53 protein-coding genes and 3 tRNA genes (1 of these 56 only partly in view) are annotated in these 57,671 nt (G+C 55.1%); 25 read left to right on the top strand and 31 right to left on the bottom strand.

Going from position 1 to position 57,671, the window contains the following annotated elements:
* From osmY to WN53_RS11555, 4 genes are all read right to left on the bottom strand, one after another.
* Positions 1-202 carry the 5' portion of a molecular chaperone OsmY gene (osmY, locus tag WN53_RS11570; RefSeq protein ID WP_024485502.1) on the bottom strand. It extends 413 nt beyond the left edge of the window, so the window shows 202 of its 615 coding nt (coding positions 1-202); its start codon is at positions 200-202; its stop codon lies off the left edge, out of view.
* A gap of 537 nt (positions 203-739) precedes the next feature.
* A complete protein-coding gene (gene prfC / locus WN53_RS11565) occupies positions 740-2,329 on the bottom strand; it encodes a peptide chain release factor 3 (protein ID WP_021808015.1) in 1,590 nt (529 codons plus the stop codon).
* A 191-nt stretch (positions 2,330-2,520) separates the two neighbouring features.
* Positions 2,521-2,964, bottom strand: a complete 444-nt coding sequence (gene rimI / locus WN53_RS11560; RefSeq protein ID WP_024485501.1) for a ribosomal protein S18-alanine N-acetyltransferase — start codon at positions 2,962-2,964, stop codon at positions 2,521-2,523.
* On the bottom strand, positions 2,909-3,346 hold the full coding sequence (locus WN53_RS11555; protein ID WP_024485500.1) for a DNA polymerase III subunit psi: 438 nt from the start codon (positions 3,344-3,346) through the stop codon (positions 2,909-2,911). The genes rimI and WN53_RS11555 overlap by 56 nt, the downstream gene beginning before the upstream one ends.
* A 303-nt stretch (positions 3,347-3,649) precedes the next feature.
* Here WN53_RS11555 and rsmC point away from each other — a divergent pair, with 303 nt between their 5' ends.
* Positions 3,650-4,693, top strand: coding sequence for a 16S rRNA (guanine(1207)-N(2))-methyltransferase RsmC (rsmC, locus tag WN53_RS11550; protein ID WP_024485499.1), 1,044 nt, complete (start codon positions 3,650-3,652; stop codon positions 4,691-4,693).
* Between the two features lie 229 nt (positions 4,694-4,922).
* Here the strand turns inward: rsmC and WN53_RS11545 are convergent, their stop codons facing one another.
* Positions 4,923-5,915, bottom strand: a complete 993-nt coding sequence (locus WN53_RS11545) for an aldo/keto reductase (RefSeq protein ID WP_024485498.1) — start codon at positions 5,913-5,915, stop codon at positions 4,923-4,925.
* A 117-nt stretch (positions 5,916-6,032) separates the two neighbouring features.
* Here WN53_RS11545 and WN53_RS11540 point away from each other — a divergent pair, with 117 nt between their 5' ends.
* The 4 genes from WN53_RS11540 to WN53_RS11525 all read left to right on the top strand — a co-directional run bounded on the left by WN53_RS11540 (position 6,033) and on the right by WN53_RS11525 (position 7,388).
* Positions 6,033-6,935, top strand: coding sequence for a LysR family transcriptional regulator (locus tag WN53_RS11540; RefSeq protein ID WP_037412744.1), 903 nt, complete (start codon positions 6,033-6,035; stop codon positions 6,933-6,935).
* Between the two features lie 114 nt (positions 6,936-7,049).
* Positions 7,050-7,136 (top strand) — tRNA-Leu (locus tag WN53_RS11535).
* 35 nt (positions 7,137-7,171) lie between these two features.
* A tRNA-Leu gene (locus WN53_RS11530) sits at positions 7,172-7,258 on the top strand.
* Positions 7,259-7,301: 43 nt separating this feature from the next.
* Positions 7,302-7,388 (top strand) — tRNA-Leu (locus WN53_RS11525).
* 80 nt (positions 7,389-7,468) lie between these two features.
* On the opposite strand, the gene WN53_RS11520 is transcribed toward WN53_RS11525, so the two are convergent.
* The gene (locus WN53_RS11520) at positions 7,469-7,753 is read right to left on the bottom strand and encodes a DUF1435 domain-containing protein (protein ID WP_021808011.1); all 285 of its coding nucleotides are present in this window, start codon (positions 7,751-7,753) and stop codon (positions 7,469-7,471) included.
* Between the two features lie 238 nt (positions 7,754-7,991).
* Here WN53_RS11520 and WN53_RS11515 point away from each other — a divergent pair, with 238 nt between their 5' ends.
* Both WN53_RS11515 and ampH read left to right on the top strand, forming a co-directional pair.
* A complete protein-coding gene (locus tag WN53_RS11515; RefSeq protein WP_024485497.1) occupies positions 7,992-9,062 on the top strand; it encodes a GGDEF domain-containing protein in 1,071 nt (356 codons plus the stop codon).
* Positions 9,063-9,203: 141 nt separating this feature from the next.
* Entirely contained in the window at positions 9,204-10,346 is a 1,143-nt protein-coding gene (gene ampH, locus WN53_RS11510) for a D-alanyl-D-alanine-carboxypeptidase/endopeptidase AmpH (RefSeq protein ID WP_024485496.1), read from the top strand.
* Positions 10,347-10,357: 11 nt separating this feature from the next.
* On the opposite strand, the gene hpaA is transcribed toward ampH, so the two are convergent.
* The 9 genes from hpaA to WN53_RS11465 form a co-directional block, all read right to left on the bottom strand.
* Entirely contained in the window at positions 10,358-11,254 is an 897-nt protein-coding gene (hpaA, locus tag WN53_RS11505; RefSeq protein ID WP_024485495.1) for a 4-hydroxyphenylacetate catabolism regulatory protein HpaA, read from the bottom strand.
* A gap of 103 nt (positions 11,255-11,357) precedes the next feature.
* Positions 11,358-12,728 carry a 4-hydroxyphenylacetate permease gene (hpaX, locus tag WN53_RS11500; protein ID WP_024485494.1) on the bottom strand — a complete coding sequence of 457 codons (1,371 nt, stop codon included), beginning with the start codon at positions 12,726-12,728 and terminating at the stop codon, positions 11,358-11,360.
* Positions 12,729-12,739: 11 nt separating this feature from the next.
* Positions 12,740-13,537: a 4-hydroxy-2-oxoheptanedioate aldolase gene (gene hpaI / locus WN53_RS11495; RefSeq protein ID WP_024485493.1), complete on the bottom strand. Its 798-nt coding sequence runs from the start codon at positions 13,535-13,537 to the stop codon at positions 12,740-12,742.
* Positions 13,538-13,548: 11 nt separating this feature from the next.
* Positions 13,549-14,352, bottom strand: coding sequence for a 2-oxo-hept-4-ene-1,7-dioate hydratase (hpaH, locus tag WN53_RS11490; RefSeq protein ID WP_021808005.1), 804 nt, complete (start codon positions 14,350-14,352; stop codon positions 13,549-13,551).
* A 14-nt stretch (positions 14,353-14,366) separates the two neighbouring features.
* Positions 14,367-14,753, bottom strand: coding sequence for a 5-carboxymethyl-2-hydroxymuconate Delta-isomerase (locus tag WN53_RS11485; RefSeq protein ID WP_024485492.1), 387 nt, complete (start codon positions 14,751-14,753; stop codon positions 14,367-14,369).
* A gap of 9 nt (positions 14,754-14,762) precedes the next feature.
* Positions 14,763-15,620 (bottom strand): 3,4-dihydroxyphenylacetate 2,3-dioxygenase, encoded by an 858-nt coding sequence (gene hpaD / locus WN53_RS11480; RefSeq protein ID WP_024485491.1) that lies wholly within the window; start codon positions 15,618-15,620, stop codon positions 14,763-14,765.
* A gap of 106 nt (positions 15,621-15,726) precedes the next feature.
* A complete protein-coding gene (gene hpaE / locus WN53_RS11475; RefSeq protein WP_024485490.1) occupies positions 15,727-17,181 on the bottom strand; it encodes a 5-carboxymethyl-2-hydroxymuconate semialdehyde dehydrogenase in 1,455 nt (484 codons plus the stop codon).
* Entirely contained in the window at positions 17,178-17,942 is a 765-nt protein-coding gene (locus tag WN53_RS11470) for a fumarylacetoacetate hydrolase family protein (RefSeq protein ID WP_024485489.1), read from the bottom strand. Before WN53_RS11470 ends, hpaE begins: the two co-directional genes overlap by 4 nt.
* A 2-nt stretch (positions 17,943-17,944) precedes the next feature.
* Positions 17,945-18,571 carry a fumarylacetoacetate hydrolase family protein gene (locus tag WN53_RS11465; RefSeq protein ID WP_024485488.1) on the bottom strand — a complete coding sequence of 209 codons (627 nt, stop codon included), beginning with the start codon at positions 18,569-18,571 and terminating at the stop codon, positions 17,945-17,947.
* Positions 18,572-18,831: 260 nt separating this feature from the next.
* On the opposite strand from WN53_RS11465, the gene hpaR reads away from it, so the two are divergent.
* Entirely contained in the window at positions 18,832-19,275 is a 444-nt protein-coding gene (hpaR, locus tag WN53_RS11460) for a homoprotocatechuate degradation operon regulator HpaR (RefSeq protein WP_024485487.1), read from the top strand.
* Between the two features lie 27 nt (positions 19,276-19,302).
* On the opposite strand, the gene WN53_RS11455 is transcribed toward hpaR, so the two are convergent.
* From WN53_RS11455 to WN53_RS11435, 5 genes are read right to left on the bottom strand one after another with little or no spacing between them, the layout of a single operon-like run.
* Positions 19,303-20,094, bottom strand: a complete 792-nt coding sequence (locus WN53_RS11455; RefSeq protein ID WP_024485486.1) for an SDR family oxidoreductase — start codon at positions 20,092-20,094, stop codon at positions 19,303-19,305.
* A 4-nt stretch (positions 20,095-20,098) separates the two neighbouring features.
* Positions 20,099-20,890: a MoaF C-terminal domain-containing protein gene (locus WN53_RS11450; protein WP_024485485.1), complete on the bottom strand. Its 792-nt coding sequence runs from the start codon at positions 20,888-20,890 to the stop codon at positions 20,099-20,101.
* A 10-nt stretch (positions 20,891-20,900) separates the two neighbouring features.
* Positions 20,901-21,683, bottom strand: coding sequence for an SDR family NAD(P)-dependent oxidoreductase (locus tag WN53_RS11445; RefSeq protein ID WP_024485484.1), 783 nt, complete (start codon positions 21,681-21,683; stop codon positions 20,901-20,903).
* Positions 21,676-22,263, bottom strand: coding sequence for a DUF3156 family protein (locus tag WN53_RS11440; RefSeq protein ID WP_024485483.1), 588 nt, complete (start codon positions 22,261-22,263; stop codon positions 21,676-21,678). Before WN53_RS11440 ends, WN53_RS11445 begins: the two co-directional genes overlap by 8 nt.
* On the bottom strand, positions 22,238-23,731 hold the full coding sequence (locus WN53_RS11435; RefSeq protein WP_021179181.1) for an APC family permease: 1,494 nt from the start codon (positions 23,729-23,731) through the stop codon (positions 22,238-22,240). Before WN53_RS11435 ends, WN53_RS11440 begins: the two co-directional genes overlap by 26 nt.
* 429 nt (positions 23,732-24,160) lie before the next feature.
* On the opposite strand from WN53_RS11435, the gene WN53_RS11430 reads away from it, so the two are divergent.
* The 3 genes from WN53_RS11430 to WN53_RS11420 all read left to right on the top strand — a co-directional run bounded on the left by WN53_RS11430 (position 24,161) and on the right by WN53_RS11420 (position 27,226).
* Positions 24,161-24,820 (top strand): helix-turn-helix transcriptional regulator, encoded by a 660-nt coding sequence (locus WN53_RS11430; RefSeq protein WP_024485482.1) that lies wholly within the window; start codon positions 24,161-24,163, stop codon positions 24,818-24,820.
* A gap of 106 nt (positions 24,821-24,926) precedes the next feature.
* Positions 24,927-26,117 (top strand): MFS transporter, encoded by a 1,191-nt coding sequence (locus tag WN53_RS11425; protein ID WP_024485481.1) that lies wholly within the window; start codon positions 24,927-24,929, stop codon positions 26,115-26,117.
* On the top strand, positions 26,114-27,226 hold the full coding sequence (locus WN53_RS11420) for a class II histone deacetylase (RefSeq protein ID WP_024485480.1): 1,113 nt from the start codon (positions 26,114-26,116) through the stop codon (positions 27,224-27,226). The genes WN53_RS11425 and WN53_RS11420 overlap by 4 nt, the downstream gene beginning before the upstream one ends.
* Before the next feature lie 57 nt (positions 27,227-27,283).
* Here the strand turns inward: WN53_RS11420 and WN53_RS11415 are convergent, their stop codons facing one another.
* Positions 27,284-28,204: a L,D-transpeptidase family protein gene (locus tag WN53_RS11415; RefSeq protein ID WP_024485479.1), complete on the bottom strand. Its 921-nt coding sequence runs from the start codon at positions 28,202-28,204 to the stop codon at positions 27,284-27,286.
* A 178-nt stretch (positions 28,205-28,382) separates the two neighbouring features.
* Positions 28,383-29,261, bottom strand: coding sequence for a helix-turn-helix domain-containing protein (locus tag WN53_RS11410; RefSeq protein ID WP_024485478.1), 879 nt, complete (start codon positions 29,259-29,261; stop codon positions 28,383-28,385).
* 142 nt (positions 29,262-29,403) lie between these two features.
* On the opposite strand from WN53_RS11410, the gene WN53_RS11405 reads away from it, so the two are divergent.
* The 6 genes from WN53_RS11405 (at position 29,404) to WN53_RS11380 (ending at position 34,619) form a co-directional block, all read left to right on the top strand.
* On the top strand, positions 29,404-30,225 hold the full coding sequence (locus WN53_RS11405) for an AraC family transcriptional regulator (RefSeq protein ID WP_024485477.1): 822 nt from the start codon (positions 29,404-29,406) through the stop codon (positions 30,223-30,225).
* Between the two features lie 125 nt (positions 30,226-30,350).
* Positions 30,351-31,112, top strand: coding sequence for a hypothetical protein (locus WN53_RS26815; protein ID WP_024485476.1), 762 nt, complete (start codon positions 30,351-30,353; stop codon positions 31,110-31,112).
* Positions 31,093-31,821 carry an RES family NAD+ phosphorylase gene (locus tag WN53_RS11395; protein WP_024485475.1) on the top strand — a complete coding sequence of 243 codons (729 nt, stop codon included), beginning with the start codon at positions 31,093-31,095 and terminating at the stop codon, positions 31,819-31,821. Before WN53_RS26815 ends, WN53_RS11395 begins: the two co-directional genes overlap by 20 nt.
* 307 nt (positions 31,822-32,128) lie before the next feature.
* Positions 32,129-33,130: a 7-bladed beta-propeller protein YncE gene (yncE, locus tag WN53_RS11390; RefSeq protein WP_371822171.1), complete on the top strand. Its 1,002-nt coding sequence runs from the start codon at positions 32,129-32,131 to the stop codon at positions 33,128-33,130.
* A 292-nt stretch (positions 33,131-33,422) separates the two neighbouring features.
* Positions 33,423-33,692 carry a hypothetical protein gene (locus WN53_RS11385; protein ID WP_037435676.1) on the top strand — a complete coding sequence of 90 codons (270 nt, stop codon included), beginning with the start codon at positions 33,423-33,425 and terminating at the stop codon, positions 33,690-33,692.
* A 162-nt stretch (positions 33,693-33,854) separates the two neighbouring features.
* Complete coding sequence (locus tag WN53_RS11380) at positions 33,855-34,619, top strand: HNH endonuclease (RefSeq protein ID WP_024485472.1); 765 nt, start codon at positions 33,855-33,857, stop codon at positions 34,617-34,619.
* A 99-nt stretch (positions 34,620-34,718) separates the two neighbouring features.
* On the opposite strand, the gene ltrA is transcribed toward WN53_RS11380, so the two are convergent.
* The 3 genes from ltrA to WN53_RS11365 all read right to left on the bottom strand — a co-directional run bounded on the left by ltrA (position 34,719) and on the right by WN53_RS11365 (position 38,696).
* The gene (ltrA, locus tag WN53_RS11375; RefSeq protein ID WP_024487021.1) at positions 34,719-36,071 is read right to left on the bottom strand and encodes a group II intron reverse transcriptase/maturase; all 1,353 of its coding nucleotides are present in this window, start codon (positions 36,069-36,071) and stop codon (positions 34,719-34,721) included.
* A gap of 593 nt (positions 36,072-36,664) precedes the next feature.
* Positions 36,665-37,456, bottom strand: a complete 792-nt coding sequence (locus tag WN53_RS11370; protein ID WP_024486342.1) for a nucleotidyltransferase domain-containing protein — start codon at positions 37,454-37,456, stop codon at positions 36,665-36,667.
* 4 nt (positions 37,457-37,460) lie between these two features.
* Positions 37,461-38,696: an RtcB family protein gene (locus WN53_RS11365; protein WP_024486341.1), complete on the bottom strand. Its 1,236-nt coding sequence runs from the start codon at positions 38,694-38,696 to the stop codon at positions 37,461-37,463.
* A 189-nt stretch (positions 38,697-38,885) separates the two neighbouring features.
* On the opposite strand from WN53_RS11365, the gene rtcR reads away from it, so the two are divergent.
* The 7 genes from rtcR (at position 38,886) to WN53_RS11330 (ending at position 46,715) form a co-directional block, all read left to right on the top strand.
* Positions 38,886-40,457 carry an RNA repair transcriptional activator RtcR gene (gene rtcR / locus WN53_RS11360; protein WP_024486340.1) on the top strand — a complete coding sequence of 524 codons (1,572 nt, stop codon included), beginning with the start codon at positions 38,886-38,888 and terminating at the stop codon, positions 40,455-40,457.
* 90 nt (positions 40,458-40,547) lie between these two features.
* Positions 40,548-41,102: an isopentenyl-diphosphate Delta-isomerase gene (gene idi, locus WN53_RS11355; protein ID WP_024486339.1), complete on the top strand. Its 555-nt coding sequence runs from the start codon at positions 40,548-40,550 to the stop codon at positions 41,100-41,102.
* 200 nt (positions 41,103-41,302) lie between these two features.
* Positions 41,303-43,456, top strand: coding sequence for a carbon starvation CstA family protein (locus WN53_RS11350; protein WP_024486338.1), 2,154 nt, complete (start codon positions 41,303-41,305; stop codon positions 43,454-43,456).
* A gap of 130 nt (positions 43,457-43,586) precedes the next feature.
* Positions 43,587-43,790 (top strand): YbdD/YjiX family protein, encoded by a 204-nt coding sequence (locus tag WN53_RS11345; protein WP_021179159.1) that lies wholly within the window; start codon positions 43,587-43,589, stop codon positions 43,788-43,790.
* Between the two features lie 23 nt (positions 43,791-43,813).
* Positions 43,814-44,776, top strand: a complete 963-nt coding sequence (gene yjiA, locus WN53_RS11340; RefSeq protein ID WP_024486337.1) for a GTPase — start codon at positions 43,814-43,816, stop codon at positions 44,774-44,776.
* Positions 44,777-45,116: 340 nt separating this feature from the next.
* Positions 45,117-45,392, top strand: a complete 276-nt coding sequence (locus WN53_RS11335; RefSeq protein WP_024486336.1) for a CopG family ribbon-helix-helix protein — start codon at positions 45,117-45,119, stop codon at positions 45,390-45,392.
* A gap of 93 nt (positions 45,393-45,485) precedes the next feature.
* Entirely contained in the window at positions 45,486-46,715 is a 1,230-nt protein-coding gene (locus tag WN53_RS11330; protein ID WP_024486335.1) for a lysozyme inhibitor LprI family protein, read from the top strand.
* Between the two features lie 452 nt (positions 46,716-47,167).
* Here the strand turns inward: WN53_RS11330 and WN53_RS11325 are convergent, their stop codons facing one another.
* From WN53_RS11325 to WN53_RS11315, 3 genes are read right to left on the bottom strand one after another with little or no spacing between them, the layout of a single operon-like run.
* Complete coding sequence (locus WN53_RS11325) at positions 47,168-48,352, bottom strand: M20 family metallopeptidase (protein WP_021807871.1); 1,185 nt, start codon at positions 48,350-48,352, stop codon at positions 47,168-47,170.
* Positions 48,345-49,592, bottom strand: coding sequence for a Zn-dependent hydrolase (locus WN53_RS11320; protein ID WP_024484745.1), 1,248 nt, complete (start codon positions 49,590-49,592; stop codon positions 48,345-48,347). The genes WN53_RS11325 and WN53_RS11320 overlap by 8 nt, the downstream gene beginning before the upstream one ends.
* Positions 49,593-49,595: 3 nt before the next feature.
* Positions 49,596-50,816 (bottom strand): hypothetical protein, encoded by a 1,221-nt coding sequence (locus tag WN53_RS11315; protein WP_024484744.1) that lies wholly within the window; start codon positions 50,814-50,816, stop codon positions 49,596-49,598.
* A gap of 455 nt (positions 50,817-51,271) precedes the next feature.
* Between WN53_RS11315 and WN53_RS11310 the strand changes: the two genes are divergently transcribed.
* Positions 51,272-52,585 (top strand): NAD(P)/FAD-dependent oxidoreductase, encoded by a 1,314-nt coding sequence (locus WN53_RS11310; RefSeq protein ID WP_024484743.1) that lies wholly within the window; start codon positions 51,272-51,274, stop codon positions 52,583-52,585.
* Between the two features lie 210 nt (positions 52,586-52,795).
* On the opposite strand, the gene WN53_RS11305 is transcribed toward WN53_RS11310, so the two are convergent.
* Genes WN53_RS11305 through WN53_RS11295 form a run of 3 tightly spaced genes read right to left on the bottom strand, consistent with a single transcriptional unit; the run spans position 52,796 to position 57,551 of the window.
* Complete coding sequence (locus WN53_RS11305; protein ID WP_037412146.1) at positions 52,796-53,476, bottom strand: fimbrial biogenesis chaperone; 681 nt, start codon at positions 53,474-53,476, stop codon at positions 52,796-52,798.
* 8 nt (positions 53,477-53,484) lie between these two features.
* The gene (locus WN53_RS11300; protein WP_024484741.1) at positions 53,485-55,074 is read right to left on the bottom strand and encodes a hypothetical protein; all 1,590 of its coding nucleotides are present in this window, start codon (positions 55,072-55,074) and stop codon (positions 53,485-53,487) included.
* 14 nt (positions 55,075-55,088) lie between these two features.
* Positions 55,089-57,551 carry a CS1-pili formation C-terminal domain-containing protein gene (locus WN53_RS11295; RefSeq protein WP_099049910.1) on the bottom strand — a complete coding sequence of 821 codons (2,463 nt, stop codon included), beginning with the start codon at positions 57,549-57,551 and terminating at the stop codon, positions 55,089-55,091.
* Positions 57,552-57,671 lie beyond the last annotated feature (120 nt).

The following is a 57,671-nucleotide window of genomic DNA, read 5'->3' as shown; positions in this document are numbered from 1 at the left end:
CACTTTTAACTTTAGCCGTTATGCCGCTGTCATCCATATAGTTGTCGACTTTTTTCATGGAGCTATCGATTTTGGCACCAGTACTATCAACGACGCCTGATGCTTTGTTCATCATGGTCTCTTCAGCCAGGGCCGAACCACTAACCAGTACTGAACCCAAAACGACTGCCATCAGCGAATGTGCAAACTTGGTATTTTTCATCGATCTCTTCCTTCTTGTTGTAGAACCCCAAACTGCTGTGGGCTCTGGTGCCGCCAGAGTGCGGCTAACTCAAATGAATACTTCACGATCTCTATACAATCAAACGTTCACGACCGGACTATTGCTCTACGGTAAGTACACCTGCAATGCCCGTGCCAAGTTAAAAACGCCGTTAAAAATCAACAACAACAAAACAAATGAGCAACAATTAAGCGCAAAACCGTCGTCTATTGGAGACATATAGCCGTTGATTTGGGATCCACATCACTATCTTGTTGATATTACTAAGATAGGACTGTCTCCGATCGGCAACACTACCGAATAACTCTCTAAAATATGTGGATACAATAGTGTTTTACGCTCAGATGCCGCTATGCACCCTGATAAATATAGACCATAGGCGAAAATTTGCCGCCAGATCGCGGAATAATCTTGTTCGGTTTAGACGAAAGAATTAGTGAGAAGGGTTTAATAATTAGCAGGATGGGGGCTGAAGAAGGAAAACACAGGGCGCTTAGAAGCGCCCTGTTGACGAGATTAATGCTCGCGAGTTTTGCGGAACACCACTTCTGGGTAGCGTTCTTGCGTCAGATTGAGGTTAACCATGGTTGGTGCGATATACGACAGGTTGTTGCCACCGTCCAGCGCCAGGTTCAGCTCGCTCTTACGCTTGAACTCTTCGAATTTCTTCACGTCGTCGCACTCTACCCAACGGGCAGTGGAGACGTTCACCGATTCATACAGCGCTTCCACGTTGTATTCGCTCTTCAGACGGGCAACCACCACGTCAAACTGCAGCACGCCCACCGCACCGACGATCAGATCGTTGTTGGCGATTGGGCGGAACACCTGCACCGCACCCTCTTCCGACAGCTGGACCAGCCCCTTCAGCAGCTGTTTCTGCTTGAGCGGATCGCGCAGGCGAATACGGCGGAACAGTTCTGGCGCAAAGTTCGGAATACCGGTGAACTTCATATCCTCACCCTGGGTGAAGGTATCGCCGATCTGAATGGTACCGTGGTTATGCAAGCCAATGATGTCGCCCGGGTAGGCTTCTTCAACGTGCGAGCGGTCACCGGCCATAAAGGTCAGCGCATCGGAGATCACCACGTCTTTACCGGTACGAACCTGGCGCAGTTTCATGCCTTTCTCATAGCGGCCAGACACCACGCGCATAAACGCCACACGGTCGCGGTGTTTAGGATCCATGTTCGCCTGGATCTTGAACACGAAGCCGGTGAATTTCTCTTCGGCGGCGACCACTTCACGGGTATCGGTTTTACGCGGCATTGGCGCAGGCGCCCAGGCCACCAGCCCATCAAGCATATGATCGACACCGAAGTTACCCAAAGCGGTACCGAAGAACACCGGGGTCAGTTCGCCTGCCAGGAAGGCTTCCTGCTCAAATTCATGGGAAGCCCCTTGCACCAGTTCCAGCTCATCACGCAGCTGGGCGGCCAGATCTTCGCCTACGGCAGCATCGAGCTCCGGGTTGTTCAACCCTTTAACGATGCGCACTTCCTGAATGGTGTGGCCTTTACCGGTCTGGTACAGATAGGTTTCATCTTTATAGAGATGGTAAACCCCTTTGAACAACTTGCCACAGCCGATCGGCCAGGTGATCGGCGAGCAGGCGATTTTCAGTTCGCGCTCAACTTCATCCATCACTTCCATCGGATCGCGGATGTCACGGTCAAGTTTGTTCATGAAGGTCAGGATCGGCGTATCACGCAGGCGGGTAACTTCCATCAGCTTGCGGGTACGATCTTCAACGCCTTTTGCGGCGTCGATGACCATCAGGCAGCAGTCCACCGCCGTCAGGGTACGGTAGGTATCTTCGGAGAAGTCTTCGTGCCCCGGGGTATCGAGCAGGTTAACCAGGCAGTCACGGTACGGGAACTGCATCACAGAGGTGGTGATCGAGATACCACGTTGTTTTTCCATCTCCATCCAGTCGGATTTGGCGTGCTGGCTCGAGCCGCGGCCCTTTACCGTACCGGCGGTCTGGATAGCGTGTCCGAATAACAGCACCTTCTCGGTGATGGTGGTTTTACCCGCATCGGGGTGCGAGATAATGGCGAAAGTTCTTCTTTTCGCAACTTCGCGGGCGAATTCACTAGGAGACATGTTTTTCACGTTTCTATGGTTAGTCCGCCCTGCTCATCATCACAACGCGCCAATCGCGGCGCCAGGCAAAGCGGTAATAAAAAGATAGTAGCCGAGTATTTTCGCTGATTTACCAACCGGTGACAATCAATGGTTTCTTCGGCACAACATAATGGCAGGCCAAATCGGCTGCACAAGGGAACTATAAGTCGCTACCCCAGCGGCAGCGCCATAACGATCGCGTCTTCGCGGCCACTGGCTGCGGGGTAATAATTGCGACGCACCGTGACTTCATTGAAGCCAAGGTCTTCGTAGAGCGCTATCGCACCGCTGTTGGAGGCTCGAACTTCCAGCCATAGAGTGACCACACCACGTGCTTCCAATTGCTCGATCACGGCAGTCAGCAAAGTGTGGCCAAAGCCTCGGCGCTGCCAGCTTGGATGAATGGCAATATTAAACAGCGTGGCTTCGTCCAGCACGATTTGGGTAATGGCAAAACCCGCCATTTGCCCTTCAGCTTCCAGTTTCAGGTTAAGGTAACGTTCGCCCTGATTGCTGGCTAGTGTCGCCTCGGTCCAGGGAAACGCATGGCTGGCTTGTTCAATCTTGAAGGCTGTGGCCAGATCGGCCGCTGTCAGGGTAGAAATGCTGTTCATGATGACAAATCTGCTGCCAGAGTGCGCGTTTCGCACTCGCATCTTGAGAAAGCTCGGCCAGCGCCGGGCTATGTAGCTGCGCGCCGGCCACCGCTAACGGCTCCGTGACGCCCAACCGCCAACTGTTGCACTCGGTATCTTGTGGCAGCATCGCTACCTGATCCGGTGTCAGGCCATAGGTTTGTGCCGCTGTCAGCCCCAGGCTGCGCAGAACGTCACAAAACAGCGGGTCGTTCTGGTCTGGCAATGCCTGCGCCACCACCAACAGGCGCACATTTGGGGGCACGCTTACCGCCACCTCCCCCTGCAACACTCCAGGGCGGCGTAATGTCCACTGCGTAATCCCCAGCTGTTGTAACAACCAGTCGCGTTTTGATGCCATGCCGATCCCCGTGTGTGACGCACCCTACCTGCCCTATGCCGCGCTATGCTAACAAACCCGCGCAGCCTGCGCTATTAACCGTTAACTATTCAAATTATCACCGCGGCCTATCCCCAATAGATTTCAAGCTGCGGCTAGGCGACAAGCGCCCTTATCCCCAGGAGCTTAGATTAACTAAGTGACTGGGGTAAGGGCGCGCAGGTAACAACGCTGCGGCTTGAAAGATGAAGGGGATAAAACCCGTCGAACATCTGGCCACAAACCTCTATAATCCCCAGCTAAATCTTGAGGAGCCGAAAACTGATGTCTGCATTAACCCCCGCCAGTGAAGTCATGCTGCGCCACAGTGATGAATTTATGGAACGCCGCGTGCTGTTTGCTGGCGATCTGCAGGATACCCTGCCGGCCCAATTCGAGGCCGCGGATGTGCGTGTCCACACCCAGCAATACCATCACTGGCAGTTACTGAACCGGACGATGGGAGAGAATGCACAGTTCGGCCTGACGGTCGATCCTGCCTTCGTCGCCGAGTGCGATACGCTGGTGTATTACTGGCCAAAGAGCAAGCAGGAAGCACAGTTCCAACTGTGCAATATCCTGGCCCTGCTGCCGGTTGGCGCAGAAATTTTTGTCGTCGGTGAAAACCGCAGCGGCGTGCGCAGCGCGGAACAAACCCTGGAAGGCCACGCCACGCTTGCCAAGATCGACAGCGCTCGCCGCTGTGGGTTGTATCATGGCCGCATTGATGTGCAGACCCAGTTTGATCTGGCCGACTGGTGGGAAAGCTATCAGTTGCACGATCTGGAAGTGAAGACGCTGCCGGGCGTGTTCAGCCGTGACGGCCTGGACGTTGGCAGTTCACTGCTGCTCTCCACGCTGGAAAAACACATGAAAGGCAAAGTGCTGGACGTGGGTTGTGGCGCTGGCGTAATGGCTTCGGTGCTGTCTAAACTGTCGCCGAAAATGAAGCTGACCCTCAGCGACGTCAACGCCGCTGCCGTAGAATCCAGCCGGGCAACATTGGCTGCCAACGGTATCGAAGGGGAAGTAATCGTCAGTAACGTCTACTCCGACATTACCGGCCGCTTTGACCTGATCATCTCCAACCCACCGTTCCATGACGGCCTGGCCACCAGCCTGACCGCCGCAGAAACGTTGATCCGCGGAGCGTTAAAACACCTGCCAATCGGTGGCCAACTGCGCATCGTCGCCAACGCCTTCCTGCCTTACCCGGATATTCTGGATGCCACCTTCGGTAGCCATGAAGTGCTGGCGCAGAATGGCCGCTTCAAGGTGTACAAAGCCACCGTGGCCCGCCAGCCACGCGATGCGAAGAAGAAAAGGTAACAAGCCCCTCACCCTAACCCTCTCCCACAGGGAGAGGGGATCGATCGTGCCACCCCTACCTATACAGTAATGCTACTGAATAACGTCTGTACCTGAACACAGCTCCGTACCCGCTCCCTCTCCCTCGCACAAGTGTTCCTGACACCTCCGATTTGTTCATCGGGAGAGGGTTGGGGTGAGGGGATATTGCTCGCCTTGACTGACAAACATTTCTCCCAAAGGTATGCCATCAGCCGTTAATCAACTCCATACCCACCGTTGTATAGCGTGCACCTGCCACGCCTGTCTGTGGGAATACCGCCTCGATCGCCGCCAGTTCCTGCTCGCTTAGCGTGATCTCCGCTGCCGCTACGTTCTCTTCCAGATAGCGCCGACGTTTGGTGCCAGGAATTGGGACAATGTTTTCCCCCTGCGCCATCACCCAGGCCAACGCCAGTTGCGACGGGGTCACGCCTTTCTGCCTGGCCAGTTCACTGACCTTGGTGACCAGCTCCAGATTGCGAGCAAAGTTTTCCCCCTGAAAACGTGGATTGTCGCGGCGGAAATCGTCTGCTGCCAAGTCCTCGATACTCTGGATCGCCCCGGTCAGGAAACCACGCCCAAGCGGGCTATAGGCGACAAAACCAATGCCCAAACGTTGGCAAGCGGCCAGTTGCCCCTGCTCGGCATCCCTGCTCCACAAGGAATATTCAGTCTGCAACGCGGTGATCGGATGCACCTGGTGAGCGCGTTCCAACGTGGCAACGGAGGCTTCACTCAGACCAATATGACGGATCTTGCCCTCTTGGATCAGATCCGCCAGGGTGCCAACCACCTCTTCGATCGGCACCGTCGGATCGACCCGGTGCTGGTAGTAAAGATCGATGGTTTCTACCCCCAGCCGCTGCAAGCTGCCTTCTACCGAGCGGCGGATATAGTCCGGTTTGCTGCTCACACCCCGCGCAGTGGGATCGGCCGGATCGCGCACAATACCGAACTTGGTGGCCAGAAATACCTGGTCGCGTTTGCCTTTGATCGCCTTGCCTATCAGTTGTTCATTGGTGTGCGGGCCGTACATATCTGCGGTGTCCAGCAGAGTCACCCCCAGTTCCAGGGCCCGATGCAGCGTGGCGATCGCTTCCTGCTCGTCATAACCGGTGGAGTAGAAATCGCTCATCCCCATGCAACCTAAACCCAGGGCTGAGACGAGGGGGCCATTAGTACCTAATTTGCGCTGTTGCATTGTGTGGCCCTTGTTGAACATGGATGTCGGAACAAAGTCTGGTTGTTTATGCCACAAAGATAAATAATGCAGATTGCACATCACTGTTCATAAATCACCAACAATGCGGGCGGCAAAATGGATCAGGTTCAGGCTATGCGCATCTTTACCCGGATCGTGGAACTAGGCAGCTTCAGCCGCGCGGCCGAACGGTTGCAACTGCCGCGTGCCACTGTTAGCAACGTGCTCAAACGCCTGGAACAGCGGCTTGGCGTCAGATTATTGGTGCGTACCACGCGCCAGGTACAGGTCACCGCCGAGGGGACGCTGTACTACCATCGTTGTCTGCACCTACTGGACGCCCTGGAAGAAGCAGATACCCTGTTCAGCCACCATAAGCTACAACCCACCGGCAAGGTACGGATCGATATGCCCCATTCGCTGGCGCGGGAAATCGTCATCCCGGCGCTGGATGAGTTCTATCAGCGCTATCCAGAGATAGAAATTGCTCTGGGGGCCAACGACACCCACGTCGATCTGCTGCGCGAAGGGGTAGATTGCGTGCTGCGGGCTTGGGAGACCGAAGACGATACGCTGGTTGCCCGGCGGATTGCCCAACTGCCACAGCTCACCTGCGCCTCCCCCGATTATCTAAAAGCGTTTGGTACCCCACAATCGATCGACGAGCTGCAACATCATCGGGCGGTGGGCTATTTCTCATTGGTGAGTAACCGCAATTACCCGCTGGAATTTTGCCGTGATGGCCGCCTTGAGCTGCGCGAATTGCCAAGCAGATTGAGCGTTAGCGGGGCCGATGCCTATACCAGTGCCTGTCGTTCCGGGTTGGGGCTGATCCAGGCGGCGCGTTATATCATCTCTCCCTGGTTGCAAAGTGGTGAACTGGTGGAAGTGCTGGCCGATACGCCACCACCGCCGATGCCGATCTACATCATGTATCCACCAGGCCGTTTCCTCGCGCCGCGTGTCAGGGTATTGATTGATTGGCTGATTACGTTGTTCGAAGGCCATAAAAACCACTGATATGCCGTTTTTTACAGCAAACGCCGCTAATCCAGGAAATAACTATTGACGTACCCGCCAAAATCTCTAGAATTCGCCTCCGTGGTAGCGTTACTCCGGTAGCGTATCTGGTATGCGAAGGTGGCGGAATTGGTAGACGCGCTAGCTTCAGGTGTTAGTGTCCTTACGGACGTGAGGGTTCAAGTCCCTCTCTTCGCACCAAATAACCACATGATTTATATTGCACAGCATCGAATGCGAAGGTGGCGGAATTGGTAGACGCGCTAGCTTCAGGTGTTAGTGTTCTTACGGACGTGAGGGTTCAAGTCCCTCTCTTCGCACCAAGCTGGTGATATAAATCGACATCAAAGCAACACATCAGACTGTGCGAAGGTGGCGGAATTGGTAGACGCGCTAGCTTCAGGTGTTAGTGTTCTTACGGACGTGAGGGTTCAAGTCCCTCTCTTCGCACCACTTGATGGGTTCTCTTCTAGCTGTTCCTGCATTAAAACTCACTGAATAAAACCAACACGCTCAGGCGTGATTTTGTCGTTTCAGTTAAAGCTGAAATGCAGGCTGATTGCGGCTAGGCCACCGGCTAGAGCCATGCAGGAAGGGAGCAGCAGGTAATGACGCCAGCGGCTGTTAAACAGCATCACCAGCGTGGCCAGCATGGCAACCACGATCAGAGTACGCAGTTGCATCATATCCAGGTCAATCAGCGCCAGAAATGGCATCAGGGCACAGGGCAGCAACACGCCCCAGGCGCTGGCAAGCCGATTCCCCAGGCACCAACTGATGCCCCACAATCCACAAGCGGTAACCATGGCAGCTAACATGATAACCCTACCTTTCAAGTGATAATGATAACCAATATCATATAACACTTTTTTTGGACCCGCACTCTTTTCAACATCCGGCTGAACGCGGATGACAGCCTGCGCGAAAAATGTTAGTTTCATATAAGAAAATTCTTAACATTTATAGCCTGTTAATAATAACTAATTGGAATTATTCAGCAGGCATTGTCTAACATTTTTCCTTCGACCGGCCCCATTGGTAAAGAGTGATCCCCGTATGAACTCGCGTTCTTATCAGCAACTGCAAACCAGCAAACAGCGCTTATCCCTGTTTCTTTTCTTGTTGATGAATGCAGCCTCTGCCATTTTTACTTTATTCGTGCCCTTTAAAGAGACCCCGGCCTTAACGCTGCCGCTAATCTGCATTCCGGCGATTTGCCTGGCGGCCATGCTATTTACGCTGTATTCGCCCCGCCACTACGTCCAAAGGCTCAACCTGCTCGCCATCATCCTTGGGCTGCTATGGGCGGCGCACATCTATTGTAAGAGCCAGCTTACCGCCAGTGACAACCACAGCTTCTTGCTGATCAGCCTGTTCAGTATTTTCTTTATCAGCGCGATCTCGCTGACAGATAACCTGCTGGCCTTCTGCCTGCACGCCGTTCCCTCGGCGCTGATAATCCTGTGGCTGGACGGCATGCATAACACCATGCGTATTCTGTTCACCACTCTGCTGCCGATCGTCGCCTTCTCGGTGCATCATTTGCTGTTGAAGCGCAGCGAAATGTTTACCCAACATCTGGTGGCCAACCTGTATCACGAACGGGATAAGTTCAGCGATCTGAGCATGATCGATCCGCTAACCGGCCTGTATAACCGCCGTGGGCTGGAGAGCAAACTGGATCAGTTGCTCTCGCCAACCTCGGGCAACCACTTTGTGCTGCTACTCGATATCGACCACTTCAAGGTCTACAACGATCGCTACGGCCATACCCTGGGCGATCAAGCACTGGTCCAAGTGGCAACGGCCATCCGCGATGCGGTGCGCTCAAGGGATATCGTGGTACGTTACGGCGGAGAAGAGTTTTTGGTACTGCTGACCAACGTCGGTGAAGACTACGCAGCCTATCTGGCAGAAAAGGTACGCCAATATGTGCAGGAATTGACCATCACTCATCGTTTCCAAGCACAGGAGACGACCAAGGTAACGTTAAGCGCCGGGATTTCTGCGCTGGATAAGCTGGATATCGACTCTGCGATCTGTGCCGCCGACGCCGCGCTGTACCGGGCCAAAAACAGTGGCCGCAATAATATTCAGCTAGCTCCCCACCCGCAGCCAGTCGTCTGATCCTTTCTCCTTCGCCGGAAGGGGAAAGGTGAAAAACTTTTACCTGTCGCCACTTTTACCACATGCCAATCGCTCCGTAGCGCATTACACTAGCGGACAACTTACGCCTTCCCTGCCACATTTTTATATGGAACACGACCGTTGAAGACCTCACTCTCCACGTTATTGCTGGTGCTTGGCCTGTGTGCCACGCCCTTGGCCAGCCAGGCGACCGACGCGCAGCTCACCTCACAGATTGTCGATCAGTATGCTGAACATATCTTCTACAACAGCGGCGCAACCGGCATGGCGCTGGTAGTTATCGATAATAATCAGGTGGTTAACCGCAGTTTTGGCGATACCAAACCGGGCAACGATCTGCGTCCACGGCCAGATTCCCTGATCCGCATCGCCTCCATCACCAAGCTGATGACCAGCGAAGTGATGGTCAAAATGGCGGCGGAAGGTAAGGTCAAACTCACCGATCCGCTGCGCAAATATGCACCCAAAGGGGCCGTCGTCCCTGCCTACAATTCACGCCAGCCAATTACCTTGCTGAATCTGGCAACGCACACCAGCGCCCTGCCGCGTGAGCAACCCGGCAAGAAACCGCCAAAAACGCCGGTGTTTACCTGGCCCACCAAGGCACAGCGCTGGCAGTGGTTGTCTCATGCCACCATTACCGTGCCACCGGGCGTGCGGGCTGCCTACTCCAACCTAGCCTACGATCTCTTGGCCGATGCGTTGTCACGTGCCGCTGGCAAGCCTTATAACGCCTTGTTGCGTGAGAAAGTCACTGGCCCGCTGGGGATGGTTGATACCACACTGACGCCAAGCGCAGAGCAGTGCTCACGCCTGATGGTGGCAGCCTCTGGGCCAAGCGCCTGCCGCGATACTACAGCCGCCAGTGGCAGCGGTGGTGTTTACTCGACGCCGCGCGATATGCAGCGCTGGATGCAGCAGTTCCTCTCCTCCAACGTAAGCGGTTCGCGCAAGCCAACGGCCTTAACTGAACAAACCATGTATTTCCAGCGCAAAAATCTGACGTCACTGAAAGGCATGGATGTACCGGGTGAAGCCTCTGCTTTAGGGCTGGGCTGGGTCTATATGGCACCGAAAGATGGCCTGCCAGGGATCATCCAGAAAACCGGCGGTGGCGGCGGCTTCATCACCTATATGGCGATGGTGCCGCAGCAAAATATCGGCGTGTTTGTGGTCGTTACCCGCTCGGAGTTGACCAAGTTCACCAATATGAGCGATCCGGTCAACCGGCTGGTCGCGGATTTGGTGGCCAACAAAGGCTGACCCGCTCCTGGTTACGATAGAACGTGTTGCGTTGCGCGATAGGCGGAAGGCGAACAGCCTTCCAGCCGATTGAAGAAGCGAGCGAAATAGGCGGGATCTTTGAACCCTAAGCTGTAGGCCGTTTCATGCACCGTGCAGGCGCTGAACAGCAGCAGCCGTTTGGCTTCACGCAACAGGCGATCGAAGATCAGCCGTTTGGGTGGCCGGTTGGCAAAGCGGCGGCACAAGTCGTTAAGCCGTGATTCCGTCACCCCCAGCGACTGGGCATATTCCGGCACCGACAGGTGATCGCGAAAACGCTCGTCCACCATCTTGTTAAAACGCTGGAACAGCTTCAGTTCGCCACGCACGCCGCTTGCGGCCTTGTCATCCAATGAGGTATTGCGCAGCATCAGCGTGAATACCGCCTGGGCCAGCAATGCCAACGTCTGCTCACGCCCGGCCATCTTTTGGCTAAATTCGCGGGCGATCAGTTCCCAATAATGCCCAAGCGCCGCCAACTCCTGCGGCACTGCGGCCAGCGAAAGGCAAATCCCCGGCATATCCAGCGCCAGATTGCTGCCCGGATACAGACGTTCCAGTAACGGCCAGATCAGTTCCTGGCGCACCGTTAACACGTGGCCGTCGCTGTCTGGTTCAGTGAAAAAGGCGTGTGGCACCGAAGGGGGCGTGAGGATAAACAGCGGGGCCTGCACCGAATAGTGCTGATCGTCCAGCTGCAGCTCTATCCTGCCGGTGGCCAGATAATGCAGTTGGAAGAAACGGTCGTGCCAGTGCACCTGCATATCCCGGCCAAAAAACGCTGCCAGCCCGGCAAAGGTTTCGTAGTGCACCTCATCAGCGGCGTAACGCGCGTCATACTCTTTGCCAATATCGATATTGGCGATAAAGCCGGTACTTTTCTGCACGTTGTCCTCCGGTGAAAATAAATTCCGATCCCCTACACCTAATTGTAGGGGCGCCGCATGCTGCGCCCGTTTAGCCGCATGCGGAACCCATCGCCAAGATTGTTTAAGGTGTGGCCCGTGGCCGCGAGTCCTTCATTGGGATGCGCCATACCAGCACGGCCCCGATAATCAACAACGCCGAGACAAAATAGAGCCCGGAGTTAAAGCTGCCGGTCACGTCCTTGAACCAGCCGATCAGCAGCGGGCTGACCGCCGAGCCGATGTTACCGGTGGCGTTGATCACCGCGATCCCCACCGCTCGAGCTTCGAAGCTGATTGACTGATCCGGCGTGGTCCAGAAGATCGCCATTGCGGTAAACGAGCCGACCGACGCCATCACGATCCCCAACAGTTGAACCATGCTGTGGTTGGTCGCCGAAGCCAACAACCAACCCGCCGCGGCAAACAGATAAGGCAGCGCGGTATGGAACTTACGCTCCTGCAGGCGATCCGAACGTTTACTCCACCAGATCATACCGGCGATGGTACAGATTTGTGGGATCGCCGCCAGAAAACCGATCATGATGTTACTGCTGCTCTGGTTGAAGCTCTGCAAGATTTGCGGCGTCCAGATATTGATGGCGCTCAGGGTATTGGTGAGGCAGAAATAGGCCAGCGTATACATCAGCACTACCGGCGTCAGCACTTCACGCCACAGGCTGCGCTGTTGCAACGCCCGGTGGCTGCTTGGCCCTTCCGGCTGCACCAATTGCAACTTATCGGCTTCCATCATCGCCTTCAGGCTGGCCTTCTCTTCGCTGGTCAGCCACTTGGCCTTGGCTGGCGTGTCGTCCAGGTAGAACCACACCACCACGCCGAGGATCACCGAAGGAATGCCTTCCAGCATGAACAGCCATTGCCAACCTTTCAGGTTCATCATGCCGTCCAGCGCCAGAATATAGCCGGACACCAACGAACCCACCGCCATCGTGACGGGCATGGCGATCATAAACAAAGCGTTGGCCCGGGCGCGGTAGAACGCCGGGAACCAGTAGGTGAGATACACCAGGATCCCTGGCAGGAAGCCCGCCTCGGTAATACCGACGATCATTCGCAGCACGTACAGGCTGGTTGGCCCAGTGGCGAACATGGTGCAGGTAGAAGCAATGCCCCACAACACCATAATGGTAGCGATCCAACGCCGCGCCCCCACCCTGCTCAGCATCATGTTGCTGGGGATACCGAAGATCACATAGGTGACGTAAAACAGCGTTGCGGCCAGGCCGAACATGGTGGAACTAAGACCGAGGTCCTGCTTCATGGTCAAACCGGCAAACCCGATGTTGATGCGGTCAAGGAACGAGAAAACAAACAACACAAATAAGAAAATAATCAGGCGCCGAAATAACTTTTTAATCACCGACTGCTCGGTGGCGGTTAACGCTTTATGTTGCTCTGCCGGATTACCCGACTTGAGCGAATCGACGTTGCTCATGATGACTCCGATTAGTAAACGCCCTGGGATGGTTGCTCCGCCGGTTTATCCTGTTTGAAACTGCTGAGCAGGGAGTCTGCCGCCCGCACCAGCAGGGTGGTATCCACGCCAACGGCAACAAACAACGCACCAGATGCCAGATAGTGCTGTGCCAGTTCCTGCTGTGCCATCAGGATGCCCGGTGCCTTGCCTGCGGCACGGATGCGGGCAATGGCATCGTCGATAGTGCGCTGCACTTCGGGATGCTGTGGATTACCGGCAAAGCCCATGTCGGCGCTCAGATCCGCCGGGCCGATAAAGACGCCGTCCACACCTTCCACTTCCAGAATGGCGTCCAGATTTTTCACCGCCTCGCGGGTTTCTATCTGCACCAGCACGCACATCTGGCTGTCGGCAAGCTGCAGGTAATTCGGCACCCGGTTCCAGCGCGAGGCACGGGCGAGCGCGCTGCCAACCCCGCGAATACCGTTTGGTGGATAACGGGTAGCCCGCACCGCTTCCTGCGCCTGCTCGGCGTTTTGGATCATCGGGATCAACAGGGTTTGCGCACCGACGTCCAGCAGCTGTTTGATCAGCACCGGATCGTTCCAGGCCGGGCGCACCACCGGATGGCTGGCATAAGGTGCGACTGCCTGCAACTGCCCCAATACCGTTTGCACATTGTTGGGCGCGTGTTCGCCGTCGATCAGCAGCCAGTCGAACCCGGCCCCGGCCAGCAGTTCCGCGCTGTAACTGCTGCACAGCCCCAGCCACAGACCGATCTGCGGGCGTTTTTCCTGCAGGGCCTGTTTGAAATGGTTAGTTAGCATGGTGTTTCTCCTTAGACAAACCGGCAACTGATGCAGCCCATCGGGCCATAATCGGCATGGAAGGTATCGCCGCGCCGTGCTGCCACCGGGCGGGTAAAGGAACCGCCAAGAATGATCTGCCCAGCCTCCAGCTCCACGTCATACGGGGAAAGCTTGTTAGCCAACCAGGCCACGCCGTTGGCCGGGTGATTAAGCACCGCCGCCGCCACGCCAGACTCTTCAATCACGCCATTGCGATACAACAAAGCACTGATCCAGCGCAGATCCAGTGCGTCCGGCTTGATCGGTCTGCCGCCCATCACCACACCGGCGTTGGCCGCGTTATCGGAAATCGTGTCGAACACCTTCCGTGGCCGCTGGGTTTGCGGATCGACGTTATGGCTGCGAGCGTCAATGATTTCCAGCGCCGGGATCACATAGTCGGTAGCGTTATAGACATCAAACAGCGTGCAGTTCGGCCCGCGCAGCGGTTTCGCCAGCACAAACGCCAGCTCCACTTCGACGCGCGGCACGATAAAGCGATCGATCGGAATGTCGCTGCCATCGTTAAAGAACATGTCATCCAGCAGCGCACCGTAGTCCGGCTCGGTGATCTGCGAGCTGACCTGCATGGCGCGCGAGGTCAGCCCGATCTTATGCCCCTTCAGCGTGCGCCCTTCGGCGATCTTCAGCTCAACCCACTGGCGCTGGATAGCATAGGCATCTTCAATAGTGATCTCCGGATGATCCAGCGATAGCGCGCGGATCTGTTCCCGGCTCTGCTCGGCCTGATGCAGGCGCTGCACGGCTCGGCTCAGTACGTCTTTATCCAGCATTTACCACTCCTTGTTCAGTCCTTGCTAAACAGCGCATGGACATTGTTCTGCTTATAGTTGAGCACCGGATCCAGCTCTTCCATGGTGAAAGAGAGGGCCAGATAGCGCTTGGCCATCAGCGCGGCAAAGTGATCCTTAATCAGGATGAACAACATTTCGCCCACCTGTTGGCGGCTTTCCAGGCTGCGGCCGTGGCCAATCTTCAGCGTCATATGTACAAAGGCATAGTTTTGCTTACCGTCGGCCATTTGCCAGGTATCCAACCAGATAGCGCGACTACGGATGCCCGCCAGCGGGAAGATGCCGGTTTCCGCCAGCGCGTGATTAACCTTGTCGAACAACCCGGGTAAATCCGCCTCCCGGCGGATGTTGTCGGTACATTCAGCGTAAAAATGGGGCATTGGGTATCCTCAGGCTTGAGCGGGAAGCGGGAATATGCCGTTGACCTGACCGGTCCCGGAACTGGCAAACAGCGGGGTAACGAACTCCACCTTGCCCTGATACTTGTCCCAGCCCAGCAGGCCCAGCAACATCACGGTGTCGTGCATATTGCCTTCGCCGTAACAGTAGTCGGCGTACTCCGGCAGCATTTCGCAGAACTCACGGAAGCGCCCTTCTTCCCACAGTTTCACTACCCGTTCGTCCATCTGCTGGTCGAACTGGCGGGTGTAGCTGTTCATGCCCTGCTCGGCACGCTGATCGTCGATAAAGCGATGTGACAGCGAGCCGCTGGCCAATACCGCCACGGTGCCGTCGTATTTCTCAATCGCGGTTTTGATCGCTTCACCCAGGCGGCGGCTATCGGCAAAATCATGCACGGTGCAGAAAGCAGAAATGGAGATCACCTTGAAGTGGCGGTCGCTGTTCATGTAGCGCATGGGCACCAGCGTGCCGTATTCCAGCTCCAGGCTTGGGATCTCGTGCGCCTTGGCACGTACGCCAAGCTTGCGGGCTTCATCGGCAATCATCTGCCCCAGCTCCGGGTTGCCGTCGTATTCATAGGTCATGTCACGAATGAAGTGCGGCAGCTCGTTGCTGGTGTAAAGCCCTTTGAAATGCGAGTTACAGTTGATGTGGTAGGCGCTGTTCACCAGCCAGTGGGTATCGAACACGATAATGGTGTCGACGCCCATTTCGCGGCAGCGGGCACTGATTTCTTTGTGCCCATCAATGGCGGCCTGACGGCAGCCGTGATGTTCACCGGGCAATTCAGACAAATACATCGAGGGAACGTGCGTGATCTTTGCGGCTAAAGCTAATTTACCCATATGTCCTCCTATTCCCTTTATCTTTCAGCCTGCGGCACAGCTGGCCGCAGGCTGATGTCTATCGGGTCTAGTCCTTGGTTGTTGTTTTAAAGGGCACGGAGCTATCTCACACTCCCCAACGTGGGATCGGGTGATCCCCCATGGAGATACAAACGTTTTTCATCTCGGCAAACACTTCGAAGCTGTATTCACCGCCTTCACGGCCGGTGCCAGAGGATTTCACCCCGCCAAACGGCTGGCGCAGATCGCGAACGTTCTGGGTGTTGACGAAAACCATACCCGCTTCAATATTGCGGGCCAGACGCAGTACTTTGCTGACATCCTGCGTCCAGATGTACGACGCCAGGCCGTACTCCACATCGTTGGCCATGCGCAGGCCGTCTTCTTCTGATTTGAACGGCAGGAGGCAGGCCACCGGCCCGAAGATCTCTTCCTGCGCGACACGCATATTGTTGTTAACATCGGCCAGCACCGTTGGCCGCAGGAAGTTGCCGTGGGTCAAACCGGCCGGTTTATCCGGGCCGCCAGCCAGCAGGGTTGCCCCCTCTTCGATACCCAGGCGGATATAGCCAGAGACCTTTTCCCAGTGCTGCGGGCTGATTAAAGCGCCGACCTGGGTATTGGGATCCATCGGATCACCTACGCGCAGGCGGTTGGCACGCTCGGCAAAGCGTTTAACAAATTCCGGATAAATGCTTTCTTGAATGAAGATGCGTGAACCCGCAGTGCAACGTTCACCGTTGATCGAGAAGATGGTGAACAGCGCCGCATCCAGCGCCCGCTCGATATCGGCATCCTCAAAGATCAGCACCGGTGATTTGCCGCCCAGTTCCATCGAGAATTTCTTCAGCCCGGCGCTTTCAATAATGCGGCGACCGGTTGAGGTACCGCCGGTGAAGGACACCGCACGCACGTCTTTATGACGTACCAGAGCATCCCCCGCCGTTGCGCCATAGCCTTGCACCACGTTCAGCACCCCGGCAGGAATACCGGCTTCCAGCGCCAGTTCACCCAGGCGATCCGCCGTCAGTGGCGAAAGCTCGGACATCTTCAGCACGGCGGTATTGCCCAACGCGAGGCAAGGTGCAGTCTTCCAGGTGGCGGTCATAAACGGCACGTTCCACGGCGACACCAGCGCACAGACACCCACCGGCTGGATCAGCGTGTAGTTGAGCATCTTGTCGTCTACCGGGTAGGTGCGGCCATTCATCTGCTGGCAGATCTCGGCAAAGAACTCAAAGTTGTGCGAGGCGCGTGGGATCAGCACGTTTTTGGTCTGATGGATCGGTAACCCGGTGTCGGCGGTTTCCATCTCAGCAATCTGCGGCACGTTCTGGTCGATCAGCTCACCCAGGCGACGCATCAGGCGCGCACGCTCCTTCATCGGCGTATTGGCCCATTTCGGGAAGGCTTCTTTGGCCGCGGCTACCGCCTGATCGATTTCGAGCTGGCCACCGGACGCCACTTCCGCCAGCACTTCGCCGTTAGCCGGGTTAGTGGTGGTGAAATACTCTTTGCTGGCGACGTTCTTGCCGTTGATCCAATGGTTGATGGTTTTCATCCCTTGCTCTCCTCGTAATCTTTTTCACTGATGATGTGGTTAACCAAGCGGCCAATGCCTTCGATCTCCACCACAATTTCATCCCCAGGCTGCACGTCGGCCAGCCCTTTCGGCGTGCCGGTGGCGATCATGTCGCCAGGCTGCAACGTCATAAATTCACTCAGGTATTCAATCAGGTACGGGATGTCGAAAATCATGTCGGCAGTAGTGCCGCGCTGGCGCAGTTCACCGTTAACGTAGGTACTGAGCGTCAGGTTATGCGGATCCGCGACATCGTCACGATCGACAATGTAGGGGCCGATTGGCGTCAAGGTGTCGCGGCTTTTCACCCGCAGGTTGGGGCGGTAGTAGTTTTCCAGGTAGTCGCGGATGGCGTAGTCGTTGCACAGGGTGTAACCGGCCACGTAATCCATCGCCTGCTCGCGGCTGACGTTACGCGCGGTTTTACCGATCACCGCCACCAGCTCGGCTTCATAGTGCATGTATTCCACCTGCGCTGGTCGCACGGAAACCTGACGGTGGCCGGTCAGGCTGTTTGGCCCCTTGAGGAATACCAAAGGCTCTTCCGGCGCTTTAAACTCCAGCTCGCTGGCGTGATCGGCATAGTTCAGGCCGAGGGCAAATATCGTGCCCTGCGCCGGTGGCAGCCATTCCACATCGTACTCATCGAGTTTGCTGCCATCGGGCAGCGTAACGCTTAACTGGTCGTCTACAGTGACGTTAACAATCTGGCCATGATGGCGGATACGAGCGTGTCTCATGGTTATTCTCCTGCCTGCGTCACGTGGTTGGTAAGGGTTGGCAAACCAGAGGCCCGCACCGTCACTTGGTCACCCGGCTTGACCTCAACCCGCTGGTGTGGCGTGCCAATCAGCACCGCATCCCCCGGTTGCAGGGTAATAAAGTCGCTGATGGCGGCGATCAGTTCCGGCACTGAACGCACCAGATCGGCCGTTGACCAACGATCCTGTTCCACACCATTGATTTCGGTGATGATTTCCAGGTTGCTGGTGCTAGCCAGTGGAGCAACCTCTCCCAGCGGGCAGAAACCGTCGCGGCATTTGGCTTTGATCGCCGGACGATAGAAGCTGGTTTCCGGCAGGCTGATGTCATTTGCCAAGGCGTAACCGGCCACATAATCAGCCACCTTATCCGCTGCCACCTTGCGGGCGATGCTACCAATCACTACTGCCAGCGTTGCGCCACTTTGCACGGTTTCACCGGCCGGGAACGGAATGCTGCCACCGTTGGCAAGATAGGTATTGCGCGGTTTGATGAACCACACCGGCGTCTTGGGCGGCGTTTGGTAAGGGGCGGCGCGAAACGCCTGATCCCAGGCATCAAGCTGGCTGCGGTGGTTAAGTGCTACGGAAAATACGGTGCCTTTCATGCAGACTCCTTCTACGGATCGCCAATCATTAATATGTTAATGAATACTTTTATACGCTGTTCAGCATTTACGCAACGTTGTTAATTTAATTTGTGATCGTGATAACGAAATATTCACAAATTATGTACATTAGCGTTATTAATCAGCAAATTAACCTTTTTTGCAGGATTTTTACGTGACGGATCGCGTTTTGCCGTTCTCCGCCGGTCAAAAATTGGCTACTATTAAGTTGTTAATAAAATTAAGCCAAGGCCATCGACATGCATGAATCGTTAACCATCGCCCTGTTGCAGGCGCGTGAAACCGCCATGGGGTTCTTCCGCCCGATCCTGAAAAGCCACAACCTGACAGAGCAGCAATGGCGCATCATTCGCGTATTGGCCGATAACCGTTCCATTGAGTTTCACGAATTGGCCGCAGAGACCTGTATCCTGCGCCCCAGCCTGACCGGCATCCTGTCGCGCATGGAGCGGGATAAGCTGATCTTTCGCCTCAAGCCGGTTAACGATCAACGCAAGCTGTACGTGTCCCTGACGCAGCAGGGCCAGGAGCTGTATGAACTGGCACGCCACCAGGTGGAACAGGGTTACGGGGAGATTGAAGCGGCATTTTCAAAGCAGAAGATGGATCAGTTGATGGAGCTACTCGACGAGCTGATCCGTTTAGGGGATCAACAAGCGAATAAACTAGAGGCTCGTTCGTAGGGGCGGAGCACGCGCCTCAATGGTTCCTCAGTGAATAACAGGATGGGCTTCCGGCAACAACGCGCCGCCATCCACTATCAGCGTTTGGCCAGTGATATAACCCGCCGCTGGTGAAGCCAAAAAGACCATTGCGGCAGCGATATCCTCCGGCTCCCCCAACCTGCCCAGCGGCACCGCAGCGGCTATCGCCTGATTCAGCGATTCCCCACCCAGATTAGCCATCGCTGGCGTGCGGATCATCCCCGGCTCCACGCCGTTCACCGTGATCCCGTCACATGCCAGTTCCAATGCGGCGGCACGAATAAAGCCGTTAACCCCCGCCTTGGAAGCCGCATAGTGCGCCAACCCTGGGTAGGCAACCCTTGGCCCTGTGACCGACGAGGTCACCAGAATGCGTCCGCCACCCTGGCGCTTCATCCACGGCAACGCCGCCTGCGCCAGAAAGAACGGGGCCATCAAATTGACGCTCAAGGTGCGTTGTAACAGTTCGGCATCTATCTGGTTAAACGGCCTTAGCGGAAAATAAGCGGCGTTGTGGATCACCACGTCCAGCCGTTGATGCTGCTGCGCTGTCTGTTCTACCAGCTCGGCGATCTGCCCTGCATCGGCCATATCACAGGCTGCGGCCTGCACTTGCCAACCCTGCTGGCACAGGCTTTCAGCCGCCTCCTGCGCCTTTTGCAGTTGTAGATCGGCCATCACCACCTTGGCCCCCAAACGAGCAAAGGCGCTGACGATCGCCAGCCCAATGCCCTGCGCACCGCCGGTCACCAGCACCACCTGCCCGGCAAACGCATCACTGGCATAAATCGCCGTCATCGGCTCAGGCCTTAGGATAATGCGTGGTGTTGAGGATCTGCGCGTGAGCGCCCACGGCAAAGTTGCTCAGGCTGCTGAAATCACTGCCCTGATAGCCGAGGATCTTGCCATCGGTGCGCATCTCTTGCAGATCGATCATCACTACGCCTAACGTCGGAATGATCTTTTCGCGCCAGACGAACAAGTACAGCTTTTCCGCCACTTTGACATAATGGCAGCGATCAACATCCGCCAGCCCTTTCTCGACCCCGTCCAAACACTGCCAGGCGTAGAAATTATTGTTCAGATAAATATGCTCGTAGCGCTCCGTCGGGCTGTAGGTATACATATTACGCATTCCAATCAGTTCGTCGGTAAACTGCGGCAACGGTGCATCGCTGTTATCCAGGCGGCCAAAGCGGAATTCGGCATTCACCGCAGTGAGCGGCAAACCCTGCTCCACCCGGCTAAAGGCGTCCAGCCGCGTCTGTGACTCATCCGGCAACTGACCATAAACGGCGGTAAAGTTGCCTTGCTGACGATCGCACACCAGCGTAATGCTGCCGTTGGCCCGCTGCGGATCGAGGAAATCGATAAACAGGATCCCCAGGCGGATGCTGGTGGCCCGGTAATCAACTCGTTGATCTCCCCAGAGCAGGGTTTGATCGTCGTTAAAGTGGCACCGTACCGTTTCACCTTCGGCAAAATGGAATGCCAGCGTGGTACCGGCCAAATCCTGCTGTGCCAGCGTATTACTATGTGGGGCGAAGCCTTCCGCCAGCGCGCCAACCTGAATAAATACCGCTTCTGAACTCATGACAATCTCCTTACAGGGAAGTGAAAGCTAAAGTCGGCACATCAACAATGGTGGAGCCGCCATCGGCCACCAACGTCGCACCGGTAATAATTGACGCCTGCGTTGAGCAGAGGAAACGACACACCTGGGCGATCTCTTGCGCACTGGCCGGACGGCGCAACGGCACATCGCGACAGACATGTTGATAGGCCTGCTCGAGCGTTAAGTGATGCGCCGCCATCAACGGCTGCATTTCTTCATCGGCCATTGGCGTAGTCACCCAGCCGGGACAAACAGCGTTGGCACGTACGCCCTGTGGGCCATAGTCGCGGGCGATGGAACGCATCAGTCCGATCAGCGCGTGCTTGGCGGTGACATAGCCACACACCTCAGGCCCGGCGGCCAACGAGGCAATCGATGCGACAAACAGCAGATTGCCACCGCTTTTCACCAGCTCCGGCAAACAGGCCCGGGCGCTGGCAAACGCGCTATTGAGGTTACCGTCCAGCGCCTGCTGCCACTGGGCATCGGTGACTTCGGTGATACGGCCCAACCCCATGCCACCAGCGCTGGCGATCAGGCAGTCAATGCGTCCGGCCTGCTGTAAAATCGCTGGCAGAATGTCGGTTTGCCAACTGGCTCCGCTGGCAGCATCCCCAACTACGGCATGTGCCCCAATCTCCGAAGCCAAGGCGTTCAAGGGTTCGCGGCGGCGGCCAACAATAAAGACTAGGTCGCCCTCCTTCGTAAGCAAACGCGCACAGGCGGCACCGATGCCTGTACCACCGCCGGTGATCACCACCACTCTACTCATCACATTTCTCCATCAACTGGCTGACCATCAGGAAACTGCTCAGCAGCAAACGCCGCTGCTCGGCTTCCAACCGCAGATAGCGGCGGCTAGCGGGTACGCGGCTGACCACTTCGGAGGCAGCAAAATGCTCGATATCCAACTGCCAGCGGCCCTCTGTTATCGTGAGCGTGGCGTGGCGGAAATCGAGCTTGGCCAACGTATCGCCGATTTGCGGGTATTGCTGCAACGCGGCGATCAACTGCCGAGCACCCTCATGTTTGGCCTTGGTGCGATAAATCACGCCCTTACGGCGCAGCCAGCCACCGGTGATGATGTTGAGCACCAGCGGCTCGGTAAAACGTGCGTTGCCCTGCAAACGAAAACGATGGGTGACGATGTGCGCCAAAAACAGCGACTGCACCTGTTCGGCCACCTCTATCACTGGCCCTTGCGGCAACGTGAGCCGTAACTGATTAACGGCAACGCGTTCACAGGCGTAAGGCTGCAAGTTCGCCGTCAACCGGTTGAGCGTGGTCCCCACTTGATAACCGGGAGGGTCACGCCGCCAATAACGATTAAGTGAGGGAAGTAAGCCGATCAAATTCCACCTCCGCAGCTTCTGCCTTGTTGAAGGCGCTCTCCAGCACCTCTTCTACCGGTACCGGTTTAAACGGATTGACCTTCTGCACGCACAGGGTCCAGAACAGCGCATAGGCGGAGGTCAGGCCGATCATGATGCCAAACGGGATGTAGACATCGCGTGGGTTCATGCCTGGTGGTGTGATGTAGAAAATCGCCAGCACGATACCGATACTGGAGACAATCTGCGGCAGCGGGAACCAAGGCGATTTATAGGCGCGTGGCAGATCCGGGCGGCGGATACGCAGGATCACCACCGAGCAGGTTACCAGCAGGTATGCCACACCCCAGGCACAGACGGCGGCCAGCACCATCGGCATGATGCGGTCCAGATTGCCCTGAATAGCGAAGGCATGAACGCAGGGGATCAGCACCGCAGCGGCAATCGCGACTACCGGAGTTTTAAAGCGAGGATGCAGATAGGCAAAGATGCGCGGCATAGCGCCATCCAGCACCATGCCGTAAATAATACGTGGTACCGCCGCCATCAGGGTGTTAATGGTAGCCGCCCCGGCTAACAGCAGCCCGACGCCCAACCAGTATTTACCGAAGTTACCCATGATCTGGCCAGCAAATGCCGGAATAGCCATCGGCGTATCCAGCAGATGCACGTTATTGGCGGCATCTACCACCACGTTCTCCACCTGGTGACTCAATGCCGCACCGTATAACGCCATGCACAGCGCCACACCGCATAATCCCAGGGACATAGCGCGCGGTATCACACGATGAGAACGCTTAATCTCCGGGGCCATCGGCGTCACCAACTCGCAGCCGACGAACATAAACATCGCCATACCCACCAGGCTGAACACCGCAAGGGGATCGCCGACATCCAGCGTGGTGCCAAACCAGCCTTCTAGCGGTACAGCATGCGGTAACAGCAACCCGGCGATCGAAAAGATCATCAAGGTGCTCCACATGCAGAACGTCAGCACGACCTCAGCCTTACCGAAGGCTTCGATGCCAAACGCATTCAGAATGCCGAAAATGATCACCAAGCCCACGCCGATCATCCACGAGCTGTTGTTGCTCTCCATCAGGGTGTTGAGATGTTCAAAGTTCACCAGCGCCATGATGCCGGAAAGAATGGTTTCGGCGGTGCCAGCAAAGATATGCACGATCAGGTAGGCAGACAGGGTGCCGGTAATGGCAAAAAAACGCCCCATGCCGCAGGAGATATAGTCATACACCGAGCCGGTGGTGGGCAGGATCGCCGCCGCTTCGGAGAAGGTGGTGAGCTGGGCTTGCATCATGATAAAGGCGATCAGCATCGCCAGCGCGAAGGTGTCACCGCCGATACCAAAACCGCTGGTAACGGTGAGGATCACCGGGCTGGCCATGATCACCCCAACCGAACTGGCTAACGTGGTGGGGAACCCGACCTTGCCCCGTTCTAGCTGGGCACTGAGCCGCGACGACAGGTTCATGGTTATTTCCTCTTATAGTGGTTTTTACCCGGTGTTGTAGCCGCCAAGGGCGGTAATCTCACTATAGGAAGGAAAGCAAAAGGCTGGCTATCGTCCTTAAGGACGAGAGAGGCAGAGGAGTTAATGGGAGGGTTGAGCTACTGGGCAAAAACGCTATCAACGAGAAATTACTTTAAATTCAGTAGTAACCGCTCGGCCCCTTTCATTAATGTGTTAATGAAACTGCTACTCACCACCTGTTGGATACCCCACCACTCAACATAGGGATGTTGTTATTAATGTATTTTATTGCAATCCGGCTCACGTTGTTAATATGTTTTCATTGTGTTGCATATTTGCTACACCTATGCTTGTATCGTTCACATATTGTCCAGATACCTTTGCAGGTGTCCTTCAGGGGACTGAGCGATCAACGGAGGAAAATGCATTATGACAACCACATCATCCTTCATGCGTAACGACGCTTTTATCTCTAGCTGTCTGAATACCATTGCGCACCTGATCCCAGTTTCAGCCGGGGTTTTTTATCTGGTGGACCCGGACCTGCGGCCAGATCACTACATTCTTCATGGCATTAGCGATGATACCCATCAGCAATATCTGGATCATTTTCAACAGCTGGACCCGTTAAAACCGGCCAACTTCCACCAACAAGACATCCAGATGGTGAACATGACGCCAGCGGCGATCGCCAATAACCGCCACTATTATCACGACTTTATGCTGCCCAACCGCATGCGTGACATGACAGAGATCTTTATCCGCCAGCGTAAGCGGATTATTGCCGGGGTTTCTCTGATCCGCGATACGCCGTTCACCGAATTGGAGCGCAGCCGCTTACGTGCGGTGCTGCCGTTGATCGAGTTGGCCACCCGCGATCTGCTGCCAGACAGTGAAGCCCAGTTGCTCACCGCCAAAGAGCAGGAGATCGTCAATATGGTGCGTGAAGGGGCCAGTAATAAGCGTATCGCCTTAAAGCTCGGTATCTCTCTATCGACGGTGAAAACCCATATGCGCAACATCTTTGCCAAAACCGCCGTGGTCAACCGCACCGAACTGGTCTCCAGCGGTTTTATTGCCTACGGCTGATCCTGACTAAAGCAGCAACAATCAACCATCCGCCAATGCTGGCGCGGCCTCCCCATGCTTAAAAAGCGTGGAGGGTAACGATTGACGAAACTCAAGGATAACGACGATGTCCAGTGATGCAGTTTCTGTGCCTTCTGCCGGGGCCTTGCTCCCCTGCCCACCCAGGCTGTTAACGGCGATTATCGTGTTTGCCGCCATCGCGCCAGGGATCCTGATGACCGCTCCCGCCGTCGCTGCCCAATTAGCTAGCCAGTGGCACCTCACGCCTGGCCAGATCGGCCATCTGTTTTCCACCGAACTGGGAGCCATGAGCATCGCCACGCTGCCAGCCTGGTGGTGGATCAGCCGGATCAACTGGCGCAAGATCGCCACGCTGGCGGCTGTGGTCTTCCTGATCGGCAATCTGGCCTCGGCCATGGCCACTGATTTCAGCCTGCTATTGGTCTTGCGATTTATCGCTTCACTGGCCGGTGGCACACTGATGATCCTCTGTATCTCCTGCGCGGCAGGCACAGCCAACCCCAGCCGGGTCTATGCCTTTTGGGTACTGGGCCAACTGCTGCTAGGCGTGTTCGGCTTGCTGGCATTGCCCCCACTGTTTGCTCATTTCGGCCTGATGGCGGTCTACCTGATCTTGGCGGCGATCATGCTGTGTTGCCTGCCGCTACTGAGCGCGTTCCCCAGCGGTTTTCGCCATAGCCACAGCGCGGCCAGCCAGATGCCCCCAAGCCCGTCCATCTACAAGCTGTTTGCCGTACTGGCGGTATTGGCCTTTTACATCAGCCTGAGCGCGGTCTGGACCTTTATCGGCACTATCGCCGAAGCCGCGGGTCTTTCACCGGTGCACAGCGGGCAGGTGCTGGCCGCCGCCACCCTGTTTGGCATCATCGGGGCTGGCGGGGCGGCACTGGTTGGCGCAAGACGCAGCCACAAGCCGTTGTTGTGGATCGGCTACGGCCTGCTGATTGCCAGCGTCCTGCTGCTGAGCCGCAACCCGCTACTCATTCGCTTCACCCTCGCCGCTGTGATGTTCAAGTTCACCTGGACCTTTGTACTGCCATTTATTCTGGCGCGCGTCTCGGTGCTGGATAACAACGGCAAGCTGATGAACAGCATCAACCTGGTGATTGGCGGCGGCATGGCCATTGGCCCTACGTTGGCGGGTTACCTGATCGAATCTTCCGGCGGGATCAACGCATTGCTGATCGGCGCATTGAGTTGTGCGCTGCTGTCACTACTGCTGATCTCGCTGGCTTCACCGCGCGCGCCGCGCCGTTTAACAGGAGTCATAAGGTGAAAAGAACAACCGGTTTCTTCTTCGATGAACGCTGTTTCTGGCATAGCACCGGCTTACATGCCACCACGCTGCCGGTGGGCGGCTGGGTACAACCGCCTTCAGGGGCCGGGCATGCCGAGTCACCGGAAACCAAGCGACGGATGAAAAACCTGATGGACGTCTCCGGCCTGTCGCGCCAGCTCAAGCTGCTGAGCGCCGAGCTGGCCGATGAGGAAGATTTACTGCGTATCCATCCGGCACATTACCTGCAGCGTTTCAAACAGCTGAGTGATAACGGCGGCGGTATGTTGGGGGAAGAGGCACCTTTGGGGCCAGGCAGCTATGAGATTGCCAAACTTTCCGCAGGGCTGGCCTGCGCTGCGGTCGAGGCGGTATTAAAGGGCGAACTGGACAACGCCTATTCCCTGTCACGCCCGCCGGGCCATCACTGCCTGCCGGATCAATCGATGGGGTTCTGCTTCCTGGCTAATATTCCCATTGCCATCGAACGGGCCAAAGACCGCTTCGGGCTTGGCAAGGTGGCGGTGATCGACTGGGACGTGCATCACGGCAACGGTACCCAGCATATTTATTGGCAGCGTGATGACGTGCTGACCATCTCGTTGCATCAAGACGGCTGTTTCCCGGCGGGCTACGCTGGCGAACAAGATCGCGGTGAAGGGGCCGGGGCGGGTTACAACATCAATATTCCGCTGCTGGCCGGAGCCGGTGACGACGGTTATCAATACGCCATGCAGCAAATCGTCATTCCGGCACTGGAGCAGTTCGAGCCGGAGATGATTATTATCGCCTGTGGTTACGATGCTAACGCCATCGATCCGCTGGCACGGATGCAGTTACACAGCGACAGCTTCCGCGCGATGACCGCCCAGGTACAAGATGCTGCGGACAGGCTCTGTGGTGGCAAGCTGGTGATGGTGCATGAAGGAGGTTATGCCGAAGCCTATGTGCCGTTCTGCGGCCTGGCGGTGATGGAAGAGTTGAGCGGCATACGCACCGAGGTGCGGGACCCAATGCTGGAATTTATTCAGCAACAGCAACCCCGCGAGGCCTTCAACCAGTTCCAGCGTGCCGCTATCGACCAACTGGCACGTCAATTCGGTTTATAACTGCAATTTCATAAAAAAAGACGCCCGAGAGCGTCTTTTTTATCGCAATAGCAAAAATCAGTTCACTTTAACCGGCATACCGGAACGTGCCTTGATGGCCGCGTCCACGACGCTCTGGTCAACGGCTGGATCCATCAGCACTTTGCCAACTGGCGCGGTGATGGTGATTGGCACGGGTTCTTTCGACTTCAGCTCATCTTCGTTGGCAGACAGCGGGTTGTGCACTTCCAGGTAACGTGAACCGTCTGGCTCTACGGAAACCTTCACCGGCTCGTTGATGAACTGCACGCGAGTACCTACCGGTACGCTGTCGAACAGGTATTTGATGTCGTCAGCACGCAGACGCACACAGCCGTGGCTCACGCGCAGGCCGATACCGAAGTTGGCGTTGGTGCCATGGACCGCATACAGACGGCCAACATAGAGCGCGTACAGCCCCATCGGGTTATCCGGGCCTGCCGGGAATACGGCTGGCAGGATTTCACCATCGGCTGCGTACTCTTCGCGCATTTTAGCGGTTGGCGTCCAGGTTGGGCCAGCCTTCTTACGCTGTACGGTGGTAACCCAGTCCAGCGGAGTATCTTTACCCAACTGGCCGATACCAATCGGCAGCACCACGACGGTCTTGGTGCCTTTCGGGTAGTAGTACAGACGCATTTCTGCGCTGTTGATGATGATGCCTTCACGCGGGGCGTCTGGCAGGATCAACTGCTGTGGAATAGTCAGCGTGCTGCCTGGCAGCGGCAGGAACGGGTCAACGCCAGGGTTAGCCTCCAGCATGTTGCTCAGGCCCATCTGGTATTGAGCCGCAAAGCTCTCCAGCGGCAGTTTGCTGTCTGCAGGCACGGTGATCTGAATATTTTCCCCAACCAGACGGCTGTCTTTGGCGGGCAAAGGATATACAACGGCGAAGGCAGCCTGGCTGAATGCAACCAGAGCGGTAAACAGGGTTAATAACGCGCGAATGCTCATTTTCATCTTCGTAGTAAAGTGGTGGCCGCACTGGCTAAAATTTGTATGTGTTCTGCCCGGCCTGGTTTGACCGGATGCGCATTATATGTGCACTTGCCGCCAAGATGGAAACATTACTCGCGCAAATACCTCACTTTTTTGTAGCCGGATGTGGGGAATAGTGTCCTTTTGGTAAATTCCTGCCCTAGCGTAGCCCACTGCCCTCTTCGCCACGGCGGATCGGGATAAGATATTCACAGCTGATCGCCGCCTGATCGTCACCGTAGCAAACGCCTAATGCCGGATAAAAACGCTCAATATCCTGCCCTGGCCGCCGTACCGCATTCATCTGCGGAATGGCTGTGTCATACAACCGGGCGATAAAGTTCTGTAGCCCTGCAACCTGCCCCTGATAGGCAAAGCGGGCATACTCCCCGGGTTCGATCGTCACCGTTTCACCTGCTGCATCTTCCTCTGGCAGTGCCGCCGTATACACCATCTGTTGACGATCCCGCTGCCGGGTGTCGGCTTTCAGGCTCATCAGACCATACGCAACGGCAGGTAATCCCTGTTCCGGATGCAGCAAATGCCGCCAGGCATGTTGGCGCAGCAGCTTTTTCGAGAGCCCCAATTGCCCCAACGTGCAGCTACCCTGCTGGGTGTGGCCAACTAGTTTCATCGAGGGCAGCACGATAATCTCCGCCTCTGGCATGGGCTCTTGGGTCATATTCAATGGCGGTTGCAAACCATAGCTCGGCCAGTCCAGACTCCGGCGATAGGCCGCCGGCGGCAAACCAAACTGTTTTTTAAACCCACGGGTGAAAGTCTGCTGGGAATCGAACTGGTATTTATCTGCGATACAGGCCACCGTGGCGCTGGTCAGGCGCAGTTCACGCGCTGCCGCCGTCAACCTTCTGCGTCGGGCATAGGTTCCCAGCACTTCGCCGGTATGCTGCTTGAACATTCGTTGCAGGTGCCATTTGGAATAGCCGGATTTGGCCGCGATGCTGTCCAGCGTCAAAGGCTGATCCAGGCTTTGCTCAATCCAGGCCAGAAGTTGACTGATGACATTTTCCTGGTGCATGGCCTCTCCTCTGCGTTGTCGGTCATGAGCGTGTTACCACAAAACACGCCAGTGGCGCTTACTCTAACGACGTTGGCGCTAGACCACATTGCACAATCAAGACATAATATTGCTCAAATACGCCAATATGATAATTATTCTCATGAAAGCCACCTGCCAGGATCCCAGACCCGATATCGATAACGTGCCACGCGCCATTTTCGCCGTTCAGGCATCAAGTGTGCAGAAAGACTGGGAATGTACCCATCATCGCCACCGCAAGGCGCAATTGATTTACACGGTGCGCGGCATGATCCGCTGCGAAGTGGAAAATGGCCTGTGGCTGGTGCCGCCACAGTGCGCGCTATGGATGCCCAGTAACGTCAGCCACAATGCACGGGCCACTAGCCAAAGCGAGTGCTATTGCCTGTTCGTTGAGCAGGACGCCATCCCCGGCCTGCCGCAGAACTGCTGCACCTTGACGGTATCCCCTTTACTGCGAGAACTGCTGTTACAGGCCAGCCAGTTCGATATTCTCTACCCGGAAGAGGGGCCGGAAGGCCGTATTGCACAGGTTTTGCTGGATCAACTGGCCGCCGCGCCTCTGGAGAACCTGCACCTGCCGGTGTCCAATGATGCCCGCATCCGCCAATTGACCGAGCAACTGCTGGCCAACCCGGCCGATAAATCCACCCTAGGCCAGTGGGCGCAACGCATTGGCATGAGCGAACGTTCGCTCAGCCGTACGCTGCAACAGCAGATGGGCATGAGCTTTGGCCACTGGCGGCGGCAATTACATGTGATGCTGGCTCTGCAACGCTTAACCCAAGGGGAAAGCGTCCAGACCGTGGCGTTAGATCTCGGCTACGAGAGCGCCAGCGGCTTTGTCACCATGTTCCGTAAAGCAGTTGGTAAGCCCCCTGCCCGTTATCTGGCGGAAAAAGCTGCCGCAGACCAGGCGCTTGCTGGTGCGATAAGGCTGTGAGCCCGCACTTCGACTGATCATGTTGCCAGCATCTGTTCTGGTCAATTCTTACACAACCTGCTATAACTGAGGGTAGTTTGGTTAGAATGGTTAAAACGGTTAGCTTTAGCTAACGGGAGAAAAGAATGCTGGCCCGAGAAATCGACATCAACAGAGATGGCCTCAGGATCAGGAAAGATGGGCTGCAGATGGTCATCAGTAAAAGGAAAATGAAGGCGCAGAAGCCTTTCTTTCAGCTGAAAGTTGATATAGACAACTCAACGTCTCTCGGTGTGGTTGAAGAGCACCTGAAAATCATGTTGCAAACTCTCCGTCAGGTTAGAGAAGCTGAGAATGATCATGGCGACGTCTGCCACATCGACGAAACACGTTTTGAAGCCATGTTTCATAGCCTGGAGCAACAGATCAATCCGGATGACACTACCCGGATAATTCTTCCGCGGGATACGCAAGAGCCCGTCAACCACAGCGGGCTGGTTGATATTTCCAAGGTGGAGCGCGGTCGTGAGCATATCCTGGCAGCCAGCGAATGGCTCACGGCGGAGCAGATTTCCCATCTGGCAGGCTTTGCTACCGAGAATCCCTCGGCCCAGCCAAGCAAATGGAAAAGCCATCAACGCATATTTTCTTTGAAGAAAGGGGCAACACAACTCTTTCCCCGTTATGCGCTGGATGATAACTATCGCCCTCTTCCCGTTATGGCAGTGTTACTCGCCAGCTTTAAAAACCTGAAACACGGCTGGGGGCTTGCCCAGTGGTTCGCGACGTCAAACAACCTGTTGGCTGGCCGCCGTCCCATGGAGATGCTGCAGTCATATCCTGCCAATGTGATTGCGGCGGCGGAATATGAAGCGAAAAGGATTGTCGATGGAGCAGAACAAAGTTAAACAGAAGGGTGAGCCCAAAAAGGAAGATTTTGGTTCACCCGTTTTTCTTGGCCGCAAGATAGCCGCCCCTGGCAAGACCCTGCGGGTAAGAATCGAAGTCATTCCCAAAGGCACGGTGTTACATCGCTGCCATGACGCGCAGTATCCCGGCGACAGTTTTAATCCTGGCAGAGTATTGCTCCCCAATGAATATGGAGCCCGTTTCAGCCCTATCAGGGATGCGGCTTTGGATCTGATCCCCACCATGTACCTGGCCAGCAGTTGCGAAGCCGCTATCGCGGAATCGGTTTTTCACGATGTAGTCGCCACCGGCAAAACAGAATTTTTCGACTTACGCCCATTTACCAATATGCACTACATCCAGTTGCAACTAGAGCGGGATCTGAACGTCGTCAGTTGCCGAGCACAGGATTGTATCTATATGGGCATCGATCGCGATGAATTGATCGGCAGTACCCAGCTCGAATATTCACAAACCCGAGTCTGGTCTCAGGCTATTTATCAACAACATCATAACGTTGACGGAATGAAGTGGTACTCAAAAAGGGATGACGACCATTTTGCTTTGATCCTGTTTGGCGGCCAACGGGTCATGGATAGTGAACTCTCGATAACCGAACCCTCAAGCCGTCTCCTCAGCCATAAAGCTATTGGCCAAATTATCCAAAAGACCGCCGAGCGTCTGGGCCTGATCCTGACCGAAGAGTAGACACTGGCCGGATATTCTCCTCCCTCGCTGATTGCCCTAAACGTGACAGTTATCGCCCCAATCAACAAAAGTGCTCCCCTTCCGTAAGAATAATGATTATCATTCACAAATATAGTGAGCCGCATGCAATGACATGACCGGCCTGATTTTGCTTTCGATTCAATGTTGAGCCCGATTTAGCCGCCGAGCAGCAGCCCGGTGGTGACCTGTATTTTGATGAAATGGAGCTTTTATGAACGCTATGATGACCACCAGCCGTAAGTTTGGCGGACGTGCGGTTTACCCTCTGTTGCTTCTCAGCAGCCTGATGTTTTCCACCTCTGTGCTGGCACAGACAGAGACGGAACTGCTGCGTAAGCCGGTAGGTAAAGGCGCTTACGAGATGGTGTACAGCCAGGGCGAGAATGCGCTGTATCTGGCAACTTCACAGAGCCGCAAGCTGGATAAGGGCGGCATCGTCTATCGCCTCGACCCACAAACGCTGGATATCACGCAGATCATTCATAACGATATCAAGCCGTTCGGTGCCGCCATCAATACCAAGACCGACACTCTCTATTTTGGTAACACCACCAGTAACTCACTGACCGCGATCGACGGTAAAACCGGCGAAGTGAAAGGCCGCCTGGTGCTGGACGCTCGTAAACGCTCTGATACCGTGAAACCATTGGCCCCACGTGAACTGGTGGCAGATGCTACGACAGACACCGTCTATATCACCGGCCTGGGCGAGTCCAGCGTGGTTTGGGTTGTGGATGGCAAGGATCTGACCCTGCGCACCACCATCACCGAAACCGGTAAATACGGTACCGGTCTGGCGCTGGATGCAGCGGCAAGCCGCCTGTATGTGACCAATGCCGATGGCGAACTGGTGACTATCGATACCAAAACCAATAAGGTGCTGTCACGTAAGAAACTGGATGAGTCTAAGGAACACTTCTTCCTGAATATCAGCCTGGATCCGGCAAACCATCGCGCGTTTATTACCGACTCCAAGCAGCCGCAGGTGCTGGTTGTTGATACCAACAACGGCAACATTCTGCAGAAGATCGACGTGCCGGAATCCCTGGCCGTGCTGTTTAACCCAGCGCGCAATGAAGTGTACGTCACTCATCGCAAAGAAGGCACCGTGAGCGTAATTGATGCCAAGAGCTACAAGCTGTTGGAAACCATCAAGACGCCAACGCATCCAAACAGCCTGGCACTGTCACCAGATGGTAAAACGCTGTACGTGAGCGTGAAACAGGCTTCAAGCCGTGAAAAAGAAGCGACCGATCCGGATGATGTGATCCGCATTGCGTTGAAGTAATCGCGTTATTCTCCCTCACCCTAACCCTCTCCCCAAGGAGAGGGAATCGAACGTGCGACAGTTTACGCTTGCGTTTGAACGCCACAGCGCTGGGGTGGGGGAAGAATAGTCTCAACCAGGCTTTTTACCCTTTGGCTCCCGCTTCTCTCCCGCTAATGTCAATCCACGTCAAGCTCCTTGACGAAGCTTATCACTTAATTTACCTGAGCTTATCTTGAGCCAGCGATAGCGATGTCCTACGGTATCGGTAGTTTGAATGGAAAGCTAACTGACCGTAAAAGGATCAATGATCATGGTTAAGTCTTTGAGAAATCCGCTGATTGGTTTGCTGTGTTTGTCGACGGTTGGCTGTGCCAATATGACCAACGATGAGGTCGCGATCACCGGTGTGGTGATCGGGCTAGGTGCACTGGTCGCATTGGCACTGCTAAGTGATGGTGACGACGATAAGGGTCATAAAGTGCCCCCCCGTAAGGAGCATGGTAACAGAGGTGATCACAAAGGCGGTGATAAACATGGGTATGGGAAGGATCATGGGAAAGGTCATCCCGGACGCCGTTAATCCCTGGAAAAATCCGCAGACTCCCGAGACTACAGACATTTATTCATCGGCTCGCCACCTAGGGGCGCTGCATATTATCGATGAGGGTAGGCAATAACCGATGTGCCTGGCATAGTAAGTGGTTCAACTAACGCAATTAAGTTATGCCACAACGAGGCCCTGATGGCTGCCGTCAATCTCTGGACACGGGAACAGTTGCTGGTAGCTTTTACGCTATACAGCCAAATCCCTTTTGGTAAGTTGCACGCCAAAAACCCTGACATTATCCACTATGCTGGGTTAATCGGCCGCTCACCTTCCGCATTGGCAATGAAGCTGGTGAACATCGCCAGTCTGGATCCGTTTATCGTTAACTCTGGCCGGCGTGGGCTGACGGGAGCCTCCAAAGCCGATCAGGCGCTGTGGCAGGAAATGAACTTCGACAGTGAAACCTTTGAACAGCAGTGCCAATTGGCGATGACACAATTGGAACCACCAGTTATGGCATTGCATGACAGCGGCATGGAAGACTTCAGTGGCAGAGAAAGAACCACCATCATCAATGCGCGTGTTGGTCAGCAACTGTTCCGCAAACGGGTGCTGGATGCGTATGAAAATCGCTGTTGCCTGACCGAACTGGAAGAACCGATGCTGCTGGTCGCCAGCCATATTCGCCCGTGGAAGCATACCGTTGAACATCGGCTCAACCCCAACAACGGCTTATGTCTGTCCAACCTGCACGATAAAGCGTTCGATCGCGGGTTAATCACCTTTAATGAACACCTTGAGCTGGTACTTTCACCGCGCCTTAAACAACTGAAAAGCGCCATCAGCGAAGAGAATTTCGCCAAATATGAAGGTCGCAGGCTGAGGCAACCGGTCGATTTCCCTCCGGATGCCAGCCAGTTGGCCTATCATCGGCAAAACATTTTTATCGCTAAAAACTGAAGAATCGGGATAGGGGCTGACCTCACGATCAGCCTCCTCCCACACCACCGTACATACGGGTCCGTATACGGCGGTTCGGTTATGTTTATCGCCGCCTGCTTACAGTTCTGGCAGGCCCAGTTTGATGAACAGCTGGTTGGGAAGGGCTATGCTCAGCGCCGGGCTATTACTTATCCGCCACTGTTTATGGCTGCTTCCCACCGTCCGCGCCGCCAGGTCTTTCCTTACATCCCGCCGCCGCAGCTCTTTATAACGCTTGCTGCCTGTTTTCCACTGTTTCCAGAGTACACTTCGCAGCCTGCGTCTTATCCATCCGTTCAGCTCTCGCATTATCGACGGCCACTCGTTCATCCCGTAGTAACTTTTCCATCCCATCAGATACCGCTTTAATGGCTGGATTAGCTGCTCAAGACTTCTCCCTGTGTTGCGCCCCGTCAGTTCCCTTACCCGCACTTTGAACCGTTTCACTGCGTCCGGCGACACCACGCACCTGACCTTTCTGCCCCTTCTGAAGCTGTAACCCAGGAACTTACGCGTTTCCGGCTGCGCTACCGCGCTCTTCTTCGCGTTCACCTTCAGTTTCAGTTTTCGGCTCAGCCAATGTGTCAGCCCCTCCATCACACGGCGGCCTGCCCGTTCGCTTTTCACGTAGATATTGCAGTCATCTGCGTAACGCACGAACTTCAGGCCACGTTTCTCCAGTTCCTTATCGAAGTCGTCCAGTAGCACATTCGATAACAACGGCGACAGTGGGCCGCCCTGCGGCGTCCCTTCTGTCACCGGCCTTACCAGACCGGCCTCCATCACACCTGCGTTCAGGAACCGGCGGATAAGTGACAGCGCCCGTTTATCCGTTACCCGTTTCGCTATCCGGCTCATCAGCACGTCGTGATTTACCCGATCAAAGAACTTCTCCAGATCGAGATCGACTACCCAGTGATACCCAGAACCGATATAGTCCTGAGCCTGTTTCACTGCCTGATGGGCCGAGCGTCCGGGCCGGAACCCATAGCTGTTATCGCTGAACGACGCATCCCACTGCCGTTGCAGTTCCTGCATCACCGCCTGCTGGATAAAGCGATCGACTACCGTCGGGATACCCAACAGGCGTTCGCCGCCCCCGGGTTTCGGGATGCTCACTCTTCTCACAGGGGATGGGCAGTAACTGCCGGACAGCAGTTGCGCTTTCAGTTCCGGCCAGTGGCGTTTCAGGTAGTCCGGCAGATCGCTTACGCTCATGCCGTCACTTCCCGCCGCACCTTTATTGGCTTTCACTCTTTTCAGGGCTTGCTTGAGATTGACGGGTTCACAGATGGCTTCCATCAGCCATTCTGCTGACGACGGACTTTCTCTGGTCGTCGGTGCCTGTACGGTTTCAGCCCCCTGAGAGCCGACGTTCGGGGCTTCACCCCGTCTTTCTGCTTCAGGGCCGCGATGCGTTTTCTGCTGCATGACCGTTCAGAACCTCCGCTGATACTTGTCACTCATTACCGTTCGGGCCTTCGGACAGTCCTGTCCTACTATGCCCTCTGCTGACTCCTGTCCGCCGATCAGCGCACCTTACGGTGCGCTCAGTTCTGAATGCAGAACGCCGGACAGGCCTCCCGGGGTAAGCTCAGCCGCTTTCACCACACACCTGCCAGATCTACCCCCCCGACTCTTGATGGTTATGGCCTTTGCAATCAAACGCTTGCTCCGCCAGCCGGGTAGGCCTCATATCTGATTTCTGTTCGTCAGGTCATGGTTTTGCTCCACGCTTCCTTCAGACCCCGCCTCACGACGACGCCCTTGCGCTTCACTAGTCCTTCGCCACCATCAGGCTGGACAGGGGACTTTCACCCCCGAGCTGCTGAGCATGCCCGGCACACATTAAACGGGCGCAGCATGCAGCGCCCCTACGGTCGGACTGGGGAATACCTAGCCTGACAAATCCCAACCAACTCAACTCGTAGGGGCGCCGTATACTGCGCCCTTATATAATCAATGAGTTAACCATTTTTTTATATCCTCAGTGTTACCGGGGAGCCTTCCTTCTCCCCGGTTGATTACACCATCACCGTGCGATAAAGCAGTTCATCCAGCGATCTGTCGCTGCGGGCTTGGCTGTCGGGCAAGGCTTCCTGCCGGGCATCCGCCGTCAGTTCCTGCGCGATAAACGCGTGGATCCTTTCCCTACGTGGGCCGTACTCTGCCTCACCTGCGCGCCGTTTGGCCGCCAGTAATTCATGGATTTCCGCCAATAGCAGAGGATCCTCGACCGTGCCAGTCAACAGTTGGTCAAAACGCATCGGTGGCACGCCCTTGCCAGCTTCTATCCAGCGCACCGCCAGCAGAGGGCGCAGCACATAGAAATATTTCTTCAGCCTTACCTGCTCCCCCTGCAGATAACCACGGAAGTTTTTCCTGGCCATCGACAGATAGTGCCAGCGCGCCCGCTGCGCGGAGAACCACTCCGGCACCACATCTCGCAACGCCGCGACGCTCTCAGGGGCTTCCTGATACACCACGGGTGAATCCAGCCACTCGATCAGCGTCGGGTTAGCCCGCTTCAGCAAGCCGAGCGCCTTGCGCCATTCCCAGCCACAGACATCCAGCTCATGATCGATTGGCAGCTCTATCACATCCCTCTGCGCTTCTACCCGCAGATACCATTCTGGTGGGTGAACATACAAAAAACGCACGTCGTAATCGCTGTCTGGCGAGGCAAAGCCCCAACCACGGCTGCCAGACTCGCAGGCATAAAGCACCCGCACGTCATAACGTTTTTCTACCTCACCCAACACTTGTCGGACTCTTTCCCGCATGGCGCTGTCCACGCCGTTTAATTGCTGTTCCATCACGTTATCCTTTTACGCATACCACCTGCCGCAGGGTATGGACGATTTCCACCAGTGAGGACTGTGCCGCCATCACCGCATCGATATCTTTATAAGCCATTGGGATCTCATCGATCACCTCGCTGTCCTTACGGCATTCCACATGTTCGGTAGCCCGGATCTGGTCGGCCACGGTGAAGCGTTTTTTCGCCGCCGTACGGCTCATGGTGCGGCCTGCTCCATGGCTGCAAGAGCAGAAGCTCTCTTCGTTACCCAATCCGCGCACGATGAAGCTTTTCGCCCCCATCGAACCGGGGATGATCCCCATCTGCCCTTTCTGCGCAGACACGGCCCCTTTACGCGTCACCAACACCGGCTCACCAAAGTGCGTCTCACGTTGCACATAGTTATGGTGGCAGTTCACGGCCTCTTGCTGGGTGGTGAACGGTTTGGTCACGATACGCGACAACGCCGCCAGCACGTGCTCCATCATCACTTCCCGGTTATGACGGGCAAAGTCCTGCGCCCAACCCACGGCTTCCATGTAATCGTCAAAATGCTGGCTACCTTCCTCGAAATAGGCCAGATTACGATCCGGCAGGTTAGCGATATGCTGTTGCATATCCTGCTGCGCCAGAGCAATAAACAGCGAACCGATGGCATTCCCCACGCCACGGGAACCGCTATGCAGCATCACCCACACCTGCTGCGTTTCATCCAGGCAGACCTCGATAAAGTGGTTACCCGTTCCCAACGTTCCCAGATGCTGGTAGTTGTTGGTGTTACGCAACCGCGGGTATTTATCGATCAGGCGGTTAAAGCGCGGAGCCAGCTCGGCCCAGTGGCGATCGACGGTTTGCGGCGGAGTGGTCCAACTTCCTTTATCTCTTTTCGAACGGGTTGAGCTACGCCCATGCGGCACCGCCTGTTCGATGGCGCTACGCAACCCAGCCAGGCTATCCGGCAGATCGGCGGCCACCAGCGAAGTACGCACCGCAATCATGCCGCAACCAATATCCACGCCTACGGCCGCCGGGATAATCGCGCCACGGGTAGGGATCACGCTACCAATGGTGGAACCTTTACCCAAATGCACATCCGGCATCACCGCCAGGTGTTTAAAAACAAACGGCATTTTTGCCGTATTCAGCAACTGCTCACGCGCTTCTGGCTCAACGGGCACGCCCTGTGTCCACATTTTGATTGGTGCGCTGTTAACCGGTGCCATCAATTCATAGTTATTGTTTTTTGTGTAAGTCATTTTTTAGTCATCCTTTTTCTATTGACGTGGTAGATATAGCGAAAGGCGTGCCAATTTTTATAAAAACACCCATTAAAATTTCAATTAATTGATATTAAACAAATAAATAATTTTTTATCCACTACTGGCGATGATGCCAACAAATCGTTATTTTATCTTGCAGGATAGTATTTTATCGCAAGGGATAATATGAAACGCAGAGTCGTGATCGGAGTGCTGGGCACCACGCTGGATAAACGTGGCAAACGGGAAAACCGCTGGAGCAAGTGGCGGCCAACGGTGGGGCTGTGCCAGCAACCCGAGCTGCCGATCGATCGCCTGGAGCTGCTGCATCAACCGCGCGATAAAGGCATGGCGCAGCAGGTGGCGGAAGATATCGTGGCGGTTTCACCCGCCACTCAGGTGGTGTTACAGGAAGTGGCACTTAAGGATCCCTGGGATTTGGAAGAGGTGTACAGCGCCTTTCTGGATTTCGCCAGCCGCTATCCGTTTGATACTGAGAACGAAGACTATCTGGTGCATATCACCACTGGCACCCACGTGGTACAGATCTGCTGGTTCCTGCTGACCGAGGCACGTTACCTGCCTGCTCAATTGCTGCAAACCGCCCCCGGTGACAAAAGCGATCGCCCTTCCCCTCAAGGGATCTACTCGGTGATCGATCTGGATCTCAGCCGCTATACCGCCCTCACCAGCCGTTTCCTGCATGAACAACAGCGTTCGGTGTCGTTCCTCAAAGCCGGTATTGAAACGCGCAACGCCACCTTTAACACGCTGATCGACCAGATTGAACGTGTGGCCCTGCGCTCCAATGCGCCCATGTTACTCACCGGCCCCACCGGAGCCGGGAAATCCTTTTTGGCCGAGCGTATCTACCAACTCCGGCATTCGCGCCATCTGGTGAAAGGCCGTTTTGTCGCGGTGAACTGTGCCACCCTGCGCGGCGATAACGCCATGTCGACTCTGTTCGGCCATGTGAAAGGGGCATTCACTGGAGCATTGCAGGCACGGGCTGGCCTACTGCGTGAAGCCGACGGCGGCGTGCTGTTCCTTGATGAGATCGCCGAGCTGGGGCTAGACGAGCAGGCAATGCTACTGAAAGCCATCGAGGAAAAAACCTTCTTCCCCTTTGGGGCAGATAAGGAAGCCAGCAGCGACTTTCAACTAATTGCCGGTACCCACCGTGATATGCGCGACTGGATAGCCCAAGGCCGTTTCCGTGAGGATTTATACGCCCGTATCAATATGTGGACCTTCCCACTGCCCGGCCTGGCTGAGCGTCGCGAAGATATTGAGCCGAACATCGATTACGAGTTACAGCGCTTTGCCCGCAGCAACCAGACGCAGGTCCGGTTCGACAAAGATGCCAGACAGCGTTACCTGGCTTTTGCCCATTCCCCGCAGGCGGTCTGGCGCGGTAACTTCCGCGAACTGGGATCTTCCATCGCACGCATGGCAACGTTGGCGGAACAGGGGCGCATCAACCAGCCGTTAGTCGATGAAGAGATAGCTCGGTTGAAATCCCATTGGCAGGGGAATACCAGCGTGCAATTACCTGTCGAGCTTGCCGATATCGATTTGTTTGAGCAAAGCCAGTTGGAGACAGTGCTTAAAGTATGCCGATCTTCCACGTCACTTTCCGAAGCGGGTAGACAACTGTTTGCCGTCTCGCGCCAGCAGAAAAAGCAGCCCAATGATGCCGACCGGCTGCGTAAATACCTGGCGCGCTTTGGTCTGAATTGGGACGAGGTCCGAAAATAGAGGCTAAATGGGCGCAGCATGATGTGCCCCCCACATTGAGAGACGGGTGTTATAGTAATAGTTGTACATCGCGATTAAATTGGAATCTTCATGACCCAGCAGCATGTCGTTTTACTTGATGAACAAGGTCAACCCACCGGCGTGATGGAAAAATATGCGGCCCACCAGCGACAAACGCCCCTGCATCTGGCTTTCTCCTCCTGGATCTTCAACCCGCAGGGCGAGTTACTGATCACCCGTCGAGCTCTGAGCAAAAAAGCCTGGCCCGGCGTTTGGACCAACTCGGTGTGTGGCCATCCGCAGTGGCAAGAGAGCGCCGAACACGCCATCGAGCAACGCTGTCTGTATGAAGTGGGCCTGAGCGTTGAACAGATCACCGCCGTCGCCCCCGACTTTCGCTACTGCGAGACCGACGCCTCCGGCATTATGGAAAACGAAATCTGTCCGGTTTACGCGGCATTGGCTACGGGTGCCGTTGCAGCCAGAGCAGATGAAGTGATGGACTTCCACTGGGTTGATTTACCCGCGTTGATCGCAGCGGTAGCGGCAACCCCCTGGGCCTTCAGCCCTTGGATGGGACAGCAGTTGGCGAATGCCAAAACGGAGCAAAACCTGATCGCCTTCGCCACTCGCACTTCCACCTAAACCACTCACCCCGCCATTCCAACCGTTCACCAGCGTATAAAACCGCTGGCTGAAATTCAGATGTCTTTCCCTATCCAGCCTGGCAATGATGAGCTGTTCCTAAACCTGACCCTAACCAGGGGAAGACGCTACAGCTAAATGTCCGACATCTAAGAATCGGATTTATCACTCAATTTTTGCAGATAGGAAAAGGATACCTCATGAAACGCGAGGGAATTTTAAAACACCTCCCATGGATGCTGCTGGGGATACTCGGGGCTTCCTGCCTGGGTGTCATCGCATTGCGCCGTGGCGAAAGCATTAGTGCACTGTGGATCATCGTTGCTTCGGTAGCGGTCTACCTGGTGGCTTATCGCTACTACAGCCTCTACATCGCCACTAAGGTGATGCAGTTGGACGCCACCCGCGCCACACCGGCGGTGGTGAACAACGACGGCCTGAACTACGTCCCCACCAATAAAAACGTGCTGTTCGGCCACCACTTTGCGGCAATCGCCGGTGCGGGCCCGTTGGTTGGCCCAGTGCTGGCGGCACAGGTCGGCTATCTGCCCGGTACGCTGTGGCTGCTAGGCGGCGTGGTGTTGGCAGGGGCGGTACAGGACTTTATGGTGCTGTTCATCTCCTCACGCCGTAACGGTGCCTCATTGGGCGAGATCATCAAAAAGGAAATGGGGCCAATCCCAGGCACCATCGCGCTGTTTGGCTGCTTCCTGATCATGATCATCATCCTGGCGGTGCTGGCGTTGATCGTAGTGAAAGCCTTGGCCGAAAGCCCATGGGGCGTGTTCACCGTCTGTTCTACCGTGCCAATCGCGCTGTTTATGGGCGTGTACATGCGCTTCCTCCGCCCTGGCAAGGTGGGTGAAGTGTCGGTCATCGGTATCGTGCTGTTGATCGCCTCCATCTGGTTCGGCGGCGTAATTGCCCACGACCCATACTGGGGCCCGGCGCTGACCTTTAAAGACACCACCATCACCTATACGCTGATTGGTTACGCCTTCGTTTCTGCCCTGCTGCCGGTATGGCTGATCCTGGCTCCACGTGACTATCTGGCCACCTTCCTGAAAATCGGCGTTATCGTCGGGCTGGCGATCGGTATCGTGATCCTCAACCCAGAGCTGAAAATGCCTGCGGTAACGCAGTTTGTTGACGGCACAGGCCCGGTCTGGAAAGGCACCCTGTTCCCGTTCCTGTTTATTACCATCGCCTGTGGTGCCGTTTCCGGCTTCCATGCGCTGATCGCTTCAGGTACCACACCGAAACTGCTGGCCAACGAAATGGACTCCCGCTATATCGGTTACGGCGCCATGCTGATGGAATCTTTCGTCGCCATCATGGCGCTGGTCGCGGCTTCCATCATCGAACCTGGCCTGTACTTCGCCATGAACACCCCACCGGCAGCACTGGGCATTACCATGCCAGACCTGCACCGTCTGGGCACCGAAGATGCGCCGATGATCATGGCCTCTCTGCGTGATGTCTCCGCACATGCTGCCGCAACCGTCAGTTCCTGGGGCTTCGTGATTACCCCTGAGCAGATCCTGCAAACGGCCAAAGACATCGGCGAACCTTCGGTACTGAACCGTGCCGGTGGCGCACCAACTCTGGCAGTCGGTATCGCTCACGTGTTCCACCAGGTCATCCCTGGCGCAAACATGGGCTTCTGGTATCACTTCGGTATTCTGTTCGAAGCACTGTTCATCCTGACCGCACTGGATGCAGGTACCCGTTCCGGCCGCTTTATGCTGCAAGACTTGTTGGGTAACTTCGTGCCGTTCCTGAAGAAAACCGATTCGCTGGTGGCCGGTATTGCCGGTACTGCGGGCTGCGTTGGACTCTGGGGTTACCTGCTGTATCAAGGTGTGGTCGATCCATTGGGCGGCGTTAAGAGCCTGTGGCCGCTGTTCGGCATCTCTAACCAGATGTTGGCTGCGGTAGCACTGGTACTGAGCACCGTAGTATTGATCAAGATGAAGCGCACCAAGTACATCTGGGTGACCGTGATCCCAGCCGTTTGGCTGCTGATCTGTACCACCTACGCGATTTGCCTGAAGCTGTTCAGCGACAATCCGCAGTTGGAAGGCTTCTTCTACCAGGCCAGCCTGTACAGAAATAAAATCGCCGAGGGCAGTGCTGAACTGACCGCACAGCAGGTTGCCAACATGAACCATATCGTGGTGAACAACTACACCAACGCCGGTTTGAGCATCCTGTTCCTGCTGGTGGTGTATAGCATCATCTTCTTCGGTATTAAAACCGCCATGGCGGCGCACAAAAACCCGAAACGCACCGATCAGGAGACGCCATACGTGCCGGTTCCTGAGGGTGGCGTCAAAGTTTCGTCGCACCACTGATGGTGATTTGATCGATACCCTGCATAATATAGATAGAGTAAGGGCACCCTAAACGGTGCCCGTTTTGCCATCGTAGGGGCGCTGCATGCTGCGCCCGTTATGTAGGGTATTTTTTCTTTGGAGCAGACCCATGTTCGGAAACCTCGGCCAGGCGGGTAAATATCTCGGGCAAGCCGCACGCATGTTAGTGGGCGTGCCTGACTACGATACCTACGTCCAGCATATGAAAGACAACCATCCGGACAAACCGGTGATGACCTATAAAGAATTTTTCCGCGAACGCCAGGATGCCCGCTACGGTGGCGATGGCAAAGGCGGTATGCGCTGTTGCTAGTTAAGTAAGAACAAGGACCAGGCATGAAACCCATTGCAGTCACCATCCTGACGGGCTTTTTGGGCGCAGGCAAAACCACCCTGCTGCGCCATATTCTGAATGCAAACCACGGTTACAAGATTGCCGTCATCGAGAACGAATTCGGTGAAGTGCCGATTGATAACGCGCTGATTGGCGACCGCGCCAGCCGTATCACCACCCTCAGCAACGGCTGCATCTGTTGCAGCAAATCCAACGAACTGGCAGACGCGCTGCTGGATCTGCTGGATGGCGTCGATCAGGGGCAACTGGAGTTTGACCGGCTGATTATTGAATGCACCGGCATGGCCGATCCCGGCCCGATCACCCAGACCTTCTTCTCGCACGAAGTCATCGGCCAACGCTTCCTGCTGGATGGGATTATCACGCTGGTGGATGCGGTACATGCCGATCAGCAGTTGAACCAGTTCACTATCTCGCAGGCCCAGGTGGGTTATGCCGACCGCATCCTGCTGACCAAGACCGATGTGGCAACGGATAACGACGCGCTGATCCAGCGTTTACAACTGATGAACGCCCGCGCACCGGTATATAAAGTGACGCACGGCGATATCGATCTCAGCGTGCTGTTCGATATCGAAGGCTTTGTGCTTAACGATAAGCTCAACGTGGCAGCACCGGCCCCACTGTTCCGCCGTATCCCGCAGGCACAGAACAACATCCAGTCGATCGTGGTGTACCACGACCAGCCGCTGGAACTGATGCAGATTTCCGAGGTGATGGAAGGTTTATTGCTGAAATTTGCCGATAACCTGCTGCGCTACAAAGGGATTTTGTCGATCAAAGACGAACCGCGCCGCCTGCTGTTCCAGGGCGTACAGCGTCTGTATAACGCCGACTGGGACCGTGAATGGCTACCGGAAGAAGAGTGCAAAAGCACGATGGTGTTTATCGGCATCGATTTGCCGGAAGATGAAATCCGCGCGGGGTTTACTGCGCTGGGTTGATGAGTTGGGGGCGGTTTTGGGTGTTAGAACTGCAAAGTCGCCTTCCTTCCATGGAGTTATTACATAGATACAATGGAATCGCTCCCAATCTATTGTATATAAGTAATAAAATCGAGTAAGGATAGAGCAAAGACTTTAAGCTAGCCCTCATAATCTGCAAGTCTCTACCTCATTTTGCGATCACAATTCCAACCTATGGAACAACTTCTTGTAAATCCATCCAGTCTGTTTTTTGCACGGATTTATTGCGGTATTGTCTCCCCAATGAAAGCGCCCTGTCATTTTCTTCAAGGCAATAAAAAGGTATATACTTAGTTAGTACCTTGATGAGGATTTATCTATGAGTAAACAGGCCGTTTTTACCATGAAGCTTGAAGCCGAACTTCGCGATACTTTTATGGCTGCCGCCGAGGCGGAGCATCGCCCAGCATCACAAGTTGTTCGTGAGCTTATGCGGCAATATATTGAACGCCATGAGTATCGCCATTTTTTGGAAGAAAAAGTCAATGCAGCCCGTCACTCTATAGCAAACGGGGAGAGTGTTGAACATGAAGATGCCAAGGCTATTTTTGCAGCGCGAAGGGCAAAAAGTTCATTGGACAAAACAGGCGCTTGATGACAGCGAACAGTTTGGCCTAAAACAAGTCCATAGGCGATAAGCTAAAAATAGTGACTGGGCGAACCAATAGACAACCAAAAGGAACTCAGCATGATCGCCAGGCTTCAACGCGCTAACCCTCACCGTAGTACAACATTGGCCAGCCATCCTTTATCGCGCTTGTTGCTCTGCCTATGCCTGGCGTTCGGGGCCAATACGACGGTGCAAGCCGCCTCTTTCGACTGTGCCAAAGCCACCAGCGATGTCGAGCATAGCATCTGTAATAACCCGGATCTGAGCAGCCTAGACGGACAGCTGAGCGAAAATTACCAGGCGGCGATGGCAAGCCTGCCAGGGGATCAGGCCGACGCGTTACGCACCGAGCAACGTAGCTGGTTGAAGCTGCGGGATGCCTGCAACGCTCAAGAAAACTGCCTGAGCGATTTATTTAGCCAACGCGCCGCCCAGTTGCAGAACACCGCCAAGCAGGCCGCCTCGGCGCTAGATAACATCATCGCCAGCATTCCGGCAGACCCAGCCGCTGCGGCACAGCAGTTGCAGCAGTATCGCGGCCCGCTGGCCTCCGCCTGGCTGATTTACCTGCATCAGTTTGCGCCCGCCAGCAAGATCACGGATGCCGAAGTAAAAACCAGGCACCAAAACGTGATCAAGGCGATGAACGACGACACATTCTCCCAGTCAGTGTTACGTGATATCGAGAACGATCCCAAGACCGGCCATGATGTTGCGGTTTTGACGCTATTGCGTATGACCATTGAGCGAGCCGGGTATGAAAACGCCGATGGCCGCCCCTATGTGCACTGTTTTATCTTCAAGCAACAGGGCTCAGCGGCTTATGAAGCCTTTGGGGCATTATATGGATCGTCTCGTGATTCACAGGCTCCCATTTGCTCACCGCAGGGAGATCTGTTCGAACGGCCAGCCTGGCAGCAACTTACTAAATTAATAGAACCGATGATTGGCAAGGCCAGTGAAAATAGCGGCACCATTCGCTTTGCCAGCTATGCCGATTGGGCGATGTTCCGCCTGCGCGCCACCGTTTCTCCCGAGGATTTCCTTAAACCAAGCCAGAACACGCCAGCCACGGGCGATCCTGCACAGATAATCCGCAGTTGGTCTGACGATAAGGTTTGGCCGAAAGAACAACGCGAGCAGGTGCTTGTCGCCATCGAACCAGCACGTCTGGCGACCATGGGCTGGCTGCAAACCGAGAAGCATTTCTCGGCCAGCGATGCGGCCAAAGCCGCCGATGCGATAGTGAACACCTGGCTCAGTGACAGAATGGACTTTATCGGCGAGATGAGCGGGCCGGAGGACTGATAAGTACAGAGATGCCCCTCACCCTAACCCTCTCCCAAAAGGAGAGGGGACCGAATGTGCCACGGATTAACTCCCACATCTGACCTCAATACCGAGAATGCTAAACAGCGAAGCATGCTGTGCCACAGGTTAACTTCTGCACCTGACTACAGCTCCGGACAGCTCCCTCTCCCTGTGGGCTGAGGAATCCCCAGAAAAATTGAGACGGGAAATAGGCTGCTTTTCACCCAAAAACGGGATGAAAAACAGCCTAAAGCAGGAGGAAAGAAGTCGTTCACAATTCTCTCACTGCCAATTTACGAACAAAATGGAACAAATTGCTCGTAAAACACTCGTTCTAATTCTCTGAAACCACTAAGAAAAAATTAGTGGGGATTCCTCAGCCCTGTGGGAGAGGGTTGGGGTGAGGGGTCGATCACCGCACTCAATGTTGCCCAATAAAGCTATGGGGCTTAAAACGCATCCTGCTGCAAATAGCTCCAGGCATACTGCGCATACAACTCCGCGCCGGTCGCCATCACGTCTTCATCAATATTGAAGCAGCCGTGGTGGTGCGCCCAGTCGGTGCCTTTTTCTGGGTTGCCGCAGCCTAACAGAGCAAAGCAACCGGGGATATTTTCAATAAAGAAGCTGAAGTCCTCACCGCCGGTCGTCGGTTTTTCGGCAAACAGCACCTCGTCGCCGAAGGCCGAACGCACTACCGATTGTGCCAACAACGCACTGCGTTCCTCGTTGATCACCGGCAAGGTGCCGTAAGTGTATTCCACCTGCGCCGTCGCGCCATAAATGGCCGCGGTATGCTCTGCGTAACGCTCAATCGCCGCCTTGATACGCTCACGAGCTTCGACGTTAAAGCAGCGCACCGTGCCGTCCAGCACCGCATTTTCAGCAATCACGTTAAACCGGGTGCCGACTTCCATTTTGCCAATGGTAACGACTGCCGACTCTAACGGCGAAGTTTCACGGGAAACGATCGCCTGCACGTTCATCACGAAGGCCGAAGCAACGACCGCTGCATCCACACAGGCCTCTGGCATTGAGCCGTGGCCGCCGCGCCCTTTGAACTTCACCTTCAGCAAATCTGCAGAAGCAAAAGTGGAGCCGACATTACAAGACACCTTGCCCGACGGGCTGGTAGTCCAGATATGCATACCAAACGCGTTATCCACGCCTTCGATCGCGCCCTGCTTCACCATTTCACGTGCGCCCTGGGCAATCTCTTCGGCAGGTTGGAAAATCAGCCGCACGTTGCCACGCAGGCTTTCACGGTTTTCATACAAGGCTTTCGCTGCCGTCAGTAGCATGGCGGTGTGAGCATCGTGCCCACAGGCGTGCATCTTGCCATCGGTTTGCGATTTATAACTTAATGAGTCGTTGAGTTCCTGTACCGGCAACGCATCCATATCTGCGCGTAGGGCCACGGTCTTGCCAGGCTGCCCACCGGTAATCTCGGCAATCACGCCCGTTGGCGTCGTCAGACGATAAGGAATACCGATCTCCTCCAGCGCTTGCGCCACCTTCTGGGTGGTACGTACCTCTTCCCAAGGCAGTTCCGGGTGAGCATGCAGATCGCGACGGAACGCAATCATCGCCTCCACGTGGGCTTTAATGGATTGCGCGATAGCTTGATTAGTCATAACTGCTTGCCTCTGTGATCTCTTTTACCGTTTGAAAAATAACGTCGATGCCTTTCTGAATTTGCTCATAGTCGGTCCACTCGTCGGGATGATGGCTCAGGCCGTCCTTGCTGGGCACGAACACCAGCCCCACATCAGTGATCCCGGCAAAAATCATCGCATCATGCCCGGCTCCGCTGACCATGGTCCGGTGGCTCAGGCCCAGCGCTTCGCTGTGTTTTTGTAGCTGGCTGTGGATACCGCTGTGCAGACGCGTTGGCTCTACCAGCAACGGTTGTTCAATCTGGCAGGTTATCCCCGCCCCAACCTGCTGTTGGATACAGGCTTTGGTTTGCTCGACCACCTGTTGCAGCTTATCTAGCCGCTTGGAACGGATATCGACGGTGAAAATCACCTTGCTTGGTATCACGTTCGCTCCGTTAGGGAACACCTGTATTTTCCCCGTAGTGGCGACCGTTTCATCACCAGCCTCACGGGCAAAATCGCCAACGCGGGCGATCACCTGGCTGGCGGCCACCAACGCATCGTGGCGGCGATCCATTGGCGTGGTGCCCGCATGCCCGGCCTTACCGGTGATGGTGACAACCAACTGAGTGATACCGACGATCACGTCTACCAGGCCAACGTCTAACCCTTCCTGTTCCAGCACCGGCCCTTGCTCAATATGCAGCTCGATAAACGCTTTTAGGGTTTGCGGCTCCCGCACCACGCTGGCCACCCGATCGGCATTAAAACCCACCTGTGCCATGCACTGTGCTGCCGATTGCCCCTGGCTATCCCGCAGGCGGTGCAACTCTGCGGCATCCACCTTACCTGCAATCGCACAGGAAGCCAGCAGGCCACGACCAAAGCTGGCCCCTTCCTCTTCCACCAGCGCCACCACTTCTAGCGGGTAACGCGGCAATAATCGATGTTCCTGGAACAGTTTAGCCACTTCCAACCCCATCACCACTCCGGCGGGGCCGTCGAATGCACCACCGTTGGGCACCGAGTCAAAGTGGGAGCCGATCATCACGCTCGGCAATGCCGGGTCCTGCGCCTGACTCTTGCCGAAGATATTGCCGATGGCATCCTCACGTACGCTGAGGCCAGCCGCCTCCATCTGTGCCTTGATATAAGCCCGAGCCTGTTGGCCCTGCGGGCTGTAACTCATACGCGTCGTGCCTTCGCCCGGCGTAGCGGTGAACTCGGCCAGTTGTTCCAGGTGCTGCTGAATACGCAGCTGATTTGCATAGCTCATGACTTATCCTGCGATTGGGGTGATGTAACCGACCATAACGCCCGCCAGCACCACGGAAACCATGGTCACGGAAATAAATCCGCCGACCAGCATCGGTGCCAACATATGGTGCGTCAGGATCTCACGCTCTTTTTCGTCTTTGGTCAGCGCAGTTATCGCTTCGTTAGTGATGATGTAATCCGCCGGGAAGCCATACATCGCCGTCAGGGAGATCGCGAAGGCCATCTCCATGCTGACGCCAAGGAATTTACCCACGATCCACGAGACAATAAACATGCCCACCACTGCAACGGCGATCAGCACCAGCATCGGGAATACCAGCCGCAGCAGCATTTCCGGGGTTGCTCTATTCAGGGTGTCAAAGATAAACAGCATCAGCCCCATCACCGCAAATCCGAAGCCGTTGGCTTTCTGCAGCGGTTGTTTTTCCAGGAAACCGATCGTGGCGGCCACGACGCCAAACAGCAAACACAGCACGAACGGGCTGATGGCGACCACCGGGGCCAGCAGGTCTGATACCAGATAAGCCAGGTAACCTACCAGCGCCAGGCGCAGGAACTTGAAGTAGCTGGTGTTGTAATGGGCCGGGATCAGGCCAAACATACGCGGCATTTTTTCTTCCGCGCTGACCGTGGTTGGCATTTTATCGGCTGGCAATTGCGCGGCAGATTCGTGCCATTCGCCATTGCGATACTTTTTCAGCACGCGTTTGCCTTCCCGCTGCAGCATGATGGCGGTTAACGGATAACCGGCAAACCCTTGCATTACGTAGATCAGGATAGCAAATACCGAGAGATCGACCAGGCCCGCGCTGGCTGCCCCCTTCGACATGATCAACGCCGAAACGATGCCTCCAACCAATGGCGGAATGGTCACGATGGCGGTATTCATATCAAACATCAGCATACAGGCCGCAAACACGGCGGCGATAATGCCCGCGATCCCCGCCAGCGAGATCACAATGGTTTTCCATTGCCGCATCAGCTCAGGTACCGAAAGCAGCGTCCCCATGTTGGTGATCAGCAGATACATCAGCATCACCGCTACCGCCGGTGTGATACCGGCCAGGCTGACGATATCCTTCGGGAAAAACGTCCAGTAGCCGAACAGGAACAGCACCGCACAAACAAATACAGAAGGGATCCAGGCTTTAGTACGCACGGATACCGCATCTCCCAGGTATAAAATCACCATTACAATCAAAAGCGCTAACATCTGTGACATAGAATATTTCCGTTCTTATATTTTTTAGAAATCCGTTTAGGATAGTTAAATCCACTAAGTTACAAGCATAATGCAGTTAACAACTCTACTATCTTGGGCGGGGATAGCCGATTTTCAGAAGAAAACCTCAGAAAATGGGTCATTCTCATCAATTCCGATACTAAACAGCTATGGCTGGGGAATAAAGGGAAAACAAGAAAAAATCAGAAATAAATCTGCTCAGTGATCTCAATTTCGGCCGCAGAGGATCGCCCCGCTTGCACTCCCCAGGCAATTGTCAAAATGCGGTAATCCAATGAGGCGCCTCAATGCTTAACGGTTGCTTATAAATAACTTACCGTCAATAAATTGAGGGGAATGAGCAACGGCTGAATCTGCTGGTTCAGAGTGGTTAAATGTTTTATAACCCTATTTAGTGACCTTGAGTGGCAAACATTTTAAAAAGGACCTTGAGTTTGAAATATGCATCGGTGCCGTTAAATCAAAACCAAAATGGTTGGTTGAAACCTGACCTGCGCCCCACCGTTTACCCAACGCTGATCGGCGATACCGAGGCTGACTGGGTGGTCGTAGGCTGCGGCTTCGCCGGGATTTCCTTCGCCAGAAGGCTAGCCAGCCACGATCCTAAACTGAAGATCATCATCGTTGATGCGGCCTGTGCGGCTGAGAGTTCTTCGGCCAGAAATTCAGGGTTTATTATCGGGTTACCTCATAATATTGGCAGCTCTACGGCGGAGTTGAAAAAAGCCCAGTCGTATCGTTCTTTATTACAAGAAGGGATCAATCAATTAACCCAGCAAATTGAGCAACAGGGGATCGAATGCGAATGGGAGAATGCCGGCAAATATCACTGCCAGGTTGACGCCGCTAATCAGCGGGTGCTCAAAGAATATACCGACAATCTCGATGCCATGAACGAGCCTTATCAAATATTGGATAAGGAAGCACTGTATCGAAAATTGGGTACTCGTTTTTATAATAAGGGCATCTATACCCCAAGCTCGATCCTGGTTAATCCTGCCAGCCTGATCGTCGGCCTGGCAAATAATCTGCCGGACAACGTGACGATGTATAACCATACCCCGGTGATGGCGATCCGGCACGGTAGCGTGACGCAGGTGGTCACCCCCTTCGGCACGATTAGAGCGGCCAACGTGATGTTAGCCACCAACGCCCTCTCCAGGGAGCTGGCTCCGGTCACCAGCCAGCAAGCGGCAATGGCCACCTTCGCCAGCATCACCGCGCCATTAACCGCAGAGCAACGCCAAAAGCTGCCAACCATGAGCAGTTGGGGGCTAACGCCGGTCAACGCGATCGCTGGAGCAACGGTGCGCTATACTCAGGATCACCGTTTCCTGATCCGCCAACATGTGACGCCAGCCTTGAACGGCCGGATCACCGCTGCGCAGACCTATCAGGCGACCCTGTTGCATCAGCAGATTTTCAACAAGATTTACCCACAGCTGCGGGATGTGCCTCTGATCAGTACCTGGTCTGGCACCATCAGCGTCACCCGCAATGGCGCACCGGTTTGGGGCGAGTTGAAGAAAGGCATTTATACTGCCGGAGGTTGTAACGGCGCAGGCGTGTCCAAACAAACCATTGCCGGGACGTTATTGGCAGACTATGCGCTGGGGATCGACCATCCGCTGATTGGCGCGATGCAGCAACTCGGTAAGGCAAATTACCTGCCGCCTTCGCCAGTGCTGGATATTGCGATTGGCGTTTCTTTGATGAAAGAGCGCTACCTGGGGCGCAAGGAAGTCTAACTTCGGCTTTGTCGATGGCCCCTCACCCTAGCCCTCTCCCAAAAGGAGAGGGGACCGATCGAATATCTCTGAAATTGTCGTTATTCACCTTGAATGAAGTGGTGAACACGTTGGCTGAGATGGCATCTTTACGTCCACAACAGCAGGGACTATCAGCTCCCTCTCCCTATGGGAGAGGGTTGGGGTGAGGGGCCTACACACACAGTAACCCTACTCCTGCCCCTGCTCGAAGCACTGCTCCCCAAGACGCTGATACTTGTTGAAACCGATAATAAACTTGCGATTCTGCCCACGCAGATCGGCACCACGATAGCTTTCCCCCGGCAACAGATTGAACACTTTGGCGGTGTCATCCTGCCCGTCGCAGCCCTGGTGGATCATCACGCGGAAATAGGTATTGCCGGTGTTTTTCAACACCCCGGCCAGCGGATCATAGTGATAAGTGAAACGCATCTTGCGCGGGCGAACGACCATGATGGTATCTAGCGCCATGGTCGGGGATACCAGCGGTGTCTTGTCTTCCCCCTGCATCGCCATCAAGTTGGCCGGGATCTCTTGGATCACTATGCGATAATAGCGCTCACGCTCGTCCGCCGGGCCGCGATAGAAGATCTTGAAATATTCCCACGCCCCCGGCTCCAGTATTTTGCGCAGTGGGGTATAGAGCAGTTCGCCCTGTTCTAGCGGCTGAGGTTGTTCATCAACCCCCGGTTTGGCAATCCGATAGGCACCGATCACATACAGATTGGTCTCTTTGGTGTTGTTAACAAACTGGCGCGAGAAGAAGGTGCGTTCGCTCTCCAGAGTAAATACTCCGGACGAGAGATAAACTGCCTGCGCCGGAAACGCCAGCATCAGCCCCGCTAGCCACCACCCTAGTCTTATCGTCATTTTTAATCCTAATGGATATCAGGGCCGGTCCAGACCGCCCTGACCCTTACCTCACCGGTGGCGCTGACAATCCCCATCCAATCCCGCCCATCCAGGGTCCACATCGAATTGCCCTCATTCATTGGGAAGCTGAGAGACAACTCGGTACGATAAAAGCTACCGTCGTTTTGTGAGGGAACTGGCCAGGCGGTTCTTACCCAACGAGCCGCATTCAGGCTGATAGGTACATCATCACAGCTGGCACGCGTGCGGACCACTTGCCCAACGTTATCGGTATAAGCCAGATAGGCCGAGAACGGCACCCTAAGCTTACCGTCGGTGGAGGAAAAGACGCAGTACGGCCGCCCATTGACCTGCCCTGCCGGACCGTAAACCTGCGCGGTAATGCTATCAGCCTGCCTTGGGCCAGAAGTAGTCAAAATATAGTCGAACACGATCGGCGGTTCTGTGCTGCCGACTTTGCCTTCACGCTTGGGATTAAGTACCTGGTCCTTGGAGATAATGCTAATCCCATAATCGCGTGGAACCAGCAAGATAGTGTTCGAAGGTGAAAATTCGTAATATCCGGACTGCGGCGCCACCGTACTGGTGAACAGGAAAGTGAAGAAGTCCTTGCTGTGGCTCAGATCCACTCCCCGATCGATCAGGTTCTTCAGGAAGGTCTGCGATAAAAAGACATAAATACCGCCGTTACCGGCTTTGATCAAATTCGCCGCGTTGGTCGTGGCGCTGTAGTTTACCCAACCACTAGCACCATCGGCACTCAGGCGAATGGTATTTGCCGCAGGCGTAAACCCAAGCGCAGCAGTGTTGAGCTTCATGTTCATGCGCATCGGCGAAAGGGTACTCCCCTGCATCTGATAAGACACCAGCTTACAGATCGCGCCACTCAGTGAGCCAATGTAGCCCACAGAGCAGAACTGAGAACCCGTTCCCATCACCGGATTACCATTGCTGTCGATAAAAATTTCCTGCAGTGCGTTGGTAGATTCCAACCGCAAATTACCCGCTTTGGTGATGGTGAACTCATGGCTGGTCTGCGAGCCGCCTACGCTGACGCAGCTTTGCCCTGCTGCAGGGTTGTAGTCCGTGCGGGTAGAGCAAAACCGGTATTTATAAGTCTCAGTCATGCCTACCGACACATTTTTAAAATACTCATAAGCCGAATCAGAGAAAATACCGCGCCCATAACGCGCTTCGCCGTTGCTGGTGTTAACCGCCACGTGATAAACGCCATTATCGCCAATGTAGCCCGGCAGATAACCGTTCGAGGGGCAAGCGCTACCATTATTCATACAGCGGTTACCGATAAATGGCCGAGCGATGGGAGAATCCTCCAGCCAGATATCGGCGAACGAATTGGTCTGGATCAGCCCGGTATAGCCCATATAGCCCAGACTGCGTTGATCGCCTGACGCATATTTGGTAAACGCGTTGGCACCGCTGAAACGGGGATCGGTGCTCTGTGGCGTGATGAAGTACTCTCCATCCACCTGATTTTCGATAAAGAAATAACTGTTGCTCACGTTGGCTGCCTGGCTAGAGAAGGAGACCAACATCAGCACCCCAGCCAACTGGCAAATATTACGCAGTTTCATGTCAAACCCTTTCCTCATCGTTGTGCCAGAATGGTCTGCACGTTGCACACCACATCGCCGACCCACTTCACGCCCTTGGCCTTGGCCAAATCCAGATCGACTTCGCAAATGCCATGATCTGGCATGGTCAATGACACGCTCGGGTAGCGTTTATCAACGTCCATCTGGAAGGCGCCCGTCGCATCCGTAATGGTTTTACCGATGTGGTTACGCACAGCGGCATTGGCGATCGCCCGGCCATTTTCCATGGTCATACGACCAAACACCGTCACTAACTGTTTCACTTCCGGCTCATAAACGGCGACATTGCCCGGATACAGCGTGACGTTGCGGGTGCGCCCCTTGACGATGTCAAAGCTGTCCATCGAGTTTTTATCGTTCATCAGTTCAACCTTGTAGCTCGAGTACGGCGGCAACGGGATAAAGTTATTCGCACCGCTCAGCGGATAGCTGCGGCCATCGATCTGAGCCGACAGCACCGCATCGTCGATGAAGCCGGTTTTTACCAACACCCCGGACTTCTCCTGAATACCGCTGGCGGCGAAGTTCTTATCGCTGTAGGCCACCGCACCGCGCGCAGTCAGGTTGCCATTGAGGCGATTGTTGTCCGGCCGTGAGAGCGACAAGGTGCCCGCGCTGTATTTGGTATCGAAGGCGGCATAGCCAGATGCCGAATAAGCGCTGTCACCGTTGTGCTTATCCTTGACCAGCTTGGCCAGGTTGAAACCGGCAGAGGTAAACGCCGAGTCATCAAAGCTCTTGTTGCCCGCCAGGTTGGCCCGCACGTTGCCATTGTTGGAAGACACACCGGTGCTTAACCAGGCGGCCAGCGGCAAAGAGAAGTCCAGCGAGATATAGCGCTGGTTGGTGCTATTGGACTGGTAATCATAGCGATAACGCTGGATACCGGCGCGTAGGTTGACCGTGCCATAACGCCCGGAGAATAGTGACGTGGAGTATTCCAGGTTGTTAGAGGTGCTGCGATCACGCTTATCCACCGTGCGGCTCAGCGTAAGCTGCCCACCACGTTCAAAGAACCGGCTCAGGCTAAGGGTACCGCCATAGGAATAACTGTCAGACTCATAGACCGGCAACGCCTTACCGATATGGCTCTTCTCCCGGTTGGCCCACACGCTGCCGAAGCCTTTCGGTAGCATAAGGCTGGCGCTTAAAATATTGCGGTAACGCCCGCCCTGTGACAGCAACCCCTGCCAGCCCAAGCTCGCGAACTGGTTCACGTTGAGATTGATCGAGGTTTCATTCACCACCTTCTTGTCGAAGGTATAGGTCGAGGTTTGCACCGCCAGGCCAAATATCGCCGGGACCGAGGCGATCTTGAGAATTTCCGGGATCGACATCGCCGCCGACGCCCCTGCCAGATAGGTTTCGTTGGTGGTACTGTCGTTGGTGCGGTTATTGCGGTTGTCGTAATTAACATATCCGCCATATAGCTGCCAGTTCAGTTCTTGCGCCATGCCATTATTGCCAGAGAAGGCTTTGTTGATCGTCTGACGCATACGCGAATGGGTTTTGCCGTCGATCACCACTTCGACATCAACGTCATAAATCCCATACGGCAGGCGGCTGGTATCGACCTCAAAGCTGCCCATCGGGAAATTCTGGATGTTTAACAGACGTCCCTGCCGGTAGATATGGACTTCACCCGCGCTAGGTAAGAATACGGTAATTGGCGTTAGCGAATATTGGGTATTCTGGATCTTGGTAGCAGACTTATTGCCATAGGTGACGCCATACACCTTGCTGGAGTTCAGTGCCGACAGGCTCCCCAACGATTGCAGGTTCCAGGTGTCAACCAAGCCAAATGCCAGACGGCGTCCGCTCATGTCCCGTTCATACATGGCACGGTAAAGCTGAGAATCCTGCTGAGACTCCCCAATACCGTAAAACGAGCCGTTCACATTGAAATGATGCTCCGCGAAGCCGAAGGTGTTATCCAGGGTCAGGTAGTTATTCGAGGTGTTCTCGCCCTTTTTTAACTGCGAGCGGTAAACACCGAGATCGTAATTCAGCACCGAACTGAAATTCGGCACCGAAGAGAGTCCCAGCAGACTCGTTCTTGGGATAATAGCGGTCCCTAAGCTTTTTTCACTCACGTCCAGCGTCAGTACAAATGAACGGATATTCAGGTTCAGATCGGCATCGGACGAAACGGCAATATGGGTATTTTGATCAAAGAAACGATCTTTCAGACCGCGGATCAATGTCTGGGTCGTTTCCGCCAACGTTGCCCCTTCAGACTCTTCCGCCAGCGTAATATCTCTTATCATCAGGCGGTCTTTTTCCAGCACCACCAGCGCATCCGCTACCTTTTGTTTTTCTTGTTGGTCGCCGCCTTTGTAACGTAGCAGTACAGGAATGGTCATACCTTCGGTCAGCGCCTGACCAAATACCCCCGGGATAAGATAATTTCCTAAACGAACATCCTGTAGGTTTCTGGCGTTAGCCTGCATAGACATCAGAGCCGCAGCAATACATAGCGCTACAGCCTTGGTTCTTGTCCTTAAGATGAAATTATTACCCATTTGCTTCCCCAAATAGCCTCCTAATCCACACCTGGAAAACATTCACGATGCAGG

The organism is Serratia fonticola (genome assembly GCF_001006005.1).
Classification (GTDB): domain Bacteria; phylum Pseudomonadota; class Gammaproteobacteria; order Enterobacterales; family Enterobacteriaceae; genus Chania; species Chania fonticola.
This window is presented reverse-complemented; position numbering and strand designations above follow the sequence as displayed.

Excerpts from the sequence above, each read along its gene's own strand:
- prfC (WP_021808015.1), bottom strand. The coding sequence starts at position 2,329 with ATGTCTCCTAGTGAATTCGCCCGCGAAGTTGCGAAAAGAAGAACTTTC.
- rimI (WP_024485501.1), bottom strand. The coding sequence starts at position 2,964 with ATGAACAGCATTTCTACCCTGACAGCGGCCGATCTGGCCACAGCCTTC.
- WN53_RS11555 (WP_024485500.1), bottom strand. The coding sequence starts at position 3,346 with ATGGCATCAAAACGCGACTGGTTGTTACAACAGCTGGGGATTACGCAG.
- rsmC (WP_024485499.1), top strand. The coding sequence starts at position 3,650 with ATGTCTGCATTAACCCCCGCCAGTGAAGTCATGCTGCGCCACAGTGAT.
- WN53_RS11545 (WP_024485498.1), bottom strand. The coding sequence starts at position 5,915 with ATGCAACAGCGCAAATTAGGTACTAATGGCCCCCTCGTCTCAGCCCTG.
- WN53_RS11540 (WP_037412744.1), top strand. The coding sequence starts at position 6,033 with ATGGATCAGGTTCAGGCTATGCGCATCTTTACCCGGATCGTGGAACTA.
- WN53_RS11520 (WP_021808011.1), bottom strand. The coding sequence starts at position 7,753 with ATGTTAGCTGCCATGGTTACCGCTTGTGGATTGTGGGGCATCAGTTGG.
- WN53_RS11515 (WP_024485497.1), top strand. The coding sequence starts at position 7,992 with ATGAACTCGCGTTCTTATCAGCAACTGCAAACCAGCAAACAGCGCTTA.
- hpaX (WP_024485494.1), bottom strand. The coding sequence starts at position 12,728 with ATGAGCAACGTCGATTCGCTCAAGTCGGGTAATCCGGCAGAGCAACAT.
- hpaI (WP_024485493.1), bottom strand. The coding sequence starts at position 13,537 with ATGCTAACTAACCATTTCAAACAGGCCCTGCAGGAAAAACGCCCGCAG.
- hpaH (WP_021808005.1), bottom strand. The coding sequence starts at position 14,352 with ATGCTGGATAAAGACGTACTGAGCCGAGCCGTGCAGCGCCTGCATCAG.
- WN53_RS11485 (WP_024485492.1), bottom strand. The coding sequence starts at position 14,753 with ATGCCCCATTTTTACGCTGAATGTACCGACAACATCCGCCGGGAGGCG.
- hpaD (WP_024485491.1), bottom strand. The coding sequence starts at position 15,620 with ATGGGTAAATTAGCTTTAGCCGCAAAGATCACGCACGTTCCCTCGATG.
- hpaE (WP_024485490.1), bottom strand. The coding sequence starts at position 17,181 with ATGAAAACCATCAACCATTGGATCAACGGCAAGAACGTCGCCAGCAAA.
- WN53_RS11470 (WP_024485489.1), bottom strand. The coding sequence starts at position 17,942 with ATGAGACACGCTCGTATCCGCCATCATGGCCAGATTGTTAACGTCACT.
- WN53_RS11465 (WP_024485488.1), bottom strand. The coding sequence starts at position 18,571 with ATGAAAGGCACCGTATTTTCCGTAGCACTTAACCACCGCAGCCAGCTT.
- hpaR (WP_024485487.1), top strand. The coding sequence starts at position 18,832 with ATGCATGAATCGTTAACCATCGCCCTGTTGCAGGCGCGTGAAACCGCC.
- WN53_RS11455 (WP_024485486.1), bottom strand. The coding sequence starts at position 20,094 with ATGACGGCGATTTATGCCAGTGATGCGTTTGCCGGGCAGGTGGTGCTG.
- WN53_RS11450 (WP_024485485.1), bottom strand. The coding sequence starts at position 20,890 with ATGAGTTCAGAAGCGGTATTTATTCAGGTTGGCGCGCTGGCGGAAGGC.
- WN53_RS11445 (WP_024485484.1), bottom strand. The coding sequence starts at position 21,683 with ATGAGTAGAGTGGTGGTGATCACCGGCGGTGGTACAGGCATCGGTGCC.
- WN53_RS11435 (WP_021179181.1), bottom strand. The coding sequence starts at position 23,731 with ATGAACCTGTCGTCGCGGCTCAGTGCCCAGCTAGAACGGGGCAAGGTC.
- WN53_RS11430 (WP_024485482.1), top strand. The coding sequence starts at position 24,161 with ATGACAACCACATCATCCTTCATGCGTAACGACGCTTTTATCTCTAGC.
- WN53_RS11425 (WP_024485481.1), top strand. The coding sequence starts at position 24,927 with ATGTCCAGTGATGCAGTTTCTGTGCCTTCTGCCGGGGCCTTGCTCCCC.
- WN53_RS11415 (WP_024485479.1), bottom strand. The coding sequence starts at position 28,204 with ATGAAAATGAGCATTCGCGCGTTATTAACCCTGTTTACCGCTCTGGTT.
- WN53_RS11410 (WP_024485478.1), bottom strand. The coding sequence starts at position 29,261 with ATGCACCAGGAAAATGTCATCAGTCAACTTCTGGCCTGGATTGAGCAA.
- WN53_RS11405 (WP_024485477.1), top strand. The coding sequence starts at position 29,404 with ATGAAAGCCACCTGCCAGGATCCCAGACCCGATATCGATAACGTGCCA.
- WN53_RS26815 (WP_024485476.1), top strand. The coding sequence starts at position 30,351 with ATGCTGGCCCGAGAAATCGACATCAACAGAGATGGCCTCAGGATCAGG.
- WN53_RS11395 (WP_024485475.1), top strand. The coding sequence starts at position 31,093 with ATGGAGCAGAACAAAGTTAAACAGAAGGGTGAGCCCAAAAAGGAAGAT.
- yncE (WP_371822171.1), top strand. The coding sequence starts at position 32,129 with ATGTTTTCCACCTCTGTGCTGGCACAGACAGAGACGGAACTGCTGCGT.
- WN53_RS11385 (WP_037435676.1), top strand. The coding sequence starts at position 33,423 with ATGGTTAAGTCTTTGAGAAATCCGCTGATTGGTTTGCTGTGTTTGTCG.
- WN53_RS11380 (WP_024485472.1), top strand. The coding sequence starts at position 33,855 with ATGGCTGCCGTCAATCTCTGGACACGGGAACAGTTGCTGGTAGCTTTT.
- ltrA (WP_024487021.1), bottom strand. The coding sequence starts at position 36,071 with ATGCAGCAGAAAACGCATCGCGGCCCTGAAGCAGAAAGACGGGGTGAA.
- WN53_RS11370 (WP_024486342.1), bottom strand. The coding sequence starts at position 37,456 with ATGGAACAGCAATTAAACGGCGTGGACAGCGCCATGCGGGAAAGAGTC.
- WN53_RS11365 (WP_024486341.1), bottom strand. The coding sequence starts at position 38,696 with ATGACTTACACAAAAAACAATAACTATGAATTGATGGCACCGGTTAAC.
- rtcR (WP_024486340.1), top strand. The coding sequence starts at position 38,886 with ATGAAACGCAGAGTCGTGATCGGAGTGCTGGGCACCACGCTGGATAAA.
- idi (WP_024486339.1), top strand. The coding sequence starts at position 40,548 with ATGACCCAGCAGCATGTCGTTTTACTTGATGAACAAGGTCAACCCACC.
- WN53_RS11350 (WP_024486338.1), top strand. The coding sequence starts at position 41,303 with ATGAAACGCGAGGGAATTTTAAAACACCTCCCATGGATGCTGCTGGGG.
- WN53_RS11345 (WP_021179159.1), top strand. The coding sequence starts at position 43,587 with ATGTTCGGAAACCTCGGCCAGGCGGGTAAATATCTCGGGCAAGCCGCA.
- yjiA (WP_024486337.1), top strand. The coding sequence starts at position 43,814 with ATGAAACCCATTGCAGTCACCATCCTGACGGGCTTTTTGGGCGCAGGC.
- WN53_RS11335 (WP_024486336.1), top strand. The coding sequence starts at position 45,117 with ATGAGTAAACAGGCCGTTTTTACCATGAAGCTTGAAGCCGAACTTCGC.
- WN53_RS11330 (WP_024486335.1), top strand. The coding sequence starts at position 45,486 with ATGATCGCCAGGCTTCAACGCGCTAACCCTCACCGTAGTACAACATTG.
- WN53_RS11325 (WP_021807871.1), bottom strand. The coding sequence starts at position 48,352 with ATGACTAATCAAGCTATCGCGCAATCCATTAAAGCCCACGTGGAGGCG.
- WN53_RS11320 (WP_024484745.1), bottom strand. The coding sequence starts at position 49,592 with ATGAGCTATGCAAATCAGCTGCGTATTCAGCAGCACCTGGAACAACTG.
- WN53_RS11315 (WP_024484744.1), bottom strand. The coding sequence starts at position 50,816 with ATGTCACAGATGTTAGCGCTTTTGATTGTAATGGTGATTTTATACCTG.
- WN53_RS11305 (WP_037412146.1), bottom strand. The coding sequence starts at position 53,476 with ATGACGATAAGACTAGGGTGGTGGCTAGCGGGGCTGATGCTGGCGTTT.
- WN53_RS11300 (WP_024484741.1), bottom strand. The coding sequence starts at position 55,074 with ATGAAACTGCGTAATATTTGCCAGTTGGCTGGGGTGCTGATGTTGGTC.
- WN53_RS11295 (WP_099049910.1), bottom strand. The coding sequence starts at position 57,551 with ATGTCTATGCAGGCTAACGCCAGAAACCTACAGGATGTTCGTTTAGGA.